The sequence below is a fragment of the Streptomyces sp. AMJ-169 genome (genome assembly GCF_055597585.1).
In genome coordinates this window covers 458,161-515,831 of the sequence record NZ_JBVLTJ010000007.1, presented here as the reverse complement: position 1 = coordinate 515,831, position 57,671 = coordinate 458,161, and the positions used below count along the sequence as shown (strand labels likewise).

Below are 57,671 nucleotides of genomic sequence, written 5' to 3'. Positions count from 1 at the left end.
CCCCCACAAGACCGCCTACCGGAAACTCCCCGCCAGACCCGCCCTGAAAGACCTCTGGGCGGCCGAACCCACCACCTCACTCTCCCTCTACTTCCACATCCCCTTCTGCGAAGTCCGCTGCGGCTTCTGCAACCTCTTCACCCGCATCGGCGCCCCCGACGGCCTCACCACGGCCTACCTCGACGCCCTCGACCGCCAGGCGACAGCCGCGCGGGACGCCCTCGGCCCGGCCGACCCCCGCTTCGTCACGGCCGCGTTCGGCGGCGGCACCCCCACCTTCCTCACCGCCCCCGAACTCGACCGCCTCTGCGACCTGGCGGAACACCGCATGGGCGCCGACCTGCGCAGCATCCCGCTCTCCGTCGAGGCGTCCCCCGCCACGGCCACCGCCGACCGCCTCCAGGTCCTCGCCGACCGCGGCACCACCCGCCTCAGCCTCGGCGTCCAGAGCTTCGACGACACCGAGGCCCGCGCCGCCGTACGCCCCCAGCGGCGCGCCGACGTCGAGGCCGCCCTCGGGCGCATCCGCGACGCCCGTATCCCGGTCCTCAACATCGACCTCATCTACGGCATCGACGGCCAGACGCCGGAGAGCTGGCTCAACTCCCTGGACGCGGCGCTGCGTTGGGAGCCCGAGGAGCTGTACCTGTACCCGCTGTACGTCCGCCCCCTCACCGGACTCGGCCGCGCCGCGCCGGACGCCCCCGACCCGGAGTGGGACGCGCGGCGCCTGCGGCTGTACCGGCTCGGCCGCGACCACCTCCTCGCGCGCGGCTACGTCCAGCACTCCATGCGCATGTTCCGCCGCGCCGGCGCCCCGGACCTGGGCGCCGACGACTACGCCTGCCAGACCGACGGCATGATCGGCCTGGGCTGCGGCGCCCGCTCGTACACGCGGGACGTGCACTACTCCTTCGACTACGCGGTCGGGACGAGCGAGGTGCGGAAGATCATCGACGACTACGTCGCCACCGAGGACTTCACGCGCGCGGAGAACGGCTACGCGATGGACGACGACGAGCGCCGCCGCCGCTATCTCTTGCAGTCCCTGCTCCAGGCGGAGGGCCTGCCCGCCGCAGGGCAACGGGAGTATTTCGCGCGGGAGTTGGACCGCATGGCCGAACGCGGCTGGTTGGCGGACCGCGCCGACCACCTGAAGCTCACCCCGGAAGGCCTCGCCCACTCCGACGCGATCGGCCCGGAGCTGTTCTCCCCGGCGGTCCGCCGCAAGATGGCCGAGTACGAGAGAAAGTGACCGCCCCCATGGAAGCCTCCGGCCCGACGGCCCTGACCCTCCTCTACCGGGGCCCGCTCGCCTCCTGCGACTACGACTGCCCCTACTGCCCGTTCGCCAAGCGCCGCGACACAGCCGCCCAACTCCGCGCCGACCGCGCCGCGCTGGAGAGGTTCACCGACTGGGCGACCCGCCAGACCGGCGACAGCCTGTCGATCCTCTTCACCCCCTGGGGAGAGGCCCTGACCCGCTCCTGGTACCGCCGCGCCCTGACCGCCCTCTCCCACCTCCCGCACATCCGCCGGGTCGCCGTCCAGACCAACCTCAGCTGCCGCACCGACTGGCTGGCCGACGCTGACCCCGCGAAACTGGCCCTGTGGTGCACCTACCACCCCGGCCAGACCCCCTACGACCGCTTCCTCACGAAGACCCACGACCTCGCCGCCCAGGGGATCCGGCACAGCGTCGGCGTCGTAGGCCTCCCCGAACACCTCGGCCACGCACGGAAGTTGCGCGCCGACCTGCCCGAGCACGTCTACCTCTGGGTGAACGCGGCCGAGGGCCACACCTACGACGACGCGGCCGCCGCCGACTGGACCGCCCTCGACCGGCTCTTCCCCTACAGCCGCCACCCGCACCCGAGCGCCGGACTCCCGTGCCGCACCGGCGAGTCGGTGGTCTCCGTCGACGGCGAGGGCACGGTCCGGCGCTGCCACTTCGTGCGCGCGGAGCTCGGCAACCTCTACGACGGCAGCTACCGCGCGGCCCTCAAGCCGCGCCCCTGCCCGCTCGCCGTCTGCGACTGCCACATCGGGTACGTGCACCTGGAGACCCTCCCGCTGTACGACGTGTTCGCGGGAGGGGTCCTGGAACGTATCCCTACCGCCGCCGCGCGAGCCGCAGGGTGAGGATCTGGAAGGGCCGCAAGGACAGCCGGACCTCGTCGCCCTCGGCCTCGATCTCCTCCGTGGGCCGTTCCAGCAGGTCGGTGACGACCGCCCCGGCCAGCGGGAAACCGGCCGTGAGGGTCGCGCGGGCGCGCACGCCCTGGGACTCGTAGAGGCGGACGACCACGTCACCGCTGCGGTCGTCGGCGAGCTTGACGGCCTCGACGACCACGCCGTCCCGGTCGACGGAGACCAGCGGCGCGACCTCGTTCGCCCCGGACACCGTGCGCTCCGCCAGGTTGAACCGGTATCCCTCGCGGACCGCGTCGGCGACCTGCGCGCCGATCAGCAGGGCGTAGGACAGGCGGTGCGTGCCCTGGTCCTGGTCCGGGTCGGGGAAGCGGGCGGCGCGCAGGAGGGAGAGGCGGACCGTGGTCGTCGTGCCGCCGTCCGCGCGGACGTCCCGGGTGACGTCGTGGCCGTAGGAGGAGTCGTTGACCAGGGCCGCGCCCCAGTCGCGCTCGCCGACGTGCAGGAAGCGGTGGGCGCAGACCTCGAACTTGGCGGCGTCCCAGGTGGTGTTGGTGTGGGTGGGGCGCTCGACGTGGCCGAAGGGGATCTCGGCGGTCGAGTGCGCGGCCCGCACGTCCAGCGGGAACGCGGCCTTCAGGAGCTTCTCGCGCTCGTACCAGTCGACGACCGTGTCCACGGTCAGCCGGTGGGAGTCCGCCGCCAGGGACAGCGTCTGCTCGATCCGCGAGTTCCCGAAGGCCCTGACGACCTTCACGCCCTCCTCGGCCGCCGTCACCGACTCCGCCTCGGTGAGGTCGCGGACGGTGTTGCGGTAGAAGGAGTCGATGTCCCAGGCGTCCCACTGGTTGGGGAAGTCCTGGTGCAGCTGGAGCAGGTTGCCGACCGCGCCGGGCGCCAGCGCCTCGCGGTCCGCCGTCAGGTCGTACGCCGAGGTGACCAGGCCGCGCGCGTCGATCACGACCCGGACCAGGCCGTTGTCGAGCACGAATCCGGTGCCGTCGGCCACCGGGGGCACCGGGGCGTGCGGGGAGTCGGCGCGGGGGGCCGCCGCGAACGCGGGGACGTGACCGCGGGGGTGCGGGGCCGCGTTGAAGACGACCGTGCCCTCACCGGGACCGGCCAGCGCGCCCAGCGACGCGCCGATCAGCTCCTCCAGCTCGCCGGCCACGCGGGCGTACGTCTCCTCGGCCTCGCGGTGCACCCAGGCGATGGAGGTGCCGGGGAGGATGTCGTGGAACTGGTGGAGCAGGACCGTCTTCCACAGGCGGTCCAAGTCCTCGTACGGATAAGGGGTGTCGTGCCGGACCGCCGCCGTCGCCGCCCACAACTCCGCCTCGCGCAGGAGGTGTTCGCTGCGGCGGTTGCCCTGCTTGGTGGCCAACTGGCTGGTGAGGGTGCCGCGGTGGAACTCCAGGTACAGCTCGCCGGACCAGACGGGGGCGCCGCCGTTCGCCTCGTACTCGGCGTGCGCCTTGCGGAAGAACTCCAGCGGGCCCGCCAACTCGACGCGGGGCGCGCCCTCCAGGTCCCGCATACGGGCGGCGCGGGACAGCATCTCGCGGGTGGGGCCGCCGCCGCCGTCGCCGTAGCCGAACGGGATCAGGGAGTGCCCGGCGCGCGCCTTGTCCTGGAAGTTCCGTACGCTGTGGGCGACTTGGGCGCCGGAGAGGTCGCCGTTGTAGGAGTCGACGGGCGGGAAGTGGCTGAAGATGCGGGTGCCGTCGATGCCCTCCCACCAGAACGTGTGGTGCGGGAACTTGTTGGTGGTGTTCCAGGAGATCTTCTGGGTGAGGAACCACTTGACCCCGGCGAGCTTCATGATCTGGGGGAGGGCCGCGTTGTAGCCGAAGGTGTCCGGCAGCCACATGTCCTCGGTCTCGACGCCGAACTCCTCGAGATAGAACCGCTTTCCGTGGACGAACTGGCGGACCAGGGCCTCGCCGCCGCTGATGTTGGTGTCCGGCTCGACCCACAGGCTGCCGGTCGGCAGGAACTGCCCCGTCTTCGCCTTCTCCTGGGCGCGCGCGTACACCTCGGGCCGGTGCTCCTTGAGCCAGGCCAGCTGCTGGGCCTGGGACATGACGAACTTGAACTCCGGGTGGTCGTCCATGAGCTGGGTGACGTTGGAGACCGTGCGGGCGACCTTGCGGACCGTCTCGCGCAGCGGCCACAGCCACGCCGTGTCGATGTGCGCGTGGCCGACGGCCGTGATCCGGTGGGCGCCCGCGTGCGCGGGGGAGTCCAGCGCCGGGACGAGGGCGGCGCGGGCCGCGCTCGCCGTACCGCTGATGTCCTGCAAGTCGACGGCGTCCAGGGCGAGTTCGACGGCGCGCAGGATGTGCCAGCGGCGCGGGTCGTCCGGCGACAGCTCGTGCATGAGCTGGCCGAGGACGTCCAAGTCCTGGGTGAGTTCGTGGACTTCGCGGTCGACGACGGCCAGGTCCATGCGGCGCAGCCGGTAGACCGGGGCGCCCGGGTCGGCCGCCGGGTCGCCGAGCCAGGGGGCCGGGCCGCCGACCGAGACGGGCACGAACTGGACCTGGTCCTGTCCGGTGTGCATGACCACCGGGTTGGCGGCGGCCTCGATGAAGACGGTGAACTCCTCGCCGCCGACGGCCTGTTCGGCGACGGGGAGCCAGGTGTTGCGCGGGTTGAGGGCCTTCACGGCCGTCCCGTCGGCCCGGTAGACGAGGCCCTCGGCGGAGAACCCGGCCGAGTGCGTGCCGAACCCGAGGTCCAGCACCGCCTCGACGGGCAGCCCCGCCCACCCGGCGGGCACCGTCCCGCTCACCTTGAACCAACTCGTCGTCCAGGCAGGCCCCCAGGGGTCCCCGACCCGCACCGGCCGGTAGGGCGCGGCGAGCCCCTCGGCGACCGGCACCGGCTCACCCGGTACGTCCCACGCCTCGACCGACAGCGGTACCGCCCGGGCGTGGACGGCCGGCCGGATGCGCTCCTCCAGCACCCGGCGCAGCCGCTGTTCGATGACGTCACGGTCGTTGTGCATACGGATCTCCGTTGGAAAGTGGGGGGAGTCGATCGGGCCGGCGGTTCATCCCTTGAGGGCCCCGCCGAGCGCGAACCCGCCGCCCAGCTTGCGGGCCAGCAGCAGGTAGAGCATGACCACCGGCGCCGAGTAGATCATGGAGAACGCCGACAACTGCCCGTACTGGGTGGCGCTGTGGGCGCTGAGGAAGGTGAACACGCTGACGGACGCGGGGAGTTTGTCCGGCGACAGCAGCAGGATGAAGGGGACGAAGAAGTTCCCCCACATGCCGATGAAGGTGAAGATGGTGACGACGATGACGCCGGGCCGCATCAGCGGCAGCACCACCCGCCACAGCACCTGGAGGGTGTGCGCGCCGTCGATGCGCGCGGCCTCCTCCAGGACGACCGGCACGCCGTCCATGAAGTTCTTCATCAGCCAGATCCCGAACGGCAGCGAGGACGCGGCCAGGAACAGGGTCGTGCCCGGCATCGAGTCGATCAGGTTCAGCTGCACGAACATGCTGTAGACGGGGATCATCACGGCCGTGATGGGCAGCCCGGTCGAGAACAGGATCGTGTAGAGGAACGGGCGGCGCACCCGCGAGCGGTAGCGGGAGAGCGGGTACGCGCACAGGATCGACGCCGCGACCGTGATCGCCGTACCGAAGCCGCACAGCAGCAGGCTGTTGAGCATCGGGCGGAAGGTCGTGTCGACGTTGAGGATCGCGTCGAAGTTGTCGAGGGTGAAGGTGTCGGGGAGTTCGAGCTTGAAGGTGTTGAGGTCGCTGACGGACGCCAGGACCATCCACAGCAGCGGCAGCACGTACAGGACCGACACCGCGAGCAGGACCACGTTGACCGAGAGCTTGCCGAACTTCGGGGCGGCCATCAGTCCTCCTCCAGTTTCAGCAGCCGGATGTACACGATCGAGAACAGCGCGCCGACCACCAGCAGCACCAGCGCGATCGCCGTGCCGTAGCCGATCAGGCTGTTCTGGAAGGCCTGTTGGTACATGAAGATCGGCAGGGTCTGGCTCTGGTTGCCGGGGCCGCCGCGCGTCATGGTGTAGATCAGGCCGAACACCGACAGGGTCTGGAGGGTGATCAGCATCAGGTTCGTCAGGATCGACGGCCTGATCACCGGCAGCGTGACGCGCCACAGCCGCTGCCAGGGGCTCGCGCCGTCCATCTCGGCGGCCTCGTGCAGCTCGGCCGGCACGTCGTTGATCGCGGCGGAGAACACCATCAGCGAGAACGCCGTGCCGCGCCAGACGTTGGCGAGGCACACGGCCAGGATCGGCATCGTGTACAGCCAGTTCTGCGTCGGCAGCCCGATCGCGTCCAGCAGCGAGTTGAGTGAGCCCTGGTCGAAGAAGAACGCGTACATCAGGTAGCCGGCGACGACCTCGGGCAGCACCCAGGCCGCGATGACGACCCCGCTGACCAGCGAGCGCACCGGCTTCGACGCCTTCTGCATGAGGATCGCCAGCGCCAGGCCCAGCGTGTTCTGCCCGATGACGGCCGAGCCGACCACGAACACCAGCGTCAGCTTCACCGCGTTGAGGAAGTCGGCGTCGCCGAACGCGCGGGTGAAGTTGTCGAAGCCGACGAAGTCGGTGCCCGACGCGCCCGTCAACTGCATGTTCGTGAAGGCGTAGTAGACGCAGTACGCGATCGGCCCGGCCAGGAACACCGCGAGCAGGATCACGGCCGGGAGGGTCGGCAGTCCGCGCAGCAGCGAGCGGCCGGCGGGGGAGGCCCCGCGGGAACGGGGCCCGCGGGGCGTGGGGGCGAGCGTGGTCACTGCGCGCCCTCGACCGTCTTGCCGGCGCCGACCGCCGCCTTGACATCGTTATCAAACGTGCTCGCGGCCTTGTCCACGGACGCCTGACCCGTCGTCACCGACTCCATGGCCTTCTGGATCGCCGTCGACACCTGGTTGTACTCGGGCAGTCCGGGCCGGTAGTGGGTGTCGGCGACCAGTTCGGTGAAGAACTTGTTCGTCGGCACCGCCTTCAGGTACGCCGGGTCGGCCGCGACGTCCTTGCGCACGGCGATCGAGGCGTTGACGACGTTCCACTTCGACGCGTTGGTCTTCGTCTGGAGGGTCTCGGAGAGGAACTTCCAGGCCAGGTCGGCGTTGCCCGCCTTGGCAGGGATCGACCAGGCCCAGCCGCCGGACATGCTCGTCGCGCCGGGCGCCTGCCCGTTCTGCGTCGGCATCGCCGCGGTGCCGATCACCGACTGCCACTGCGGCCACGGGCGCGGGCTCGTCGTACCCCAGTTGTTGGTCATCCACGAGCCGTCGATGTCGATGGCCAGCTTGCCGTCGGGGATCAGCTCGGTGCCGACCGTCGTACCGAAGTTGGCGCCCAGCGCCTGGTCCTTCGCCGGGCCGAGGCCGGTGTTGTAGACGGTGTGCACGAAGTCGAGGGCGTCCTTGAAGCCCTGGCTGCCGACGACCCACTTCTTCTGCGCGGTGTCGTACAAGGAGTTGCCGGCCGCCTGTGTGCCGTACAGCAGCATCTCGAAGCCCTGCATCGAGGAGGCCTCGCCGCCGGCCGTGCCCGTGTAGAGGTTCAGCGGGGTCACGCCGGGCAGCTTCGCCTTGATCGTGCGGGCCGCCGTCAGGACGTCCGCCCAGGTCTTCGGCTGCCACGGGACGCTGATCCCGGCCTTCTGGAAGAGCTGCTTGTTGTACCAGATGCCGCGCGTGTCGGTGTTGTCCGGGACGGCGTACCCCTTGCCGTCGGCGGCGCCGGTCACGGCCGTCTTGGAGGCCGCCGCGTACTGCGACCAGTCCGCCCATTTCGCCGTGTACGCGTCGAGGGGCTTGAGGTAGCCGCCCGCGATGTCGGAGTTGATCAGCGCGGTGTCCTCGTAGACCAGGTCGGGGGCGGTCGAGGGGGACCGCATCATGAGCTGGATCTTCGTGTAGTAGTCGTTCTCGGAGGCGGTCACCGGGATCAGCTGGACCTTGGTGCCGGGATTGGCGGCGGTGAACTCCTTCACCATCGACGCCAGGAAGTCCGCCTGGAGCTTGACGGTGCTGTTCAGGTTCTGCCAGTAGACGACCTTGATCGTCTTCGACGAGCTGCCTGACGATCCCGACCCGCAGGCCGTGACGGCCAGCGCGGTGGCGGCGGTGAAGGCCGCGGCGGTGACGATTCTTGAGCGCACAGTGGTACCTCCGGGACGGACCTGGCGGAGAGCGGCGACGGTTTCCGGCCAGGAGGGCGAGCCCGGTGAGCGTCCTGAACTGCACTCTCACGCTGACGCCCGGCCCTCGTCGGCCGGATTTGGTGGCCAGACGCTAAATCCAATTGATGGATTAAGTCAATGCTTCCGGTGTGTAAACTTCCGCCTCACGACGGCCGAGGGACAGCTGGTCCCAGGTGAGACGGGGTGGCGAAGTGACTCAGGTGAGTGAGACGACGCGGCGGCCTGGCATCCCGATACCGACCCGCAGCGGTACGAACCTGCCGCGCGTCGGCGGCTACAACCAGGCCGTCGTCCTGGACGCCGTACGCACCCGGGGCGAGGTCAGCCGGGTGGAACTGGCCGAGCTGACCGGGCTGACCAGCCAGACCGTCTCCAACGTGGTGCGCAAGCTGCTCGACGCGGGGCTCGTCGCGGAGTCCGGGCAGGCGCCGTCCAACGGGGGCAAGCGGCGCACGCTGCTGTCGCTGCGGGCCGACGGGGCGTACGCGCTCGGCGTGCACCTCGACCCGGACGCCGCCGTCATCGTCGTCGCCGACCTCGCCGGGCAGATCGTCGGCTCCCGGCGGCTGCGGCTGACCGAGCAGGGCGACGCGGCGGACGTCGTCGACCGGGTCGCGCGCGCCGCCCAGCGCCTCGTCGACCGCGTCGGCGTCGACCGCGCCCGCCTCCTCGGCCTCGGCGTCGCCGCCCCGGGGCCGCTCGACGGCACCACCGGGGCCGTGGTCTCGCCGCCGAACTTCCCCGGCTGGGGGCGGGTCCCGCTCACCGAGATGTTCGCCGCCGCGACCGGACTGCCCGTCGCCCTCGACAACGACGCCACCGCCGCCGCGATCGGCGAGCGCTGGATCGGCGGCGCCGACCGGGCCGGCAGCTTCCTCTTCGTCTACCTCGGCACCGGCGTCGGCGTCGGCATCGTCCTCGACGGCGCCGTCCTGCACGGCGACTCCGGCAACGCGGGCGAGTTCGGCCACATGGCCGTCGAACCCGGCGACCGGATCTGCCAGTGCGGCTCCGACGACTGCCTCGGCCCCTATTGCAGCCCCGCCGCGATCATCGACGACCTCCTCGCCCGGCACGGCAAGGCCGCCGCCGGCCGTATCGGCCTCCTCGGCACCCCCGACTCCGTCCGCCAGGACTGGAGGTCCCTGCGCCGCGCCGCCCGCGCCGCCGACCCCGCCGCCCTGGACGTCGTACGCCGCGCCGCCCGCCGGATCGGGCAGGCCGCCCGGGGTGCGGTGAGCCTGCTCGACGTCTCCCGGATCGTGCTCGGCGGTGAGGCGCTGCGGGGGATCGAGCCGCTGATGCGGGCGGAGGTCGAGGCGGCCGTGAACCGCACGTCCGTGGCGCGGACCATCCGGGCCATTTCCGTGGAGCAGAGCGTGATCGGCGAGACGGTGGGCGCGGTGGGGGCGGCTTCCCTTGTGCTGCACGGGAATTACGCGCCGGGGTGGCGGCTGCTGACGGAGGCGTGAGGGGGCGCGGGGGTGTGTGGGGGCGCTTTGGGGGGCGCTCCGGGGGCGCTCTGGGGGGAAGCGCTTTCGCGTTCACGTCCGCCCCGCGGAGCGCCCGCTCCTGTGAACGCCGTATGAGCGTGCGTGGACCGGTGGGGTGCGGGAGTTGATCCACCCCGTAGGCTCAGCATGTATGCGTCAGCGCCCGAGCCGCGTGCTTCGGGCCGATCAGGCAGGAAAACGGACTCGCGTGTTCAGTCAGACCCCGATCTTCGACCGTCTCGTCGCCGAACGCGGCGACATACCGTCCCAGGTCCGCAGCGAGGCGGAGGGGATACAGCGCGAACTCGCCCGCATCATCCAGGCCCCGCCGATCGGCGGCCCGCTCGCCCGGCGTCCGTACGGCGCGGACGGCAACCCCGGCTCGGCCTTCTTCTGAGGCCCGCCCGGCGCCCGGCCCCGCCGCGTGTCGGCGCGCCGAGCGACGTCTCGGGGTAAAGGGGTGGTAAGCGCTTGCCGGGACCCGGCACACAGACTCTTGACAACGTTGTAGTACGGGAATGAGACTCGCGCCGACCGATCATGAGTGGTCTGACTTCGGGCCGTGAGCCGCGCGGTGCCCGAAGCCGAGCCGAGCCCCCGTGTAAGAAGGTACCCCCGTGCCCCTGCGTCACCTCAACTCCCGGCGTACCCGCCTGCGTTCACTCGTCACCGCGGTGGCCCTGGCCGGCGTCGCGACGCTGGGCGCCGGTGCCCACGCGAACGCCGCGCCGACGGCGGACACCAGCCGGTTCCACGGCGTCAACTGGGCCGACCCGCGCGACAACTACGCCAACGACGAGGTCGTCCTGTCCGGTCTGTCCCTCGCGGACGACTACGCGACGACGTACCACAAGGCGACCCGGATCATCGGGGGGTTCAAGGCGAACCTCGGTGCCAACACCGTCCGCATCCCGATCAACCCGTACACGGTGAACGGCAGTTACTGGAAGTCGTACCGCGCCGTCATCGACGCCGCGACCCGCCAGGGCTTCAAGGTGATCGTCTCCTACTGGGAGGGGACGGGCGCGCAGAAGGACGGGTTCATCGACGACACCGCCACGTACTGGCCGATGTGGAAGACGGTCGTGCAGGCCTACTCGGGCAACGGCCAGGTCTACTTCGAGCCGATGAACGAGCCGCACGGCTACACGCCCGCACAGTGGGCCGACATCGCCGCACAGTGGATCTCGACCTTCCCGAAGGTGCCGAAGAACCGCATCTTCGTCAGCGGCAGCGGCTACAACGACAGCGTCGTCTCGGTCTGCGCCGACCCGCGCCTCAAGGGCACCTACCTCTCGCTGCACCACTACGGCTTCTGGGGCACCCACAGCTACGCGGACTGGGTCACCGACCTCAAGAACCGCCTGGGCAACTGCGCTTCGCGCACGGTGGCCGACGAGTTCGGGGCGACGATGACGAGCGGACTCGACTACACCGGCACCAACCCCGGCAACGACAACGAGATCGCGTACATCCAGGCCGACACGGACGTCTTCCGCCAGCTGCACATGGGCTCGGTGTACTGGCCGGGCCTGCGCACCGGGGACACCTACAGCCTGACGGAGCTGACCGGCCCGACGGCGAACCCCTCGCTGAAGGTGACGAACAACTCGGGCGCGGCACGGCTGGCCTGGGCCTGGGGCCGGGGCAAGTAGAAGACCGGATGCGGCAGTTGCTTTAGCGACGCCGCATCTGCGGCAATTGCTTTGGCGACGGCTGTTTCGGCTGTTTGATTTCGTGTACGACGCCGAGGGCGGGACGGGTCCATGACCTGTTCCGCCCTCTGTCATATGCCCCGAGTAAATGCCCCAGGAGGCGAATGCCTTTTGGGGACGCTATGTCTTTCGGGGGACGACTGCCTTTCGGGGAACGCCTGTCGGGGCGGGCGCCGTCAGACGTCCAGCTCGCCCTCGATGCGCTTGAGGGAGTGCCGGGCGAGGGCCAGGTTGCCGCGGGAGCGGTCCAGCGCGAGGTACAGGAAGAGGCTGCCGCGGCTGCTGCCGAGCGGGCGGATGAGGTGGTACTGCGCGCCCAGGGTGATGAGGATGTCCTCCACGGAGTCCTCCATGCCCAGCAGTTCGAGCGTACGGGCCTTGGCGCGGACGACCTCGGTGTTGCCGGCCGCGGCCACTTCGAGGTCCAGGCCCTGGCCGCCGCCGAGGACGCCGAGCGACATACCGCTCTCGTAGTCGACCAGGGCGACGCCCAGAGCGCCGTCGATCGTCATGGCTTCCTTGAGCGCGGTCTCGATGTTCATGGGGATGCCCTTCGCTCTGTACGGTGGTGCTAAGTGACGGGGGGTCAGAAAATGAGCGGCCGATGGCCTGTCCTGATCCTTTGCGATTAAACTACTGTGCTTTCCGTCATCATGTGAAGCATTGGTGAAAGGAAGTCCCGTTGTCCTCAGTCGAAACATCCTTGAGTCGCCTGCTCGAACTGCCGGGCGTCACGGGTGTCTCGCTCGTCGACGCCGTCACGGGACTCTCCTACGGCGAGGCCGGTACGAACGGCCCCGATCCCGTCGAGTGCGGCAGGCTGGCCGCACTGGTCGGCAGCGGGCTCCAAGCGGCCGGTGCACAGGGGGAGTTGGAAAGCATCGTCATCACAGGCACCGAGCAGCAGTTCGTCCTGACCGCCGTGGACCGGCCCGGCGACCCGCTGCTGCTGACCGCCGCGCTGGACCGCGGCAACGCCAACCTGGCTCTGGTTCTGCACCAGTTGGGGCGGTACGCGGCCGAGGTGAGCGCGTGAGCCGTCCGCGCAACCTGCCCGCCTTCCTCGCAGCCCTGCACACGGAAGGCCGCGACGCGACCGTCGCGGTCGGCGGCAGCCCGGGCGGCACGATCCATCTGCGCCGGGGCCTGATGACCGCCGTCGACACCCCCGGCGCCCCCGGCGCGGAGTCATTGCTCGTCAAGTCCGGCCGCGTGGACGACAGTTCATGGGCCGCGGCCAGGGCGGCCGGCGGAACCTTGAGCCAAGTCCTCGCCGAACGCGGCCTGTTGACCCCACAGGACTTCGAAATCACCTGTACGGCAGCCCTGTTCGACGGCGCCTTCGCGCTCGCCCTCGGCAACGCCACCGACTGGGAGGTGCACCCGCCGGCCCCCGACGTCGTCGCCGCCCGCGCCTTCGCCCCGCACCTCGTCACCGCCGAGGCCACCCGCCGCCTCACCACGCTCGCCCAACTCTGGGGCTCACCAACAGAGTTCGCCCGTACCCGGGTCCGCCGCGCGGACCGCCCCCGCCCCCGCCTGACCCCCCGTTTCGCAGCCGTCCTCGACGCCGTCAACGGCCGCCGCACCCCCCGGGACATCGCCTTCGCGCTCGGCCGCGGCAGCTACGCCGTCATGCTCGACCTTGCGCAATTGCGCACCCAGGGACTGCTGTTGAACGAAACCCCGACGGCCGGCCGGCCCAGCACCGCTCCCCGGGTGCAAGGCGGCCACGACGGGGTGACGCTTCACCCACCGGCCACGCCGATGCCACTTCCGCAACGTACTCCGGGGACACACCACCCTCATCGATCGGATACCGTGTGAACCCACGTCGGCGCAGGAAGTCGAAGCGGCGGAACCTGGCGCTGGCGCGCCGCTTACAGGTGAGACCGCGGCGCTCCCCAGCACTCCCGGACGAGCGGCCCCGCACTCAGGAGCCCTGCGTCCAGGCGCCACCCACCCCGGCGCCGCCCGCCCCGGTTCTCCCCGTCCGCCGCCCCGGCGCGGTGGCCGGTCCGCCGCCCGTCCCGGATCTGGAGGAGCATCAGCCCGAGACCTCTCTGCTCCACCGCGTCCGCGCGGCTCTCGCGGCACTGCCCTGAACCCGCCCGACTCCTCGCTCGTACGCCACCGTTCAAGGGAATGCCGATGTCCGAACTCCACCAGTCCGAGCCACTCGTCGAGGTCCTCACGGCCCTGCGCGAGGGGGTGCTGGGCGTCAGCGAGACGGTGATCTCCACCGTCGACGGACTCCTCGTCGCCGCCGACTCCGACTCCGTCCACCCGGAGTCCGTCGCCGCCCTCTCCGCCGCCACCCTCAGCCTCGCCCGCCGCATGGCCCACGAGGCGGGCGGCACCGGCCTGCGCGACGTCATCACCCGCAGCGCCGACCGGCACGTCGTCGTCCAGGCGATCAACGACCGGGCGATGCTGACCGTCGTCGGCGACGAGGGGCTCGATCTGATCCGGCTCCAGCGGGACATCCACCCGACGCTGGAACTGCTCGCGAAGATCCTCGCGGCGGACACGGCGGCCTGAGGGGGCGGCGGCCTGCTTCGGGGTGCCGGAAGGTTTCTTCGGGGGGTCGCCGCAAGGGCCCGCCGGCCTGTGCGGGCCGGCGGGCCCTGAGGTCAGTCCTTCTTCTCGCCCAGCTTGCCGACGTACTCCTGCACCTTGTCGACGGCCGTGTCGATCTTGTCGCTGTGCTTGCCGTCGGTCTTGTCGTCGATGAAGTCACCGACCTTCTCCAGACCGTCGGAGATCTTGTCCCCGTGGGCCTCGGCGATGTCCTCGACCTTGTCCTTGAGGTTCTTGAGGCTCTCGAACACGTACGGTGCTCCTCTACAGAGATGTAGTACTGACGCCCCATGATCTCACCGAAACCGCCGTTGGCGTGCGCGGATGCGGACCCCTGATAGCGTTCCGGCAGTTCATCTGGCGCCGGAGAGAGACACGATGACGCAGCCGTACGACGACATCGACGCCCTGCTGGACCAGGCCGCCCGCCCCGAGGCCGAGCTGCCTCCCGCGGAGCGGCGGCGTGAGCTGCGGGAGGCGTTGAATCTCTCCCGGGCGCAGGTCGCGCGCACGCTTCAGGTGAGTCCGTCGACCGTCGGGGGGTGGGAGGCGGGGCGGGATCCCAGCGGGGAGGTGCGGGATCGGTACGCGTATTTTCTGCGGGCTGTCGAGGGGCGGTTGGGGGAGCGGGAGTTGGGGGCTTCCGGTGCGGGGGAGGTCGGGGTTTCTGCTGAGGCTGAGGTTTCCGTCGAGGCGGCTGATGCCGATGCCGATGTCGGTGTCGATGCCGGTGACGACGATGTGGAGCTGTTGGCGGCTCCGGAGCCGTGTGTGCTGTGCGGGGGGCCGGCGTCGCATCAGGTCGCCGGGTTCGCGCAGCATCTCGACCCGGGGGCGTGCGGTGCGGCGGAGTCCGGGGGCGCGGGGTCTGTCGTAGCGGCCCCCGAGGCTGTTTCTGAGGCGGCGCCCGCGCGGGAGCCCGCCTCCGCCGCAACTCCCCCCGCCCGTCCGGCGGCCCGTACCGGAAAGCCCGCGAACCCCCCGCGCCGCGCCACCCTCCACCCCGCCGCCGAACCCGACCTCATCGCCCAGGCGGTGACCGCGGTGCTCGCCGAGCACGAAGGGGACGTGGAGGCGGCGACGGAGGCGCTCGTGCGGCGGGCGATCCCGGACGCGATGGCGCTGCTGGACCACACCCGCAAGGGCGGACGGTACGACATCGTCGCGCACCCCTGGATCCCGGACGTGCTGCGCAAGCAGACCGCGCGGGGCGCCGACCAGATCTGGGAGGCGCGGCCGAAGTGGACGCGGCCCGAACTGCCGCCCGGCGAACACGAGGTGACGGCGCTGGACGTCAACGGCGCCTACCTGTCCGCTCTGAAGACCCACCTCCCCATCGGTCAGCTGGAACACTCCAAGGGCTTCGGGCACGACCGCCGCCGCGCGGGCGTCCACCTGATCACCCCGCCGGAGTGGGAGCACTCGGCGGTCCTCCCCAACCCCCTGGGCAACCGCGACGAACCGGGCCCCCTGTGGGTCACCGAACCCACCCTCCGGCTCCTGCTGCGCCTCTCGGACCCGCGGCACGCGCTGTGCGAACCCCCGGTCGTGCACGAATCGTTCACATCAGGTGCAACGGAGAACCTGCTGGAGAAGTTCCGCGTCGCGCTCCAGGACGCGCGCGGCAAGGCCGTCGACAACGACGACGACGTCACCCTGGAGTACGTCAAGGCGATGTACTCGAAGTTCGTCTCCACGATGGGGGAATCGAACTACAACCGGCAGCTCTACCGCCCCGACTGGATGCACCTCATCCGCTCCCAGGCCTTCGCCAACCTCTGGATGAAGGCGTACAAGGCGCACGAGCAGGGCTTGAGCGTCGTCCGCGCGATGGGCACCGACGAACTCCATGTGACCGGCGACTGGCGGCGGGTCTTCCCGGAGGGGCGGGGGGTCTCCGAGGTGAAGGTGAAGGACGTCTACACGGTCGGGGACCCCGTGGAATGAACGTAAGGCCTGCTCAGGAGGCGTTGTCAGTGGTGGCCCCTACGGTGTGAGCAGTGGTGATCCGCGAGGGATCGGCGGATCTGTTCATGGGGAGGGGTCTGTCGTGTCGACGACGTATCTGGAGCTGTCGCAGGAAGACGGCGGGGCGCACAAGTTCTACGAAGTCAGCGTCGACGGTGTGGTGGTGACGGTCCGTTACGGCCGGATCGGGGCCGGCGGCCAGGTGCAGACGACGTCGTTCGCGACCGGGCAGAAGGCACAGACGGCCGCCGCGAAGAAGGTGGGGGAGAAGATCCGCAAGGGGTACGCCCCGGCGGTGCCCGGCGGACGCGCCCCGCGCGCGGTGACCCGCCGTCAGGTGACCTCGGCGCCGTCCACCGCGCGGGCCGTCGCCCCGGTGCTGTGGCGCTTCCGTACGGGTTCCTCGGCGTTCGGCATCCATGTCGACGACGACCGCTGCTGGGTCGGCAACCAGGCGGGCGACGTCTACACGCTGGACCACGAGGGCGCCGTCCTCGCCCGCTTCGGCCTGCCGGACGGCGTGAAGTGCCTGGTCGCCGACGACTTCTGGATCTACGCGGGCTGCGACGACGGCAAGGTGTACGACCTCTCGTCGAAGCTGCCGTTCGCCGCCTACGACATCGCCGCCGACGTCGACATCTTCTGGCTGGACATCCATGAGGGCGTCCTCGACGTCTCCGACCGGGAGGGCCGGCTCACCGTCATCGACCATGAGGATGAGCACCAGTGGTCGCGCCGCAGCCGGGGCGAACAGGCGTGGATGATCCGCGCCGACGACCGCGCGGTCTACCACGGCCACACCGCGGGCGTCACCGCCTACGCGCCCGACGGCGGCGGCGAGCTGTGGCACACGCGCACGCAAGGAGCCGTCCTCTTCGGCTGGCAGGAGACCGACGCCGTCTACGCGGGCACCGCCCACCGCGCGGTGCAGCGCCTGTCCAAGGCGACCGGCGCCGTCGAGGCCACGTACGCGTGCGACAGCGCCGTCTACTCCTGCGCCACCTCGCCCGGCGGCCGATACGTCTTCGCGGGCGACTCCGCGTCCTCCGTCTACTGCTTCGACCGGGACGGCACACGCCTGTGGAAGCTCGGCACGGGCGACGGCTCGGCCCTGTCGATGCAGTACCGCGACGAACGGCTGTACCTCGTCACCACCTCGGGCGCCCTGGTCTGCGTCGACGCGAGCGAGGCCGCCGTGGCGTCGGCCCAGCAGGGCACGGTCCCGGTCGCCCGTGACATCAAACTCGCCGCGGCCCTGCCGGTGCGCGCCCCGGCCACGGCGGTCGCCACCGTCGCCGGTCCCGCCGCCGGCGAGGTGGTCGTGGAGTGCGTCCAGCAGGGCGGCCGGCTCCGCGTCCACGTGCTCTCCGAGGGCTACGAGCCGTCCTGGAACGTCCAGTTCCCGCACGCGATCCGGGAACCGGGGGCGCGCTATGTGGTGGACGCGCTGCACTCGGCGGCGGGCGGCTTCTACCGGGTGCGGGGGGAGATACGGCGGCTGGTGTGAGACGCAGGGGGCAAAAGAGGAAACCGGGACCGGACTTGACCGCGTCTTGACTGTCGTACAGGGGGGACACAGCGATGGCAAGAAGGACGTACGCAATGGAACAGACGCTTCTCGGCCGCCGGGCGATGCTCACGCTGGGCGCGGGCGCCGCCCTCGCGACGGCCCTGCCGGGCCCGGCCCACGCCGCCCCCGGACTCACCGAGTCTTTCGGTGAGTTGGAGCGGAAGTATGCCGCCCGGCTCGGTGTCTTCGCGTACGACACCGCGACCGGCCGGACGATCGCCCACCGCGCGGACGAACGGTTCCCGATGTGCTCGGTGTTCAAGGGGATCGCCGCGGCGGCGGTACTGCGCGACGGCGTCCCGCTCGACCGGCGCGTCCGCTACACCAAGGAGTACGTCGAGGCCGCCGGGTACGCGCCGGTCACAGGCACCGACGAGAACGTCGCGCACGGCATGACCGTGCGGGAGCTGTGCGCCGCCGCCGTCTCCCACAGCGACAACGGCGCCGCGAACCTCCTGCTCCGCGAGGTCGGCGGCCCGGCCGCGGTCACCCGCCTCGCCCGCTCGACCGGCGACGGCGTCACCCGGCTCGACCGCTGGGAGCCGGAGCTGAACTCGGCGGAGCCGTGGCGGGAGACCGACCTCACCAGCCCGCGCGCGATCGGCCGGACCTACCACCACCTGCTCACCGGCGACGCACTGGCCCCCGCCGACCGCGCCCTCCTCACCGCCTGGCTGACCGCCAACACCACCAACACCGAACGCTTCCGCGCCGGCCTCCCGGCCGACTGGACCCTCGCCGACAAGACCGGCGGCGGCTCGTCGTACGGAGTGGCCAACGACGCGGGCGTGGTCTGGCCCCCGAACCGCCCGCCGATCGTCCTGGCGGTCCTGTCGACGACGTACGCGGCACAGGGGCCGTCGAACAGCGCACTGGTGGCGGAGGCGGCGCGGGTGGTGGCGGGGGAGGTGGGGTGAGGGGTGGGCTCCCGTGCCGGAAGCCGGCGGGGGAACCCACCCGGCGGTTCAGATCCCCGCAGCCGCCCCCCGCAGATTCTCCGCGGCCAGCGCCAACCCCTCGAGCTGGGAGTAATCCGCGTCCTCGTGCTCGATGTTGACGGCGATGTCCGGGTCGATCTCCGCCAGTGCGCGCAGGAACTCCGTCCAGAAGGGGACCTCGTTGCCGAGGCCGACGGCGACGAATTTCCAGGCGGGGTTCTCGGGCCAGGCGTTGCACCAATGGCCGTAGCCGGTGGGGACCTTGGCGGGGGAGTCGGCGGGGACCCGGGTGAAGGAGGTGTCGAGGACGCCGCGGATGTCGGCGCCGGGGCAGAGCCTCGCGTCCTTCGCCGCCGCGTGGAAGACCAGGGGGCCGAGCCACTTGACCGAGGCGATGACGTCCATGCCCTGCCACATCAGGTGGGAGGGGTCCATCTCCGCGCCGACATTGGTCAGTTGACCCTCGTCGACCAGTCGCTTCAGGGTCACCGGCGAGAAGACCAGGTTGTGCGGGTGCATCTCGATGGCGACGCGGACGCCGTTCGCGCGGGCCAGCGCGTCGATCTCCTTCCAGAATCCGACCGCCACCCCCCACTGGTAGTCCAGGACGTCCATGTACACGCCGTCCCACGGATTCACCACCCAGGACGGGTACTTGGCGTCCGGGTCCGAACCCGGCGTGCCCGACATCGTCACCACGTGCCGCACCCCCAGCAGCCCCGCCAGCTCGATGGTGCGGCGCAGGTCGTCCGCGTGCTTCGGGCCCACCCCGGGCAGCGGGTTGAGCGGATTGCCGTTGCAGTTGAGGCCGGTCAGTTCCATGCCCCGGTCGGCGAAGACCGCCAGATACTCCTCGCGGGCCCGGGCGGAGGACAGCAGGAGGTCCACGGGGCAGTGCGGGGACGGGATGAAACCACCGGTGTTGACCTCGACCGACGTCAGGCCGTTCGCCTTGAGGATGTCGAGGGCCTCGGTGAGGGTGCGGTCGTGCAGACAGGCGGTGTACGCGCCGAGCTTGAGAGCCATGTCGTAACTCCGGGAGAAGTAGGGGAAGTTCAGGAGGAGGGAGGAAGCCTTCCGGCGACCGCTCAGAGGGAGGGATCGCTACGGCCGTGCGGCGCGGTCAGAGGGAGGGGACCGTCACGGCCGCGCCGTCCCGCCCCGCCGACTCCACCACCGCCCGGATGATCCGCATCGTCCGCAACGCCTCCGCGAAACTCGCGCACGGCGGCAGCACCGCCGCCCCCTCCGCCAACTCCCCCCGCACCAGCGCCACTTGATCGAGAAACGCGCGCGCCTGATACGTGAAGTTGTCCGCGTTGCTCGCCCCCACCCCCGGCGCCTCCATCGGGACCCCGCCCGCGAAGTACGGCAGCGCCGGCCCGGCGATGACCTGCCGGGCACCCCGGGTACGCGCCTCGGGCTGGGCGTCGTCGAAGAGGTACTCGGCGGGGCGGTGCTGGTCGAACGCCGCGCGCCCGCCGACGCCGAGGACGTCGAAGAACAGGCCGTTCGGCAGGCCGAAGCCGGTGCGGGTGACCGAGAAGGTGCCGACGAGCCCCGACTCGAAACGGGCGGTGAAGGACGCGGTGTCCTCGTTCTCCACCGCCCCGAACTCGTCCGACACCGGCGCCGAGTTGTGCCCCACGACCGCGCCCAGCGGCAGCGGACGCTTCGTGATCTGCGTCGACAGCGCCGCCCCGGAGACGGAGACGACCGGCCCGGCGACGTACTCGGCCGCGTCGATGATGTGCGAACCGACGTCCCCGAGCGCCCCCGACCCCGCACCCCCCTTGAACCGCCAGCTCAGCGGACCGCGCGGATCGGTCGCGTAATCACACCAGTACCGCCCGCTGAACAGCGTCAGCTCCCCCAGCTCCCCGCCCCGCACATGCTCCCGGATCGCGGCGATCCCCGGCGCCCGCCGGAACGTGTACCCGACGGACGTCACCACCCCGGCCCCCCGCTCCAGCGCGGCCATCGCCTCGGCGTCCTCGATGGACCCGGCCAGCGGCTTCTCGCACAGCACATGCTTGCCCGCCGCGACCAGCGCCTCGGCGATCGGCCGGTGCAGATCATTGCCCACGACGATGCTGACCGCGTCGATCGACGGGTCCTCGGCGACGGCCTCCCAGCTCGGCAACGCCTTCTCGAACCCGTACCGGCGGGCGGCGTCCTCGCCCAGCGCCACGTTGGCATCGGCGATCGCGGCGAGCCGCACCGGCGGCAGCCCGGCCCCGAAGACCGTGTTGGCGTTGCGGTACCCGGCCGCGTGACTGCGCCCGGCCATCCCGGCACCGATCACGGCGACGGAGAGTGGCTTAACCGACATGGTGAACTCCCTTGAGAACAGGTCAGTGGGGAGCGCCCCAAGCTTCCAGAGCCTGGAGCGCTCTATTAAAGCGCTTTAAACCGCGCCGAAAAAAAATCAGCCCGCGAGATACTCGGCGATCTTCCCCCGCATGAACACCGACGACTCCCGGGCCCGCTCCTCCCACGCGAACACACACGCCGTGAGCGTCCCGTCGAACCCGTTCGCCTTCAGCTCCCGGAACAGCTCGGCGAAGTCGACCTCGCCCTCACCCATGTCGAGGTGCTGATGGATCCGGGCCGCCGTGCCGGGCGGGTTGAGGATGTACCGGTTCCCGGAGGACGCCGTGTGGTCGAAGGCGTCGGCGAGGTGGACGTGGGTGAGCAGGTCGCCCGCGTACGCGATGATCCCGGGCGCGTCGTCGCCGATGTGGAAGGTGTGCGGCGCGCAGTAGAGGAAGCTGACGTTCGGGTGGTTGACGCCCCGGATTAGGTTGACGGCGTCGTACCCGTTCTCGATGAAGTCGTCCGGGTGCGGCTCCAGGGCCAGTTTGATGCCCTCGCGCTCGAACAGGGGCAGCAACTCCTCCATCGACCGCCAGAACTGGGCCTCGCTGCGGTCGGATTCCTCGGGGCGGCCGTTGAACTCGGAGATCATGCTGTCCACCCCGAGGTCGGCCGCGATCTGGATCGACCGCTTCCAGTAGCGCACGGCGGCCTGGCGGGCGTCCTCGTCCGGGCCCGACCAGCGGAACAGCGGGAGCAGCGAGGAGACGCCGACGCCCGCCGCGTCCAGCGCCTTGCGGAACCTGCGGACGGTCGCGTCGTCCACGCGCGGGTGCCGGAAGAAGGGGATGAAGTCCTCACGCGGCGACAGCTCGATCCACTCGTAGCCCAACTCGGCCACCACACCGGGCAGTTCGAGCAGCGGAACGTTCCGGATCATGTACGGGTCGAGGGCGATCTTCATGAAAGGGTGCCTTCCTGGGGGAGGGACGTGCTCAGCGGGTGCCCTGCGCGGCGAACGCGGCGACCTGCGCGACGTTGGACTTGTCGACGAACGCCGGACCGGTCAGCACGGGCGCCTCACCGCCGCCGCTGTAGTTGCCGTTGTTCTTGTACAGCCACAGCGCGTCGACGGACAAGTAGCCCTGGAGATAGGGCTGTTGGTCGACGGCGAACTCGATGCTGCCCTTCTCGACCGCCGCCACCAGATCCTTGTTGAGGTCGAAGGTGGCGATCTTCGCCTTGGCGCCCGCCTCGGCGACGGACTGCACGGCGGTCAGCGCGATCGGGGCGCCGAGCGTGACGACCTGGTCGATCGAGGGGTCCTGCTTCAGCTTGGCGATGATGGTCGACTTCACGGACGGCATGTCGGTGCCGTTGACGTTGAGGATCTCGGTCGTACCGCCGAACGTCTTCTTCACCCCGGCGCAGCGCTCCTCCAGGTTGACGTCGCCCTGGGACTGGATGACGCACAGCGCGTGCTTGGCGCCGGTGCCGTTGAGCCGCGTACCGAGGGCCTGGCCGGAGACCGACTCGTCCTGGCCGAAGAAGGAGATCAGCTTCTGCTGCCTCCAGACGCCGAGGCCCGCGTTCAGGCCGACGACCGGGATACCGGCCTGCTCCGCCTTGGCGACGACGTCCTTGAGGGCGTCGGCCTTGGCGAGGGTGACGGCGATGCCGTCGACCTTCTGGTCGATCGCGTTCTGCACCAGGTTCGCCTGGTCACCGGCCGTCTCGTCGTTGGAGTAGATCAGCTTGACGTTGTCCTTGGCGGCGGCGGCCTCGGCGCCTTTGCGGATGGTGTCCCAGAAGGTGTCGCCGGCCGGGGCGTGGGTGACCATCGCGATCGTCATCCTGGGGGTGTCGGCCTTGCCCGCCGAGACGCCGGCCGCGCTCTCGGTCGCCTTCTTGCCGCCGGTGCTGCTGGAACACCCCGCGAGCGCCAGGGCGGCTGTCGCGGCCACGACGGGGACGAGTCTGCGGGAACGGGAGGGGGTCATGGGTGATGCACCTCGCTGTGCAAAAGGGCTGCGCGAAAGAAGCGGGAGAAGCGGCTGCGCCGCAGAGTTCGTCGCGACAACAGGACAATTTAAAGCGCTTTAAGTGCTGGTACTATCGACCTCGTTTCAGCAGGGTGTCAAGGGTGTTGCACGGCTGACTTGGGCACGGGGAGACGCACATGGACGACGCAGACGGCACCACCGCTCACCGGGCCGGCCCGCCCCGACGCGCCCGCCTGGAGGACGTCGCCACCCGGGCCGGCGTCTCCACCGCCTCCGTCTCCCTGGTCCTGCGCGGCGCCCCCGGCCCGAGCGAGCGCACCCGGCAGCGCGTACTGAAGACCGCGGCCGACCTCGGCTACCAGGTGGACCGCACCGCCAGCTCCCTCGCCAGCCGCCGCAGCCGCCTCCTCGGCGTGATGATCGACGTCCACAGCCCGTTCCACGCCGAACTCGTCGAGCATCTGCACACCGCCGCCGAAGAGGTCGGCTACGACCTCGTCCTGTCCACCCAGACCCGCAACCGCGACCAGCAGGCCGCCGCCCGCACCCTGCTCGCCTTCCGCAGCGAGGCCCTGATCCTCCTCGGCCCCACCGGCTCCGGCGAACACCTCGCCGACCTCGGCAGCCGGCTCCCCGTCATCGCCGTCGGCCGCCGGATCACCGACGCCGCCCTGGACGTCGTACGCAGCGCCGACGACGACGGGGTCGGCCAGATCGTCGACCATCTGGTCGAGCTGGGGCACCGGGACATCGTCTACGTCGACGGCGGCAAAGGCGTCATCGCCACCGACCGGCGGCGGGGGTACCGCAGCGCCATGCGGCGGCACGGGCTCGGGGAGCGCGTCAAGATCCTCGGCGGGGACCACACCGAGGCGGGCGGGGAGCGAGCGGCGCGGCAGCTGCTCGACGCCGGCGGGCTGCCCACGGCCGTCGTCGCCTTCAACGACCAGTCCGCCATCGGCGTGTTCGCCGCCCTCACGCGCGCGGGCGTCGCCGTCCCCGACGAGATCTCCGTCGCCGGCTACGACGACGACACCCACTCCCGCCTCAGCTGCTTCAACCTCACCACCGTCAGCCAGAACGCCCAGGAACAGGCCCGCCAGGCGGTCACGGCGGCGGTCGAACGCCTCGACGGCTCCCGCACCGAACCCCGCGAGGTCGTCCTGCCGCCCCGCCTGATCGTCCGCGGCACGACTGCCCGCCCCAAGAGGCCTCCGCTGTACGGGCGTTCACGCGGCTGAGCGGTCTGTCTATACGGGCTACTTCTCCACGACGCTACTTCTCCACGACGCTGAAGAACGCGCCCTCGACGCGCGTGCCGTCGGCGTCGGTCCAGTGCGCGCCGATGTGCCCGAGCACCGCGTCGGGCGTACCGGCCCGCAGCACCCGGTGGATCCGGATCACGGCGCCGGGTGCGGACAGCAGCGTGCCCTCCTCGTCGTCCGTCACGGTGAAGGACGCGGGGAGGGCGTGGTCGCCGGTGTAGGAGAAGGTGACCTCGTGGTCGGGGGTGTCGCTGAGGCTCTGGGCCTGCGGCTGCGCGGCGCCCTGGAGGAGGGCGGTCAACTGGGCGACGAACACCGGGTCGTGGCCGGCGTCGTAGACCCAGCGGCGGCCGAGGACGCCGTGTTCGGTCGTGCCGATCAGCGCGTGTTCGGCGCCCTCCAGCGGGGCCGCGCGGTAGGTCATCGGTACGAGGTAGGCCGTCGGGCCGTCGCCCGCGACCAGGAACTCGATGCCGACCTCGCCCTCGGGGTCGTCCAGCCGGAAGCCGCCCGACCTGGCCAACTCCGGTGCGCCGGAGGGGCCTTGGTGCCAGGGGCGGGTGGGCAGCCAGGGGGCGAGCAGCTCCAGCTTGGTCGGGGTGAGCGTCGTGCGGTGGATGACGGACATGAGGGGGCCTCCTGGGGTGTGGGGGTGTGAACCTCCGCTGTGGATACGGACGTTCGTACCCTTTCACCTGCGGGTTCCCGACGGCCAGCGGGAATTGAGGCGGCCCCTCGGAACACCGGGCACCTTCAGCGGAGGCGGCCCCGAATGAGCCGCCCCCCAACTCCCCTCAGCTCACCCGCCGTTCCACCCCCGCATGCAGCTCCTTCCGCAACTGCTCAATCGCCCACCCCTCCGACACCGCCCGCCACAGCACATCCGCCTGCGACGGCGGGGCGAGGCCCGCGACCGGCGGGTCGAGGTCGAGGTTGGTCGGGAAGGGGTAGCCCTCGGCGGTCGCGGCGACCACCCGGCGCAGCCAATCCTCCGCCGCCCCCTCGGACTTGCGGCTCAGCAGCATCGGATAGACGGCGTTCGCCATGGCCTCCCGGTCGACCGTCTCCATGGCCCGCCCGAACGCGGAGGAGATCTGGAGGAGGTTCGCCATCCGGCGGATATCGGCGGACCGGTTGTGCCCGGCGGCGTGGAACAGCGCCGGGTTGAAGAACACGGAATCCCCCTTGTCCAGCGGGAGTTGGACGTGGTGCCCGCCGAAGTACCCGACGAACTCCGGGAGCCGCCAGGCGAGATACCCCGGCTCGAACTTCTGCGAGTGCGGCAGATACAGCGTCGGCCCCGACTCCACCGGCATGTCGCAGTGCGCGACGGCCCCTTGGAGCGTCAGCACCGGAGACAGCCGGTGCACATGCGCCGGATACCCCGCCGCCTGCTCCTGCGAGAGGAACCCGAGGTGGTAGTCCCGGTGCACACTCTGCGCCGCGCCCCCCGGATTCACGACGTTGATCTGCGACGTCACCTGGTACGCGGGTCCCAGCCACGCCTCGGAGACCAGCGCCAGCACCTCGTTCGCGTAATAGTCGGCGAACACCTCCGGCGCCCGCACGGCCGTCTTCTCCAGCGCGTTCCACACCCGGTCGTTGGCCCCCGGCTTCGCGAAGTGATCCCCGCGAGCACCCCCGCCGACCCGCTCCTCCTCGATGATCCCCCGGAACGCCTCCGAGGCCCGGTCGACGACCCCCGGATCGGGAAAGGCGCCCTTCAGTACGACGATCCCGGGCCCGTCGAGCAGCGCCCGGGCCAACTCGGCCTGGACGTCCCGGCGTTCGGCGCCCTCGAGGCCGCGCAGGCGCGCGCTGTCGTAGACGAGGACGTTCTGTTCGACACCCTCGGCCGTGAGGTAGCCGGCGGGGTCGGTCTGCTGTTCGACGAGTGCGCGCAGGGCGCCGAGGTCGCAGTCGGCCTCGGTCAGCCAGGCGCCGGTGGTGCGGGACATGCGGGTCCTTTCGCCGTGCGGGGCTTTCTGCCAGTCTTGAGGTGCCGAACACCTCAAGCAAGCCTCGGCAGTGAATCAAAAGTCCATCATCGACTTCGGGAACACCTCATGCGCCACCCCCATTCGATCAGGGAGATCGCCCGCCAGGCCGGGCTGAGCACCGCCACGGTCGACCGCGTCCTGCACGGCAGGGGAGGCGTCCGCGAGAGCACCGTCCGCGAGGTCCACGCGGCCGTCGCCGACCTCGACCGCCAGCGCGACCAGGTCCGCATCGGCAGCCGCACCTTCATGCTCGACATCGTCATGCAGGCACCCGAACGGTTCTCGACCGCCGTCCGCGCGGCCCTGGAAGCCGAACTGCCGTCCCTGCACCCGGCGGTGGTCCGCTCCCGCTTCCACTTCCGCGAGACCGGCGACGCCGGCCGGCTCGCCGCCGTCCTCGACGGCATCGCCCGGCGCGGCAGCCAGGGTGTGATCCTCAAGGCCCCCGACGTCCCCGAGACCACCGACGCCGTCGCCCGCCTCACCGCGGCCGGCGTCCCCGTCGTCACCCTCGTCACCGACCTCCCGCGCAGCGCCCGCCTCGCCTACGTCGGCATCGACAACCGCGCGGCCGGCGCGACCGCCGCCTACCTCCTCCAGCAGTGGCTCGGCGACCGCCCCGGCAACGTCCTCACCACCATCAGCCGCGGCTCCTTCCGGGGCGAGGAGGAGCGCGAGATGGGCTTCCGCAGCGAGATGCGGCTCGCCGCGCCCCGCCGCGCGCTCGTCGAGGTCACCGACAGCGACGGCCTGGACGCCACCCAGCGCGACCTGGTCACCGAGGCCCTGCGCCGCGACGAGGACATCGTCGCCGTCTACTCCATGGGCGGCGGCAACCTCGCCACCCTCGACGCCTTCGCCGCCCTCGGCCGGCGCTGCGTGGTCTTCGTCGCCCACGACCTCGACGAGGACAACACCCGCCTCCTGCGCGAACGCCGCCTGTCCGCCGTGCTCCACCACGACCTCCGCCAGGACATGCGCCGCGCCTGCCAGACGGTCCTGCGCGCCCACCGGGCCCTGCCCGAGGCCGCACCCCCACCGCCGTCCCCCATCCAGGTCGTCACGCCCTTCAACCTGCCGCCCGGGTGAGCAACTGGAGTGGACCTTGCGGGGCGTGCCTGCCGCTGGGCTCGCGCGGGCAAGGGAGTTGCTGGAGGGGATCGCGGGGACGGCGTTCCCGGCCGCCCTGTCCGACGCCGACGCGCTGCCGATCGGCACCGGCCGCAGGGCGCCGTCGGGCGAGGAGCGCGCCCAACTGGCCGGGATCGGGCTGCCGTTGAGCCTGGGCCGACCGGAGCGCCCGGTGCGAAGGGTGTGGCAGTTAAAGCGAGGTTAAAGTGGAGCGCATGACTGCGACGCCGCGCTGGCTGGACCCCGAGGAGCGACGGGCGTGGCTCGCCTACGTCAAGTTCTCCACCCACCTCGCCGACCACCTCAACCGCCAGCTCCGGCGGGACGCGGGCCTGGCGCACGCCGACTACACCCTGCTCGCGTTCCTCTCCGCCGCCCCTGGCCACACCCTCACCATGTCTGAGCTGGCAGAAGGTCTGCGCATCACCCGCAGCCGCCTCACCCACGCGGTCAGCCGCCTCCAGGACTCCGGCTACGTCGAACGCCGCGAGTGCCCCGACAACCGCCGCAACCAGCTCGCCGTCCTCACCCCCCAGGGCATGACCCTCCTGGAAGAATCCGCCCCCGGCCACGTCGAAGCGGTCCGCCAGGCCATCTTCGACGCGCTCACCCCCGAACAGGTCACCCAGTTCGCGGAGATCGGCGAGGCGATCAACGGGGCGCTGCGGAGGATGGACGCGGACGACGAGGGGACGTTGCCGTGGCGGCGGCGGTAAATCCATTATTTCTCAAGGGAGTTGAGAGTGACACCGGACGTCTCCGCACTGCCGGCGGAGCTCACGGCGATGGCCGCGGCCGATCGCGAGACCTCGCCGCTCGGCAACAGTGAGGACCCGGCGGACCAGTTGGCCTGGCGGCGGCTCACCGCGCTGCACGGGGACCGGCTCGACGCGATCATGGACGAGTTCGGCTGGCCGCACCCCGGCCTCGTCGGCCCCGAGGCCGCCACCGCCGCCTGACTCGTCGCCCAGCACGCCGACCGCCAACTGCACGTCCAGCGCCGGGCGTCGCAGCTCATGGAGGCCGCCGGCTGCCCGCCCCGCGAGGTGGCCTTCCTACGGGACCGGGTGCTCGTCAACGAGGGGCGGGAGCAGGTGTACGGGACTCAGATCGCCGGGGTGAAGGACGGCTCGCCGGTGCCCTGGCCCTGTGTCGAACCGGAGCGGATGGACGAGCGGCGGGTGGCGGCCGGGATCCCGCCGTTCGCCGAGTACGTCGCGCAGTTCATGTGAGACGGGCCCTCCCGAGCCAGCAGCGGGGGGTACGGCACGCTCCGGTCCTTTCCGGTCGCGTCGGCGAGGTCAGACACCCGGTTTCTCCTTGGCCAGCAGCGCGGCCGTCTTGCCGGGCAGGGTGAGTTCGGCGAGGACGCCGAAGCCCGCCTTGCGGAACGCGTGGACCGCCTGGAGGTCGGTGGCGTCGGGTTCGGCGACGACCCGGCGCTCCGGGTGCGCGCGCAGGATCGCGTCCGACACCGTCCGCAGCAGGTCGGCCCCGAGCCCGTGCCCCCGGCTCAGCGGATTGACCAGCGCGACATGCACCCCGACGTCGCCCGCGCGCACGTCGTAGTACCCGCCGAGGGGGTCCGCCGCCACGTCGTAGATCTCGGCATAGCCGAACGTCCGCCCCTCGTACGACACCAGGCACGGCCACGAGGTCCCGCTGACCACCTGGCGGTCCAACTCCGCCTGCCACACCTGCGGCGGCCAGGCGCGGCCCCAGGCGGGCGCGATGTGCGGGGAGTTCATCCAGCGGGCCAGGTCCCCGACGTCCCCGGGCGCGGTGCCGGCGACGTGCAGGGACCAGGGAGGTGCCAGTCGGGGCAACGGGACGAACGATTCGGCCGCCTCCTTCTCCGGGGCCCCGCCGACGCCGACGATCCGGTTCCCGGCGTCGACGTGCACGATGTACGGGGTGTGCGTGCCGAGTTGATCGGGGCCGACGCTGCCGTAACTGGTCAGCACGACCAGATCGCCGGCCGCCGCGCAGTGCGAGGCGGCGCCGCTGACCGCGAGGGTGCCGCTGCCGGGCGCGGCGGGCAGGACGTACGTCTCGGCCTGGACGCCCCGGCTGACGTTCGACAGCACGACCCGCTCTCCCGCGCGCAGATCGGCCGCCGCCATCAGGTCCTGGTCCAGGCTCACGGCCTCGACCCGGGCGGGCGCGCTGTGCGTGACCTTGGCGCGCAGGACCATGCCGTGGATGAGGGTGCGGTGCATGGGGTGCTCCCTTCGTGGAGTCGGTTCTGTGACTCGTAGCACCGAAGGTACGAAAGGGGATAGATAAATTCACCGGCGTGGATAGCTGGTTAAAGGGTGATATGCGCGCCCCGGTGGAGGGGTGGGGGGAGAGGGGGTGTGCGGGTGCGACCAGCACGCGAGTGGCATTTGATCGGACCGGCTGATTATCGAATATTGGGTCATGGGGCATAGATCAGGTCGGTGGCAGGGTTTACGCCCCCAAGGACGTCAACAACGACAGGAACAGGTACAGCGATATGAGCGCATCCGCATCGATCGGCGTCACCGGCCTGGGAGTCATGGGCCGCAACCTGGCGCGCAACTTCGCGCGGCATGGTTATACGGTCGCCGTTCACAACCGCAGCGCGGGCAGGACGCGTGCGCTGATGGAGGAGTTCGGGGACGAGGGTGCTTTCGTCCCGGCGGAGTCGGCGGAGGAGTTCGTGGCGGCGCTGGAGCGGCCCCGTCGGCTGATGCTGATGGTGCAGGCGGGCGGTCCGACGGACGCGGTGATCGAGGAGTTCGCGCCGCTGCTGGAGCCGGGCGACATGATCATCGACGGGGGCAACGCGCATTTCGCGGACACGCGGCGGCGGGAGGCCGCGTTGCGTGAGCAGGGCATTCATTTCGTGGGTGTCGGGGTGTCGGGTGGTGAGGAGGGTGCGCTGCACGGGCCGTCGATCATGCCGGGTGGTTCGCCGGAGTCGTACGCGGTGCTGGGGCCGATGTTCGAGGCGATCAGTGCGAAGGTGGACGGTGAGCCGTGTGCGACGCACATCGGTGCGGATGGTGCGGGGCACTTCGTGAAGATGGTGCACAACGGCATCGAGTACGCGGACATGCAGTTGATCGCGGAGGCGTACGACCTGTTGCGGCAGGTGGCGGGGTACTCGCCGCAGGAGATCGCGGGGATCTTCGGGGAGTGGAATCAGGGCCGTCTGGGATCGTATTTGATCGAGATCACGGCCCAGGTTCTCGGTCATGTGGATGCCCTTACGGGTGGCCCGTTCGTGGATGTGGTGGTGGACCGGGCGGGTCAGAAGGGGACGGGCCGTTGGACGGTTCAGACGGCGTTGGATCTGGCGTCTCCGGTGACGGCGATCGCGCAGGCGACGTTCGCGCGGGCGGCGTCGGGGCAGGTGGCGTTGCGGGCGGCGTACCGGGGGCTGCCGGGCGGGACGACGCCGCCGTTGTCGCGGACGGAGGCCGCGCGGTTCGCGTCGCAGGTGGAGCACGCGTTGTATGCGTCGAAGGTGATCGCGTACGACCAGGGGTGGTCGATGATCCAGGATGCGGCCCAGGAGTACGGGTGGGCGATCGACTTGGCGGCGGTGGCGCGGATCTGGCGGGGTGGGTGCATCATCCGGGCGTCGTTCCTGGACCGGATCCGCGCGGCGTACGTGCAGGATCCGGCGTTGGTGAGTCTGCTGACGGAGAAGGAGTTCGCGGCGGAGATCGCGGACGCGCAGGTGCCGTGGCGGGAGATCGTGGCGACGGCGGCGCGGCGGGGGATCCCGGTGCCGGCGTTCTCGGCGGCGCTGTCGCATTACGACACGCTGCGGGCGGAGCGGTTGCCTGCGGCGTTGTTGCAGGGGCAGCGGGACTTCTTCGGGGCGCACACTTATGCGCGGGTGGATCGTGAGGGGATGTTCCACACGCAGTGGGCGCAGGAGGGGCGGCCGGAGACGGACGCGTAGCCTTCGGACGCTCTTGGGTTCCACGACGTGTAACCCACACGAATGACAACGGCCCCGCCGGGAACTTCCGCCCCGGCGGGGCCCGTTGTCGAGTCAGCCGCTGTCAGTCCACCTCAGCCCCTGCAACTTCAACTCAGCCACCCAACGGCCGCACCGTCAGAATCTGCTCCGCCCGCCCCACCGGCCCCTCGACGTCATGCAGGACCGTGCTGGTCAGTCCCTGCCCCGTCGGTCCGAAAGCGACCGTCGTGTCGAGCCCGGTCCAGTCGCCCACGGGCTGGCGGTACAGATGGACCGTGAGGTCGACGTTCGGGAACATCCACTCGGTCGGCGGCTTCCGCACGGCGATGCCGTTCGCGGTGTCGACGAGCGCGACGAAGGACGCCAGCGGGCTGCTCGCCTCGCCGGCGACCAGAGCGAGCGGCGTCGTCACCCAGGCGGCCGTACGCCCCGGCGCGGGCGGGGCGACCGGGCGGATCTCGACCGAGCTGATGTAGCCGCCGGGCCACAGCTCGCTCATCGCCCAGGGCGCGAGCGACCCCGGCGCCGGCAGCCGCTCCGGGCTGCCGCCCGCCACCGCCGAGGTGTCGAGCGCCGCCAGCAGCCAGGCGCGCGCCCGGACCACCGGCCGGTCCGAGATCCGTACGACGGCCTCGACCAGCTCGATGGTGCGGCCCGGGCGGACGGTCTCCACCGTGACCTCGCACTCGTCCAGCGCGATCCGGCCGAGGATGTCGAAGCTGATCCGGGAGAGCAACAGGCCCTGGCGGCCGGCGAGATGGCGGTCCATGGCGTGCACGATCAGCCCGCCGACCGGGCTGAAGTGCTGCTCGTCCAGCGCCCAGGCGCCCTGCGCGTGCGGGGTGGGCTTGAAGCGGTGGTCGTCGATGCGCTCGTAGTAGCTGCCGGGGTGCAAGGGGAAGGCCTTTCCGTGGGGCGGACCCGGCCATGATCTCGCAGAAGCAGCGACAAATGATTGCGAATACTGACCGGAACTGGTCAGTTACAGCAACTTTCTTCCAAGGTGGGCTCGTACGGAGTCAGACGCTGCTGCCCAGCGGGTGGGTGAAGCCCTGGGCGCTGATCAGGCGGGCGCCTTCGGTGAGTTCGACGGCGAAGCGCTCGATGGCCTCGTAGGGGAAGCGGTGGCTCGGACCGCTCACCGACAGCGAGGCGACGACGCGCCCGCCGCGACCGGTGACGGGTACGGCGACGGCGCTGAGCCCCTCGTCGAACTCGCTGCTGCTGACGGCGTATCCGCGCATGGCGGCCTCCGCCGCCCAGGCGCGCAGCCGGACGGTGAGCTCCTCGCCCTGCGGGGAAGAGGCGGCGACCCGGCGCAGGAAGGACTCCGGGGCGTCGCGCAGCAGGACCTTCGAGGAGGCGCCGGCCCACAGGGGCTGCTCGTCGCCGACGTCCAGGACGTGCCGCAGCGGGTGCGGGCTGTCCTCGTGGGCGACGCAGATACGGCTGACGCCCCGGGCGACGAAGAGGTTGGCGGTCTCACCGAGCCGGTCGGCCAGCTCCCGCATCACCTTGCGGGTGTCCTGCGGCACCTCCCACTGGCTGCGCGCGAGATACGCCCACCGCCACAGCGCGGGACCGGCCGTGTAGCCGGACGGATGCGGACCGAGAAGTCCACTTTCCTCCAGGGTCTGCACCAGCCGCAGCGCGGTCGTCTTGGCGAGCCCGGTCGCCTCGGTGATCTCCCGCAGACTGACCACCGGCCGCTCCTCGCTCAGCAGATTGAGGATGTCGACGGCCCTGCGCACACTGCGCACGCCGGGGGAGTGCCCTTCCGGTGCCGTCTCTTCCGCCTCGCTCATCCGCCCGCCTCTCGTGCCGTGCCGTCCCGGTGCCGTGCTGTCCCGCCGACCGTAGACCGCACTGTGGACCAGGTATACGGCAATGCCGCGGAAATCTCGACGCAACTCTTGTAGCTCCCGTAACCCCCGCCTTAGGGTGCCGCTTGCCGGTCCAGAAGTTCCGAGGAGTGGACCACTCTTGGGACGACATCGCATCCGACGGAGTGTGTGAGAGATGAGCAGCAACAGCGCCCTCGCGAAACGCGCCGCCCTGGCGAGCTTCATGGGAGCCGTGGTCGACTGGTACGACTTCTTCCTCTACGGCATCGTCGCGGGCCTCCTCTTCGGCGACCTCTTCTTCCCCGGCGCCTCCCCGGCCGTCGGCACCCTCGCCGCCTGGGCCACCTTCGGCGTCGGCTTCCTCTTCCGCCCGCTCGGCGGGATCGTCTTCGGCCACTTCGGCGACCGCCTCGGCCGCAAGAGGATGCTGGTCCTGACCATGCTGATCATGGGCGTGGCCAGCACCTTGATCGGCGTCCTGCCGACGTACGCGCAGGCCGGGATCTGGGCGCCGGTGCTGCTCGTTATCCTGCGCGCCACGCAAGGGTTCGCTGTCGGCGGCGAGTGGGGCGGGGCCGCGCTGATGGCCGTCGAGAACGCGCCGCGCAAATGGCGCTCGCTGTACAGCAGCGGCGTCCAAGTCGGCGCGTCCTTCGGCCTGTTGCTCGCCACACTGATCACCAAGGTGATGTCCGGTACGACGTCCGACGCCGCCTTCCGCGCCTGGGGCTGGCGGGTGCCGTTCCTGCTCAGCGCGCTGCTCGTGGTCGTCGGCCTCGTCATCCGGGCCAAGGTCGAGGAGTCGGCCGAGTTCACCGAGAAGGTCGCCGGCCTGGCCGACACCGAACGCCCGCGCGTCCCGCTGATCGCCGCCGTCCGCTCCAACCCGGCCGGCTTCTTCGCCATCATCGGCCTGCGCTTCGTCGAACTGTTCACCTTCTACGGCGTGACGACCTTCGGCCTGTCCTACGGCACCGATGAACTCGGCCTGGACCGCGACGACCTGCTCAACGTCAACCTCGCGGTCGGCGGGCTCGCGGTGCTCACCATCCCGGCGTTCGCCTATCTCGCCGACCGCTACGGGCGGCGCCGGATCTACTGCGCGGGCGGGCTGATCGGGGCGGCGGGGGCGGTGCCGTACTTCTGGGCGATGGAGTCCGGGTCGCTGGTCCTCATCGTGGTTTTCGCGGTCCTCCTGGTGAACGTCGCGCACGACATGGCCGTCTCGGTGCAGCAGTCCCTGTTCACCGACATGTTCGGTCCCGAGTACCGCTACAGCGGGGCCGGGGTCGGCTATCAGCTGGCCAGCGCGGTGGGCGGCGGTTTCACCCCGCTCATCGCGAGTTCGCTGGTGATCTGGGCGGACGGGGGCTGGTCGCTGGTGGCGGGGTATGTGGCGGCCGGGTGCTTCGTGTCGTTCCTGGTCGCGCTGCGGCTGCGGGGCACCGGGGAGGGCGGGGCGGAGGCCGTCCGGAAGGAGACCGTGACGGACGAGGCGGCGACCGTCTAAGCTGACCGCACAGCGGAACAGTAGAACCGTCTAGTGGTCGACTGGGAGTCCCGGTGAAAGCAGCAGTCCTCACGGCGCCGGAACGCGTCGAGATCGTCACCGACTGGCCCGAGCCCGAGTGCGGACCCGGCGATGTCGTCGTGGCCGTGGAGGGGGTGGGGCTGTGCGGGACCGACCTCGCCGTCTTCCACGGCCGCCGGACGGTGCCCGCGCTGCCGTGGGTGATGGGGCACGAGGGGTTCGGACGCGTGGTGGCCGTCGGCGCGGACGTCACGGACCGGCAGGTGGGCCAACGGGTGGTGATCGAACCGAACTACGCATGCCTGAAGTGCGTGGACTGCCTGACCGGACTCACATCGGCGTGCGCGCACCGGGTGATCGTGGGGTTGAACTCGGTGGGGGTCCTGGCGGAGCGGGTGGGGGTGCCGGCGGGGTTCGCGCATCCGGTGGGGGCGGCGGGGGCCGCCGGGATCGGAGCCGAGGGCGCCGACAGCGAGCCGCGGCGGATCGGGCACCCCGAGCCGCAGCGCGACGGCCGGATCGGCGGGGCCGGAGATTCTCGTACGGCCGGCGCGGGAGCTGTGGGGCGCGGCGGACTGAGCGCGGCTGACGCGCAAGCCGCGCACCCCGGTGAGCTGACCGCCGCCGACCTCGCCTGCGCCGAGCCGTACGCCGTCGCCCGGGCGGCCGTCCGGCGCAGTGGGGTGCGGCCCGGGGACCCCTGCCTCGTGGTCGGGGCGGGCGCGCAAGGTCTGCTGCTGTGTCTGATCCTGGTCCGCGCGGGCATCACACCCGTCGTCACAGAGCCGCATCTCCCGCGCCTGGAAAGGGCGTTGGGGCTCGGGGCGGCCGAGGACGACGGCCGGAGCGGATTCACGCACGTCTTCGAGACGTCGGGACACCCGGCGGCGCTGGCCCCGGCGCTGCGCCGGGCGGCGGCCGGCGCGACGGTGACCCTGATCGGCCTCAACTCCGCGCCGCTGCCGCTCACCACGGACGACGTGGTGCGCCGCCAGCTGACCCTGCGCGGCTCGATGATCTACGACCACCCCGGCGACTTCGCGACGGCGGTGGCCGAACTCCCCGCCGCCCGCCCCGGCCGGGTCATCGAGGCGTGTTTCCAACTGACCGAGGCCCAGGAGGCGTTCGCGGGCGCCGCCGCACGGGCCGGCAAGACCTGGATAGGTATCGGGAGCGGCCATGCGTAAGTCCATCGCCACCGTCTGCCTCAGCGGCACCCTCACCGAGAAACTCGCCGCGGCGGCCCGCGCCGGCTACGACGGCGTCGAGATCTTCGAGAACGACCTCCTGGCCAGCCCCCTCACCCCCGAGGAAATCGCCGCCCGCACAAGGGACTTGGGCCTCACCATCGACCTCTACCAGCCGATGCGGGACATCGAGGCGGTCCCCGGGGAGACCTTCACCCGCAACCTCCGCCGCGCCCGCCACAAGTTCGACCTGATGCGCCGCCTGGGCGCCGACACGGTCCTGGTCTGCTCCAACGTCTCCCCGGAAGCAGTGGACGACGACGCGCTGGCAGCGGCCCAGCTGGCTCAACTCGCCGCCGCCGCACAGGAGTCCGGCATCAAGGTGGCGTACGAGGCGCTGGCCTGGGGCCGCCACGTGAACACCTACGACCACGCCTGGCAGATCGTGAAGGACGCCGGCCACCCCGCCCTCGGCACCTGCCTCGACAGCTTCCACATCCTCTCCCGGGGCTCCGACCCCAAGGGCATCGAGGACATCCCCGGCGAGAAGATCTTCTTCCTCCAGCTCGCCGACGCCCCCCTGATGGCGATGGACGTCCTCCAATGGAGCCGCCACTACCGCTGCTTCCCCGGCCAGGGCGGTTTCGACGTGACCGGCCTGCTCCGCCACGTCCTCGCCACCGGCTACACCGGCCCCCTCTCCCTGGAAGTCTTCAACGACGTCTTCCGCCAGGCCGATGCCGGCCGCACCGCCCTCGACGGCCTGCGCTCCCTGCTGGCCCTCGAAGAGGCCGCCGGCGCCTCGGAGTTGCCGCCCCCGGTCATCCCCTCCGGCGTGGCGTTCGCGGAACTCGCGACGAGCGACCCCCAGCCCGCCGAGAACCTCCTCACCGCGATCGGCTTCACCAGAACCGCCCGCCACCGCACCAAGCCGGTCGACCTCTGGGAACGCGGCGAGGCCCGCGTCGTCCTCAACACCGCGACCCGGCGCACCAGTACGACCCTCGCGGCCCTCGGCCTGGAGTCCGCGTCCCCCGCCGCCTCCGCCCGCCGCGCGGAAGCCCTGCTCGCACCGACCCTCCCGAAACGGCACACACCCGACGACGTCCCCCTGGAGTCGATCGCGGCCCCCGACGGAACAGAGGTCCTGTTCTGCGCCACCCGCCGTGCGGGGCTGGCGAGTTGGACGGACGACTTCGTCTTCACCGGGGTGAGCGGGACGGACGACGAAGTCTCCACCGGGGCGAGCGGCACGGACGACGTCATTGCTGCCGGGACGAGCGGGACCGACGGCCACCTGGACCACCTCGCCCTCACCCAACCCTGGCACCACTTCGACGAAGCGGTCCTGTTCCACCGCGCGATCCTGGGCCTCAGCCCCCACGACACCGTCGAACTCGCCGACCCCTACGGCCTGTTCCGCAGCCGCGCCCTCTCCGCCTCCCCCTCAGGCCCCCACCTCGTCCTGAACCTCGCCCCCACCCCCGAGGTGGACAGCCGCGCCCGCCACATCGCCGTCGCCGTAGCCGACTTGGTGACAACAGTCCGCCAATTCCGCGCCTCCGGAGCCCCGTTGCTCCAAGTCCCCGGCAACTACTACGACGACCTCGCCGCCCGATTCGAGTTCGAGGAAGGGGAGTTGGAGTCCTACCGGGAACTCGGAATCCTCTACGACCGGGACGAGCGGGGCGGGGAGTTCCGGCACTGCTACACCCGGACCGTCGGCCAGGTCTTCTTCGAGTTCGTCCAGCGAAGTGGTGGTTACGGGGGATATGGTGCGGCCAATGCTCCGGTGCGGCTTGCCGCTCAGCGGAGGTGAGGGGTAAGGGGGCGGGCGGTGCGGGTCGGTGGGGTGCATGGGATCCGGCAGGGCGGGACCTCCCAGCAGCGGCTGACGAGGGAGTGGTCCGGCGCGCTCAACCAGGGCCTGACCGATCTGCGCCGGCCTTGTCTGCCTGAAGGAACCCTGGAACTTCCGCACTGGACCTCGCTGTTGGCGCGAGGAGCGGAGCATCTCGGCCCGCCGGCCGACCCGTCCGGCCCCGAGACCCCTTTGAGCGATGAGGAGGCGGACTTCGTCACCGTCGCCCTGGAGGACGTCGTACGGCGGGAAGACCTGGCACTCGTCGATGAGTTGGGTACGGGAACGCTGGGCCTGCCGCAGCTCTGGCCGGCTTCCGTGAACAGGCTGGTGCAGGCATACGACGTGCGCTTCCCCCGGGGCGGGGGCAAGCTTTTCGTAGGCTTCATGCGGGAGGTGCGCCTCTATCTGCACCGTCCTGAACTCGCCAGTCGCGTGCGGGAGTTCGTCGCCCGAAGCTTCAGGGCGGCGGGGGTCGAGATCGTGCTCGGACATTCCCTCGGCAGTGTGATCGCGTACGACCTGCTGCGGCGCGGGGAGGTGAGCGGGGTGCGGACACTGGTGACGTGCGGGTCGCCGTTGAGCATCGCCGCGGTACGGCGGGGGCTGGGAGTCCGGGACCAGGAGGCGTTGGCGCTGCCCGGGGTGAGGTGGGTGAACGCCTTTGACCCCGGGGATCTCGTCACCGGGGGGACGGGGCTGGAGAAGGTGGCTGCGGGGGTTGTCGACGAGGAGGTCGACAACGGGTGGGTGGATCCGCATGCCGTGGTGCGGTACTTGGAGGCCGGGGCAGTGGCAGGGGAGTGCGGGTGAGAGGTGATGCCCGAGCATGGGACTGCCAGCTGATCATCCTGGCCGTCTCCGACTACGAGGATGCCGCCTTCGCGGCGAGCATCAAGGCACAAGTGGCCGTAGTCCGACGCCTGTGGGCCGGAAACCGGCTGGGGGAGCGACGCTTCCAGGTCGTGGAACCCGGCAAGCTCTGCAACGTCCACGACTTCGAGGACTTCCTGCGTGCCCAGGAGCTGGAGAAGGCCAGCCATAGACAGGTAGTGGTTGTCTATATCACCGGCCACGGAATCAACCCCGGGACGGACGAGCACTTCCTGCTGCTGCCGGACACCGACGACAAGAAGCTGCTGACCACCGCCTTCCAGACCTCCAGAGCGATCATCCCCGTGCTGGACTCCGGTGCCGAGCATGTCCTGATCATGGTGGACTCCTGCCATTCGGGCATCCTGCGCCAGGAGTTGCTCAGGCGCCTGAAGGCTCTCGACGAGACCCGGCGCACGATGTCGTCCCTCGTCGTCATCACCTCCGGAGACGAAGACGGCACACCACGGCCGAGAGGCTTCTCACGCCTCCTGGAGAAGACGGTCGCCCATTTCAGGAAGGAGCAGTGGGAGCGGTCGGGTCCTTGGCTGAGTGTCCAGGGCTTCTATGCGGTGATGGCATCCGTGTGCGTCAAGGGAGTCGACCCTGACGCGCACGTCGTCTGGCCGAAGGAAGGGACCTTCTCGAAACAGGACCTACAGCAGCCCAGTCCCTGCATCCCCAACCCCGCCTGCCGTCCCCTTCTCGTGGGCGGCACCCGCAGCGCAGTCGCCTGGTCCGCCGAGGACATGGCCGCACACTGGCTGAACCAGGCCTCGGGCCGCCCTTTCGTGGACGTACCCGGCTGGCACTTCACCGGTCGCACCGCCCACGTCCGCCGCATCACCGAGTTCCTCCTGAACGGCGTCGGTGTCCTTGTCATCACCGGAGCGGCAGGTTCAGGAAAGTCCGCGCTGCTGGCCCGGACGGTCACCCTCAGCGATCCGAAGTTCCGGCGCGAGTACTCGGACATCGTCGAGAGCATGCCGCCGGAGACGAGCGTCCCCGCAGGCGCTGTGGACGTCGCGGTACTGGCCCGCAACGCCGAGGCCGAGGAACTGGCCGCCATGCTCTACCAGTTGCTCACGAAAAGAGTCCCCGTCACCAGGGGCGGCATCACGGCGTCCGATCAACTCCTCGCCCACGTAAGGACATTGCGCGGCAACCGCCCTACGACGATCGTCATCGACGGCATCGACGAGTCGAAGGACCCGACCAGGACGGTCGTCTTTGTCCGGGCGCTGGCCGAGCAGCGGACCGCCGACGGTCGGCTCGCCGTACGGCTGTTGCTGGGAGCGCGCAGCACCCGCCCCGGCCGGGGCGGGGGAGACACATCGGCCTGGCCGAGGGAGCCGGCCCCGGATCTGCTGGACCAGCTGACACAGATGCCGCAGACCAGCGAACTGCTGCGCACGGACAGCACCGGCACCCTGGAGGACGTCGAGGCCTACGCGGCGCGACTCCTGCGCACCCTCTTCGACGATTTCACCGACTTCAGGGAACTCGCGGCGGCGATCGCGGAGGAAGTGGCCCCGTCCTTCCTGAACGCCCGCCTCGCCGTGACGGAACTCCTGGCCGAGGGCAGGCTGCCGGACCCGCGGGACGAGACGTGGCGCCGTACCCTCGCCGAGGGCACTGCCGGGCTGCTGCGCCGCGACATCGCACGAGTGGCACGCAACGCGGGGCACCCGGCGGACGACCTGCTGCTGGTCCTGCGGGCCGTCGCCTTCGCCCGGGGCGCAGGACTCCCCTGGGAGAACATCTGGCCGTGTGCGATACGCGCCCTGGGCGGGCAGCCGGAGTTCGCGGAGGCGATGATCCCGCAGGTGCGCGGAAGCAGCCTCGGAGGCCATCTGGCCAAGAACGTGGAGGACGACAGGTACCTCTACCGCGTCAACCATGAACGTCTGGCCGAGTTCCTGCGCGACGCCCCGGAGACGCTTCTCCCCGGTGACCTGCCCGCCGCTGCTCCCAGGACACCGCGTGAAGCCGAACGAAGCCTGGCGGCGGCCTTCAGCGCCCTCGTGGCGGACCAAGCCGGCCCACCGCACGCCTACTTCCGCCGCCACTTGGTCCAACACGCGGCAGCGGGCGGTGTGTTGGACGACAAGACGATCACCGGCGAGTTCCTTCGCCACGAGACGAGCGGCAACGTACGCGGCGCACTCGGCCTCCTGGCGGAACGCACCGACGACACCGTGCGCCTGTCCGCCTGGGCCGGCATCGAGCCTTTCCTCGCCGACGCCTCGCCGACCGCCCGGGCCGAAAGCCTGGACTTCGCCCTCGGAAAGCCGGGCCGCCACTTCACCCCGCTCTGGAAATCCCTCCACGCCCCGGACAACGTCCTGGCCCAGACGGACACCGACCTCCTCTCTCTGACCGCCTTCACCTCTCTGATCGCCGCGGGCGGCGCCGACGGCACCCTCCGCGTCTGGGATCCGGCCACCGTCACCCCGGTAGGGCAGCCCATCGAGGGCTACGGCCCTTCGGCGCGTGCCTTGGCCGTCGTACCCGGCCCCCGCCCGCTGCTCGCGGTCGGCTGTGACGAAGGCGCGTGGCTGTGCGACCCCTTGACCGGGCAGAAGAAGCGGCTGCGGATCGACGGGAGGGTCAACGGCATTGTTTCGCGGGGCAGTTCGACGGAGCTGGTGATCGGCACGGACACCGCCCTCTTCTCGTACGACGTCCGGAGCGACGTCCGACGTGAGGTCCTGCGGGGTCCGGTGACCGGCCTGGTGGCTCTGGACGGAGTCCTGGCCGCGCACGACGGGACCTCGGTCCGTGTCGGTGACGGGACTTCGTTCACGAAGGCGGTCGGCGGCCGTATCTCGGCTCTCGCTCTCTTCGAGGGCCGGGACGGCACCCCTGTTCTTGCCGTGGCCACCCGGTCTCCGGACACGATCCGTCTCTGGTCGGCTCGGACCGGCGAGGAACACCGGGACAGCATGATCCGGCGGTCCGCGGAGACGATGACCGGCTACCGGCACCCGGACCTCGGCGTACTGCTGGCGACGGCCGAGGACGGCGTCGTACGGCTGTGGGACCCGGAGACCGGCGAGGAACGGGCGTGGTTCCCGGCGGATCACACCGACGAGGTGACCGGGCTCGTGGCGGTCGGGCCGGTCCTGGTCTCGGGCTCCAGGGACCGGACCGTGCGGGTGTGGAACTCCGGTCTGTGGCAACGCCGTTCGCAGCGCTCCACCCCGCTCGACGGGACGTTCCTCGCAGCGCTGCCGGGGCGGCTGGTCACGGTCGGCCCCGACCGGAACCTGCTCGTGCACTCGGCCGGCACGGGTGGATTCCTGCGGTCGGTCGGTCTTCCCCGCAGGGGGCTGGGAGGCCCGGTGACGGCCCTTGCCACGTACGGTCCGGACACGGTCGTCGCAGGGCTTCCCGGCGGTCCGGTCGGCTGCTGGGACGGCGATGGATGGCGGCTCGTGGATTCGCTGACGTCGTCCGACGACTGCGCGACGGCTTTGACCGTTTTCGAGACCGGCGCTCACACCGTGCTGGCCGTGGGAACCGGCCGAGGCAGGCTGGCGTACTGCGATCTGCTGGAGGGCGGCATGACCGCCCAGTACAGGCACCACGACGCCGGGCCGGTCCACGCCCTGTGTTTTCTCCCGGCGCTCGCTCTTGTCGCCGTCGCCACCGACCAAGGCGTGACACTCCACGACTCCCTGCGCGGATCGGCCGAGGAACGGCTCACGTTGCCCGGCCCCGTGATGTCCCTGACCGCCGTCCGAGGAAATGGCCCATGGGCTTTGGCCGCCGGAGGAGCCGAGGGCAGCATCTGGCTGTGGGGACCGGATGCCGGAGCGAGGCTCTTGTCCGCCCGGCACGACGGTCCCGTTTCAGCGCTGGCGTCGCTCGGCCCGCTGATCGCGAGCGCGGGGGGTCTGGACACGACCGTACGGCTGTGGAACCCAGGGACGGGGGAGGAGCTTCGGCGGCTGGTCACGGGGGTGTCGCTCACGTCTTTGGCGGTTCTGGACGGGACCGGTCTCCGGATGGCGTTCGGGGGACAGGCGGGCATCGCGGCGGTGACAGCGGAGCAGGGTGATGCGTGACGGCCGGGGGCAGACCAGGAGCCGGACTCCTATGATGCGCTGAGCGGCTCCGCAGCGCGGGGATGGACCACATGGAGGACGCTAAGACGGAGCGGTGACGGCGTCGGCCCCGCAGCGCGGGGATGTTCGATCAGCTGGTACGGCGCATGCGCGCGACCACCTCATGCGCGTGCAGGCGTGCGCGATTCGACAGCGCCTCGTCCGTGTCATAGGGCGACGCGAGGTCGTACGACGGGTTCCTCGCGGAATGGCGTCGGCTCAGCGACACCAAGCTGCTGAAGACCGCCAAGCGCGCGGCGGCTGTCGGTCGGATCAGCCGCGGCAGGCCGCCTACGTCGATGCCGACGTGACCGGCGACCGAGGCCACCAAGCGCGCACGGACGGCGTCCCAGGCCGGACCGCCGGTCGCCCGGTAGGCCCTGGCGACCGTGTCGGCGTGCAGCGCGTCCGCGCTGTGGACGTTGAGCGCGTACGCCGCGAGGTAGAGGCCTTGATGGCCCGGCGCCCGGCACCGCTCGCCGTCGACGTAGCCCGCACAGTCGCAGCCCATGAGCCGGGGCAGGACAGCCGCTGTGACGTGTTCCGGACGCGCGTGACGCGGCCGGGCTCCGGGTCCCTGCAACGGCAGTCCCGCGCGCGACGCCTGCTCCCGCCACACCGCGCGGACCCGGATCAGCTCGGGAGAAGAAGGAGAGTCCGAGCCGAAGGCGGCCATACGGGCCGGGCAGGCCTCGCCGATACGCCTCACCCCGGCCAGGAACGCCGCAATGGCGCATGCGCTTCGTTCGTCCTGCACACCAAGGCTGTTCGCGATCTCTTCGCGCTGCAATGGATCAAGTATTTGCTGCTCCCACATCTCGATGACCATGGAACTGGCGGTGACCATGTGGGCGACGAGCGGGACCCATCCAAGTGGGTGGCTGGGACTGACTGATCCCCAACACCATTTGTGCGCGGCCGTGTTGCCGTCTTCAAAGATGCTCACGTAGACCTCCTCTCGCGTGCTACGGTCCGAATCCATCTGAGCAGGAACCATGCCGGGCGGTAAGAGGTAGGCACACATTGTCCGAACCCTATGCCGATTTACGCCACCACTGGGACCCACGGCGACAAAAGTGCGTCCCGGTACTGAAGGTAAACGGGGAGAGAGGCAAAACCTCCCTGATCGAGACACTGGATCAAGCCCACGAGCTGTCCGGCATCGCGGCGGAGACCCCGGGCGAGGGTATCGCCTTGCTGGAGTACTTCCTGGCGATCTGCTACTCCTTCCCGGGATTCCCCGCCGAGGCCGATGCTCTGCGTGAGCAGGTGTACAGCGGCGATCTTTTGAAAAAAGTAGCTGACTGGCTTAACAAACGTCCCGATGGCCACTGGGACCTCTTCCACCCCACGGAACCCCTCGGTCAGAATTCCCTCCTCGCGCCCTTCCTGGATCAATACGGCGCGGGGCCCGCCCAATTGGTGATCGAACGAGCCGGTGACTACAACCAGTTCTTCGACCACCACCACTTGGAACACCCAGATCCTCTCCCTGTCGACGAGGCTTTTCGAGCGACGCTCGTCCAGCACGCCTACGGGCCCGGCGGACGCGCCCGGATCTCCGGAAAGGAGACCCTCGGCCCGGCCCTGACCAACCTCGCCCTCGGACGTCTGACCAGCCGTGTCCGCGTCGTCGCTCTGGGACGGACGCTCAGGGAAACCCTCCTCATCAACCTGGCCCCGGTCGAGGGACATCCCGGCACCTTCAACCGCACGTGGACGGAGGTCCCCCGCCGGGGCTTTCGAGTCAAGCCGCAAGGGCGTCGAGTCGAGGGTCCGGCTGATCTGCACACCGTCCTCGGCCGTTCGATCCTCCTGCGGCCCGTGCTCACCCAAGACGGCCAACTCGCCGTGGACCGAGTCCTGATGGCGGCAGGGGAACTCCTCGAACCCCTCCCGGACCATCACATGCAGGACGCCGTCTACGAGTCGGCCAGAGGAGGTGAGCGCCCCCTGCGCCCGTCGGCCTCCCGAGCCCTATGGCGTGAAGCGCATGCTTTATACGCGGCGGTGGTGAAAAAGAACCATCCTTCAGATCTCTACCATCGCCTCGCGGAACTCAGCGACCTCAGCGTCACCCTCTGGGCCGTGGGCGTGATCACCAAACAGACCACGGTCCTCACCTGGGTCTCGGACACTTTCCCCTTTGTCCCCGGCCGCCATGCCGAACTGCGCCACGCGGCCGAGCGAGGCTCGGCCATCGCGGAGTACGTGGCCACGTGCCTGTCCAAAGCTGCCTATGTCGCCTGGAGCATCACCTATCCCAACCCCAAACCGAGCGATAAAGCAGCACAACTGGCCCGCTTCGACGCGAGCCCCGAACACTGGGCGCATGCCGCCGGGCCTTTTCATGCCCTTCTGGAAGAAACGGCGGCTACCGAGGACCAGGAACGGACGTACGACGCCCTCGTCGAGTACGCCGCGGAACTCGCCCAGTCCGCGCGGAGATTCTTGGGCTACCGGCTGTCCTCTCTCCCCGCCAACTCCAGAGGCCACCGCGCCCGCGCCAGGGCGGCCCGCCTCCTCGACCACCACCTCACCGCCCCCGATGCCCCTGACGAGCTCAAGGAGGACCGGCAGTGAACCAAGCCCCTCCCGACACGGCCCAGCAACTCACCCGTTGGCTCACCGGCTTGGTCCGCGGCCGCGACTACGGATCGCTGGCCCGACTGCGCAGGCCGAGTCTGAAGGAGAAACCCCACATCCTGGCGGGCCATTTCGACGAGGGCCGGCATGAGGTATTCGAGCAAGTGGCATTCCTCTTCGCCGTCTATCACCAGGGTGCCGCTGAAGCGCATTGGGGCCGGGGAAGCCTGGGCACCGCGGCCCGTCGTATCGGCAACAGTCTCGGGCGCGGCCCCGATGACCCGGGGGCCGGCCGGCTGATGGACCGCATCGTCGCCAGCCGACGCCTGCCTCTGCGTCATCTGCAGCACGCCATCGTGCGCCTGCGTTCCTGCGAGGTGTCACCGCCCTACTGGCCGGGTCTCGCCAATGACTTGACCGCCTGGGGAGACAAGAAAGCCGACATTTCATACAGCTGGGCCCGCGACTTCTACGCCCCGGCACCGAAGCCCACTCCGAGGAAGGAAACCGACTGACGTGACCGACCGGCCCCAGTTCCTCTCCCTCCACCTCCTCGAAACCCTAGTAGCAGCCCTCCCCGTAAGAGACGAGAACGGCGCCCCCAAAACCATCGTCTACGGCGGAGTGGAACGCCACCTGATCACCAGCCAGGCCCGCCGCAGAGCGGAACGCATGTACGCCCGGGACCGGGCCAATTCGGGAAAGGGGCGGCTTTCCGGGTACACCATGGGTGTCCGCACCCGGGAATGGGCCCTCATGACGGCGCGCGCGTTGGAGACCCGGCACGGCTGGCCCAGGGAACGCGCGCTGACCACTGCCCGCGCCGTCCTCCAGGCGACCGGACTCAAATTCGGCGACCCCGCGAAACCCACCGTTGCCAACCTCACGAAAGTCCTCCTCTTCGCCCCGGCCGACGCGGGTGACCGCATCGCCGATCACCTTGCGGCGGAGGAACGGGCGATCGGCGCTTGGGTCGACGATTACCTCGCGAAAGCGAGCGTCGTGAAATCGAAAGACACCGACAGCGAAAACAGCAAACTCCCCGCCCTCCCCAAACCCACCCGAGACGCCATCCTCACCGCCCTGGCCCCCCGAGACGCCATCGACATCGCCCTCTACGGCCGCTTCCTCGCGGAAATCGCCGATTCCCCGAACGTCGACGGAGCAATTCAAAGCGGCCACGCCTTCACCGTCCATGAAGCGGAAACCACCGACGACTTCTACGCGGCAGCGGACGACGCGAAAATCGACCGGAAAAGCGACGCCCTGGCATTCCTGGACGCGGCCGACGACGCCGGCGCCGGAATGACCGGCTACCAATCGCTCATCTCGGGCACGTTCTACCGGCACGCGGTCCTCGACCGCCGTACCCTCCGCCAGAACCTCCGCGCGGCAGGCATGACGGAGGAAGAGGCGGAGACGGCGGCCCGAGCCGCGGAGGCGGAGTTCGTCGACGCCTTCGTCAACGCGTTCCCGCAGGCGAAGAAGAACTCCACCGCTTCCACAGGGGTGTTGCCCGCACTGGTCCTCGCCTTCGAGGGCGAGCGCCCCTTCAACTACGCGGGCGCGTTCCAGAAACCCATCGAGGAGAACAGCAGGCCCGCCGGAGAGATCGCGGTCGAACGACTCCTGAAACACCACCAGTTCGTGTGCCGCAAACGGGACGACATCACCCGGGGCCGCGTCCTGACCTACGACCCCGCCATCCACGCGGTACTTGAGAACCTGGGCGTCCAAGACGTCGACTCCGTCGCGGACTTGACCCCGTGAACACCCTCCTCGTCCGCCTCGCGGGCCCCCTCCAGTCCTGGGGCATGGTCTCCCGCTTCGGCCGCCGCGACACCCACAGCCGCCCCACCAAGTCCGGCGTCCTCGGCCTGTGCGCGGCGGCCCTCGGCCACGAACGCGACGAAGGGCTCCGCGAGTTGGCGGACGTACGGTTCGGGGTGCGCGCCGATCAGCCCGGTACGCCGGCCCGGGACTACCACCTCGTCGGCGCGGGCCGCTTCCCCGTCCGGCCGCGCGACGTCATCACCGATCACCGCAGGGCGGCGGCGCTGGCGGACAGCATGGCGCGGGCACAGGGCCCGGCGTTCGGGCGGCACGCGCTCGACGACTGGTACGGGGCGCCCAAGTACATCGTGTCCGACCCGGATTCGGGCGCGCTCGTCTCAAAGCAGCTGGTGCGCAGCGGACTTGTGACCGAGCGCTGGTACCTCGCCGACGCCGCGTTCGTCGCCGGACTCCAGCACCCCGACGCCGCGTTCCTGCGCACCCTCGCCCACGCCCTCGAACACCCGCGCCGCCTCCTGTGGTTGGGCCGCAAGTCCTGCCCGCCCTCCGGCACCCTCACCGGCCCGCTCCGGAAGGGGACCGCCATCGAGGAAGCCTTCCGTACGACCGCCCCGCTGCCCTCCGACGGACCGCCCTCCGTGCCCCGGCCCTGGGCGTGGATCGAGGCGCCCCCGAGCGCCCCCGCCGCCACCCCCGTCCAGGACCAGCCGGTCAGCTTCGCCGCGGACCGGCCCGAGCACACCACCCGCTGGGAGACCCGCACCCGCGTCACCATCGACGAACACGCGGAGGAATGGCCGGAGTTGATCCCATGACCGCCCGTTTCGTCGTCACCCACAGCGTCCTCGCCCTCGACACCCGCCACCCCTACACCACCAAGTCCCTCATCGACGCCCAGGACATGCACCGCACGGTGATGAGCGGCTTCCGCGGCTGGGCGACCGACGGGGACCGGGACGCCCGCGCGCAGATGGGGGTGCTGTCGACGTGGTCCGTGGACCTCAAGGCGGGCGCGCTGGTGCTGGTCGTGCAGTCGAAGGTGCCCGGCGACTGGGCGGGCATGCCGCGCGGGGCGCTGACCAGGAAACCGCACGTCATCACCGTCGACCGGACCTTCCGCGCCGGTGACGTGCTCACCTTCCGCACGGTTGTCAACCCCACGTACAGCAAGCCGGCAGGACCGCCCGGCGACCGCCCGCGCGGCCGGCGTACGGCGCACACGCGGCCCGATCACGTGCGCAACTGGTTCCTGGCCCGGCTCCAGCCGCCCGGCGAGCCCGCCCGGGGCCCGGACGGCGTCCCCCGCATCGGCGCCACCGCCGAACCGGACTCCCTCGCCGTCCGCATGCTCCCCGCACTCTCCAGCGCGGGCCCGCACGAGGGGCTGCGGCTGACCCGCGCGGAGATCAGGGGGACGCTGACGGTGACCGATCCGGCGGCGCTGGTCGCGGCGCTGGAGCAGGGGGTGGGGCGCGGACGGGCTTACAGCTGTGGGTTGTTGCTGACGCGCTAGCCAAGCAAGCCCCGGCGGCCCGACGCGTCCCGGTGACCCGGCGAACGCCGACAGCCCGGCCCCCGGCGAGCCCCAAACACCGCCCACCCACCCCCTGTTCGTCAAGTGAACTATGGTTCACTGAACACCCTCAAGTCCCCTCAGAGTCGAGGAGTCGTCGATGAGCAGCAGCGAGTTCCCGGAGGCGAGGACGGCCGCCGGTGCCGTACGCGGGTGCTACGAGGGGGAGTTGGCCGTCTTCCGCGGCATCCCGTACGCCGCGCCCCCGGTCGGCGCGGGCCGGTTCGCCGCCCCCCGGCCGCCCGAGCCCTGGGACGGTGTCCGCGAGGCGTCCGCGTTCGGCCCGCCGCCCCCGCAGGAGCCCTTCACCTCCGGCACCGAGGGCCCGGCCTCCGAAGCCGTCGGCGACGACTGGCTCACCGTCAACGTCTGGACGCCCGAGGCCAGTTCACAGACCGGCCGGCCCGTCATGGTCTGGATCTACGGCGGCGCCTACAAGATGGGCACGGCGAGCGACCCCGGCTACGACGGCTCCCGCCTCGCGGCCGACGGCGACCTGGTCGTCGTCACCTTCAACTACCGTGTCGGAGTAGAGGGTTTCCTGCACATCGAGGGCGCCCCCGGCAACCGCGGCCTCCTCGACCAGATCGCCGCGCTGGAGTGGGTCCAGGCCAACATCCGTTCCTTCGGCGGCGATCCGTCCCGCGTCACCGTCTTCGGCGAGTCCGCGGGCGCCGGCTCGATCGCCGCCCTGATGTCAACTCCCCGCACCCAAGGCCTCTTTCACCGAGCCATCACCCAGAGCGTGCCCGCCACCTACTTCGCCGCGGACCTCGCGTACGACATCGGCGCCGCCTTCGCCGAGACGCTGGACCTGCCCCCGACGGCCGCCGCCCTCGCCGCGCTCCCGCCCGCGAAACTCGCGGAGGCCGGCGCCGCGCTGAGCGCCCGCATCGGCGCGTACGAGGACAGGTGGGGGGCGATCGCCCTCACCACCACCCCGTACTCGCCGGTCGTCGACGGCGACCTCCTGACCACCACCCCCTGGGCGGCCCTCGCCGCCGGCGCCGGGCGGGACGTCGAGCTGGTCACCGGCCACAACCGGGACGAATTCCGCCTGTTCACGCTGCTCGCCGGGGTCCTCGGCAAGGTCGACGACGCGCTGGCGGCGAAGGCGCTGCGGGCGTTCGGCCCCGGCGCCGACCCCGAGACCGCCTACCGCACGGCCTTCCCCGACGCCACCGCCGAGCAGCTCCTGGAACACGTCCGCGCCGACCACCTCTTCCGCATCCCCTCCCAGCAACTCGCCGAAGCCCAGGTCCAGGGCGGCGGACGGGCCCACCTGTACGAGCTGACCTGGGCCGCCCCGGTGAGCGGCGGAGCCCTCGGCGCCTGCCACGGCGTCGACGTCCCCCTCACCTTCGGCGTGTACGCCGGCGGCCTCGGCGGACTCCTCGTCGGCCCCGAACACGCTGCCGCCGCCGAACCGCTGTCCGCCCAATTCCGCACCGCCTGGACGCAGTTCGCGACGACCGGGGACCCCGGCTGGGCCGCCTACGACCGCGAGCGGCGGCTGACCCGGCTCTTCGACGCCGACTCCACGACCGCGCCCTACCCGGAAGAGGCGTCCCGGCGGATCTGGGCGGAGCACGAGTTCACTCCTGCTTCTCTCCGCTCGCGAACCGGGAAATGATCAGCGCGACGATGATGATGACGCCGTTGAGGAACTGGTTCCACAGCGGCGGCACCCCCGCCAACGTCATGACGTTCACGACGAGTTGAAGGGTCAGCACCCCGGTCAGGGCGCCGAAGACGGTGCCCTTTCCGCCGTTCAGGCTGACCCCGCCGATGACGGTCGCCGCGAACACCTGGAAGATCCAGCCGCTGCCCTGCGTCGCCGAGATCGAACCGTAGTGCCCGCTGTAGAGGATGCCCGCGAACGCGGCGAGCAGACTGCCCAGGATCAGCACCGTCCATACGATGCGGTCGACCCGGATGCCCGCCGTGCGCGCCGCCTCCTGATTGCCGCCGATCGCGTACAGCGCCCGCCCGTGCCGCAGCCACGCCAGCGCGCAGCCGCCGGCCGCGAACAGCGCCCCGCACACCCAGATCGCGGCCGGCACCCCGAGCCACGACGTCCGGCCCAGATAGCTGAACGACGGCGGCAGATCGACGATCGACTGCCCCTCGGACAGGGCGACTTGGAGCCCACGCAGCATGGTCAGCGCGCCCAGCGTGACGATGAACCCGTTGAGCCGCAGCTTCAGGATCAGGAAACCGTTCACCGCGCCGATCAGCGCCCCGACGAGCAGACAGAGCGGGACGGCCGTCCACTCCGGCAGCAGCCCCAGCCCGTTGAACCGGCCGCCGCTGGTGGGCAGTACGAGCCAGACCGCGATCACCGGCGCGACGCCGATCGTCGACTCCAGGGACAGATCCATCCGGCCGCTGACGAGGATGAACGTCGTCGCCAGCACCAACAGGCTGAGTTCGGTGGACTGTTGGAGGACGCCGATCAGGTTGTCGTAGGTCAGGAACGCGGGCGAGACGATGAACCCGATCACCATCAGGACCAGGATCGCCGGGACGAGGGACAGGTCACGGAAGCGGCCCAGGTCCAGGCGGGGGCGGCTGCGGGGGGTGTCCGGGGGATGGGGGCCGGCGGCCGTGGGGGAGAGGTCTGTGGGGGCGGACATCGTCAGCTTCCTTCCGGGAAAGCGGAGTTGGGGGTATCGCTCGGGGTTTCGGCGGCAGCCCCTCGCCGGGCGCCCGCCACACCTTCCATCGCCGCCACACCTTCCATCGCGGCCACGACCTCCTCGTCCCGCCACCCGGCCGCGAACTCGGCAACCATCCGCCCGTGGAACATGACGACGACCCGGTCGCACACCCGCAGATCGTCCAGCTCGTCCGAGACGATCAGCGCGGCCTTGCCGCCGTCCGCGATCCGCCGGACCGTCCCGAGCAGAAACTCCTTGGACCGTACGTCGACCCCGTTGGTCGGCCGGATCGCCACCAGCACCGCCGGATCGGTCGCCAGCGCCCGCGCGACCACCACCTTCTGCTGATTCCCGCCCGACAGCTCACCCACCGCGGTCCCCGGACCCGGCGTCTTGATGTCCAGCTCCCGGATCACCCGCCCCGCGAACTCCCTTGTCCTGGACGGCAGTACGGTCCCGAACGGACCCAACTGGCCGGTCACCGTCAGCGTCGCGTTCTCGGCGACACTCCGCCCCACGACCAGCCCCTGAACATGCCGGTCCTCCGGCACGAGCCCCACCCCGGCGGCCAGCGCGGAGGGCACACTGCCGGTGCGTACGACCCTCCCGGCGACGGAGATCCGCCCGCCGCGCGCCCGGTGCAGCCCCGCGACCGCCTCCCCGACCTGTACGTTCCCGCTGGCCGTGGCCCCGGCCAGGCCCAGCACCTCACCGGCGCGCACCGAGAGGGACAGGTCCTTGCAAACGCCGGGCAGAGTAAGGGAGTTCACGGTCAGTAGCGCCGCCGCCGACGGAGCCGTACGCGGTGCGTCGAGCACCGGCGGCGCCGACTCACCGGTCATCGCCTCCACCAGCTCCCGGTGTCCGAGGCCGGCCACCGGCGCGGTCAGGACGTGCGCCGCGTCCCGGTAGACGGTGACCGTGGTGCACAGGTCGTACACCTCCTGGAGGTGATGCGAGATGAACAGGAAGGCCACGCCCTGCTGTTGGAGGTCGCGGAGCTTGTCGAAGAGGCGGGTGATGCCGCGCGCGTCGAGCTTGGCCGTCGGCTCGTCGAGGACGATGAACCGCGCCCCGAAGGACAGCGCCCGCGCGATCTCCACGAACTGCCGCTGTTCCACGGTGAGTTCCTTCGCCCGTGCGGCCGGGTCGACGGCGACCCCGTACTCGCCCAGCAACTCCTCCGCCCTGCGGCGCAGTTGCCGCCAGCGGATCGGGCGCAGCGCGCTGCCGCTCTGCCGGTTGAGGAAGAGATTCTCGGCGACCGTCAACTCGCCGAGGATCGTGGAGCGTTGGTAGACACAGGCGACCCGGGACCGCCAAGCGTCGATGTCGCCGTACGCGGGCGCGGGGGCGCCGGAGAAAGTGATTGTGCCGGTGTCGGGGCGCTGCAAGCCGGTCAGCAGGGAGACCAGCGTCGACTTGCCGGCGCCGTTGCGGCCTACCAAGGCGTGCGACTCGCCTGCGGCCACGCGGATTTGGGCGTCGCGCAGGGCGACGGTCGCGCCGAATCGCTTGGTGACGCCGGTGGCCTCGGCGACCGCTTCGGCGACCGGGAGACCGGCGGGCGGGGTGGCGGCGGCCGAGGCGGCGGCCGTCGGGGAGTCCGTCGGGAAGTCCGTCATGGGAAACCGTCCCTTCAGCTTCAGCTGATGCTGTTGCCCCACAGGGACTTGTCGTCCACGTTCGCCTTGGTCACCAGCGGCGCGGGCAGCTGGTCCTCAAGTCCGCCCGGAATCTTGATGATTGTTGAACCGTGGTCGGTCGCGCCCAGTGTGAAGGTCTTCCCCTCGGTCGCCGCCTTCGCGTAGTACAGCGCGTACTTGGCGTACAGATCGGCCGGCTGCGACACCGTCGCGTCGATCTGCCCCTTGCGGATCGCGTCGAACTCCTGCGGGATGCCGTCGTTGGAGACGATGCTGATGTGCCCCGCCTGCCCGGCCGCCTTCAGCAGCCCTTTCTGCTCCAGGAGCGCCAGCGTCGGCTGGAGGAACACCCCGCCCGCCTGCATGTAGATCCCGTTCAGGTCGGGATGCTGGGCCAGCAGCGACTGGAGCTTCGCCGACGCCACGTCGCCCTTCCAGTCGGTGGGCAGCTCGAACACGCTGATCTTCGGGAACTCGGTCTTCATGCACTGCGCGAACGCCTCCGAGCGGTCCCGCCCGTTGATCGAGTCGAGCGCGCCCTGCAACTCGGCCACTTTTCCTCGTCCGTTGAGCTGCTTGCCGAGGAACTGGCACGCCTTGGTGCCGTACGCCCGGTTGTCCGCGCGCACCACCATGTACACGTCCCCCTTGTCGGGGCGCGTGTCCACGCTCACCACCGGGATCTTCGCGGCGGCCAGGCTCTCCAGCGTGGACGCGATCGCCCCGGTGTCCTGCGGTGCCATGACGACGGCCTTCGCGCCGGTGCTGCGGAACACCTGGACGTTCGCGACCAGCTTCGTCACGTCGTTCTGCGAATTGCTCAGCGGCAGCGCGGAGATGCCGTCGGCCGCGATGTCCTTCTTCACGTACTGCGCGTAGGAATTCCAGAAGTCGGAGTCGGAGCGCGGCAGATCGATCCCGATCTTCGCCGAACTCCCGCCCGAGGACGAGGAGTTGGAACTCTCGCGATTGCAGGCGGTGGCGAGGGCGAGCACCGCCAGTACGACGCCGGCGGCTGCGGTGGACCGGATGCGAGCGGGCTTCATTGCCGTGAACTCCCCAGGGCCGTCATTCCTCCGATGTATCTCGGAATATCGAGGACGTTACGGCGTCATCGCCGACAGTGACAAGGGTCAGGGATGATTCACATCCGATGAATATCGGATGACCCCTCTGATGAACGTGGCCCGCACGGCCTCGGCGCAGGGCCGCGCGAGCACATGCGCCAAAGGTGCGCGAAGCAGCACCAGGTCGGCGGGGACACCGGGCCGGACCGCCGGGGGAGGCCCGCCGGGGTCGAGCGCGGGGGCCTGATACGCCCTCAACGCCTGTGCCGCGCTGAGCCGTTCACGTCCGGCGACGGTACGGCCGTCCGGCGCCCGGCGCGCCACCGCCGCCCGGATCACCGCCCACGGGTCCAGCGGCCCGTACGGCGCGTCGCTGGACAGGGCGAGGGGAATGCCGGCGGCGAGGAACGAGGCGCAGCGGTAGAGGGAGTCGTGTTCGTGCGCTTCCGTGCCGTCGAGAAACCGGTCACCTCGGTCGGCGAGGAAACCGGGCTGCGTGACGATCCGCAGCCCCAACTCCTTGATGACCGGCAGCGCTTGTCCTGGGACCACCCCGGCGTGTTCCAGCCGGTCACCGGGGAGCGGCCCGGTCTGCCGGAGGGCGGCGAGGAGGAGGGCGAGAGAGACGGCGGTGACGGTGTGCACGGCAACCGGCCGTCCGGTGGCGTGAGTTGCCGCGATCTCCGCGGCGAGCCGGGGGAGGGGCGGGAGGTCGGAGTCCGCGAGGACGATCTTCCAGGGAGCTCGGTGGGCCGAGGCTCCCAACGGGAGTACGTGCTGGGGGAGTTCGGTGAAGTCGGCGGTGGGGGACAGGTGGGGGGTGGCGTCGGTGACGCCGGTGATGCCGTAGCGGGCGAGTCTCCGGCCGACCTCGGCAAGGGAAGGCGGCGGCACGGGCGGGAGACGGGCGCGCAGCCAGTCGTCGGCCCGCCAAAGTCTCCCGGTCGGGTGTCCTGCGGAGTCCCGCTCGACTCCGGGGTGCGAGGCGTCGTCGAGCCCAACGGCCTTTGCGGCAAGGGAGTTGAGCACCCACAGGGCCCCGCTCCGGTGCTGGACACGGACGGGGACGTCGGCGCGCAAGGCGTCAAGGCCGGCCGCGTCCAGGTCCCCGGCCGCCTGCTCGTCGTAACCGGTCCCCCTGATCCAGCCGTGCCGGTCCGGGGTGGCGGCCCGCAGCGCGGCCCGCAGGTCTCCGCCGCAGGGGACGGAGGTGAACGAGGCAGCCAGGGCGTGGAGATGGAGGTGATGATCCGTCAACCCGGCGATGAGAGCGCCGCCTTGAGCGTCGATCTCCTCCTCGCCCGGGACCCGGGAGAGGGCAGGGGCCAGCTCCGCGACCACCCCGCCCCGGATGCGTACGGCGCACCGGCGGCCGGCGACCTCGGCGTGCTGGATGAGGAGTCCGCTCACGGCCTGTCGATCCCCAACTCCCGCAGGACATAAGCGGTATCGGCGCCACTCGCCTTCGCCTCGCCGGCCGGGCGCCGGGGCTGAGGGGGCCGCAACGGCAGGGTTTCGAACCCCGTTTCGAGCAGCCAGCCGGCACCCCGGCGCACGATCTCACCCTCGGTGTCCGGCAGGGCGAGGCACGCCGACACGACGTCCGCCATCGCCACGTCCCACACCACACCCCCGCCCGGCTCCGACAGTGCGAGCGCGGCGGCGAGGAGTCCGGTGAGGGGGTCGGCCACGGCGTCCCCCGCGAACACCGGCAGCCCGGCCGCGTCGCGGGCGACCAGTCCCCGGCCGGCGGCGACGTCGTCCCCGAAACCGATCCGCCCCGAGTCCCGCCCGTACGCCGTGACCGACACCCAGACACAGCCCCGCGCCGCCTCCGCCTCCGCGTCCAGGCCGAACTCCCGCAGCGCGCGCGGCCGGGAGGACTCGATCACCACGTCGGCCCGCGCGACCAGGGCGTGCAGGGCGGCCCGGCCGCGCGGGTCGGCGGGGTCCAGGACGACCGAGGCGTGTCCGGCGTGCAGCAGGTCGTAGAAGACGGGGTCGCCGAAGCGCGCGCCGTCCGGGCGGGACGGTGTCTCGACCTTGACGACCCGGGCTCCGGCCGTGCCCAGCAGGTGCGCGCAGAGCGGGCCCGCCCAGAGGGCGCTGAAGTCGACGACCAGGAGGCCGGTGGCGGAGCGGGGGCGGCCGGGGAGCGGGCAGGTGCGGTCGGGGCGGGGGCGGAGGAACGCGCCTGCGAGGCCCAGGAGTTCGGTGCGTTCGTCGAGGGCGGCGCCGTCGTGTGTGGCCAGCCAGTCGGCCAACTGGCTCTGTATTGCCGCTGTGTTGAGGTCCTTGCCGGTTAACGCGGCCCACAGCAGCGGGTCGTCGGGCCGTGCGTCGGACACCGCCGCCCATCCGTCGCGCGTCGGCAGCAGGCGGCAGCTCCCGCCCACCGAGCGCCGGCCCTTCCGTCCGCGTCCGCTCAACGCGGCCCGCTCGGCGAGCAGTTGAGCCCCGTCCAGCCGTGCTCCGCCCGCCGCCGCGATGTGTTCGGTGAGCTTCGCGGCGAAGGCAGCCGCTCCGCCGGGCGGCAGCAGCGGCGGGCCGTCGGCGTGGCCGGTCAGCAGAGGTACGCCGCTGCACGCCCAGTCCTCGGCGGCCCGGCGGGGATCCGGCGGGTCGATCATGCCCGGATGCTAGACCCGGCTCGCCTTGGCGACCACAGTGAACGCATGATCTCCGTGGCCGAACTCGCCGCAGGCGCCGCCGACATGGACCTTCTGGGGGAGGGGGGTGTTCTGGAACAGCCCTTGCTGATCGTCGACTTGGACCGGACGGGGACGGCGGCGGATGTGCGGGAGGCTGAGCGGCGGGCGCGGGAGAGCCAGCGGTTGCTGGTCGGGTGGAGCACTTTGTCGGGCGGCGCGTTGTCGGATGCGCTGGATGTGACGGTCGTGCGTGATGCCGGGGACCGGACGACGGTCGTGGTCGAAGACCCTTTGGGGGAAGCGGAGTTTATGCGTGAGTGCGCGGAGCGGCAGCCGCAGGCGGCTCTGGTGCTGCGCCAACTGCTGGGGATTCAGCGGGGGTTGCCGGTGCGGCAAGCTCTCGAAGCGGAGTCGCTCGCTTACTCCACCCTCCTCGGCGGTGCCGGGTTCGCCGACTGGCTCAAGGCGCGGGGGAGGTCAGCCGCGCCGGTTGTCGTGCCCCAACAGCCCCTTCTCGTAAGGCGGAACGGCGACATCCTCCGGCTCACCCTCAATCACCCCGAGCGGCGCAATGCCCACAGCGCCCGGCTCCGGGACGCGCTGACCGAAGCGCTTCAGATCGCCGCCCATGATCCGACCGTCCGCGAAGTCGTCCTCGACGGTGCCGGGCCCGGCTTCAGCTCAGGCGGCGACCTCGCCGAGTTCGGCACCGCGAGCGATCTCGCGGCGGCCCATCTCATCCGCGTCCACGCGGGCGCGGGGCTCCAACTCCATGCTCTGCGCGATCGGTTGACGGCCAGGGTGCACGGGCACTGTGTGGGCGCCGGCATTGAACTGCCCGCCTTCGCCGCTCGCTTGTACGCCGCTGCCGATACGCGTGTCCGGCTGCCGGAGCTGGGCATGGGGCTGATTCCGGGGGCCGGGGGGACGGTGAGCGTTACGCGGCGCGTCGGCCGGCACCGGGCGCTGTATCTGATGCTGAGCGGGCG

48 protein-coding genes and 1 pseudogene (2 of these 49 only partly in view) are annotated in these 57,671 nt (G+C 70.8%); 28 read left to right on the top strand and 21 right to left on the bottom strand.

Annotation, left to right across the window (positions count from 1 at the left end):
- Both ACYUD3_RS20680 and ACYUD3_RS20675 read left to right on the top strand, forming a co-directional pair.
- Positions 1–1,255: the 3' portion of an STM4012 family radical SAM protein gene (locus ACYUD3_RS20680; protein ID WP_470971982.1), read on the top strand. Its footprint begins 128 nt before the window's first position; 1,255 of the gene's 1,383 nt are visible here — the last part of the coding sequence; the start codon falls outside the window, past its left edge; the stop codon is at positions 1,253–1,255.
- Between the two features lie 8 nt (positions 1,256–1,263).
- A complete protein-coding gene (locus ACYUD3_RS20675) occupies positions 1,264–2,142 on the top strand; it encodes an STM4011 family radical SAM protein (protein WP_470971941.1) in 879 nt (292 codons plus the stop codon).
- Here the strand turns inward: ACYUD3_RS20675 and ACYUD3_RS20670 are convergent.
- Genes ACYUD3_RS20670 through ACYUD3_RS20655 form a run of 4 tightly spaced genes read right to left on the bottom strand, consistent with a single transcriptional unit; the run spans position 2,114 to position 8,321 of the window.
- A complete protein-coding gene (locus tag ACYUD3_RS20670) occupies positions 2,114–5,161 on the bottom strand; it encodes an alpha-mannosidase (protein ID WP_470971939.1) in 3,048 nt (1,015 codons plus the stop codon). The genes ACYUD3_RS20675 and ACYUD3_RS20670 overlap by 29 nt on opposite strands.
- A 45-nt stretch (positions 5,162–5,206) precedes the next feature.
- A complete protein-coding gene (locus ACYUD3_RS20665) occupies positions 5,207–6,031 on the bottom strand; it encodes a carbohydrate ABC transporter permease (RefSeq protein ID WP_470971938.1) in 825 nt (274 codons plus the stop codon).
- A complete protein-coding gene (locus tag ACYUD3_RS20660; protein WP_470971936.1) occupies positions 6,031–6,945 on the bottom strand; it encodes a carbohydrate ABC transporter permease in 915 nt (304 codons plus the stop codon). The genes ACYUD3_RS20665 and ACYUD3_RS20660 overlap by 1 nt, the downstream gene beginning before the upstream one ends.
- Entirely contained in the window at positions 6,942–8,321 is a 1,380-nt protein-coding gene (locus tag ACYUD3_RS20655) for an extracellular solute-binding protein (protein ID WP_470971934.1), read from the bottom strand. The genes ACYUD3_RS20660 and ACYUD3_RS20655 overlap by 4 nt, the downstream gene beginning before the upstream one ends.
- A 242-nt stretch (positions 8,322–8,563) precedes the next feature.
- Here ACYUD3_RS20655 and ACYUD3_RS20650 point away from each other — a divergent pair, with 242 nt between their 5' ends.
- The 3 genes from ACYUD3_RS20650 (at position 8,564) to ACYUD3_RS20640 (ending at position 11,511) form a co-directional block, all read left to right on the top strand.
- On the top strand, positions 8,564–9,835 hold the full coding sequence (locus tag ACYUD3_RS20650) for an ROK family transcriptional regulator (RefSeq protein ID WP_470971932.1): 1,272 nt from the start codon (positions 8,564–8,566) through the stop codon (positions 9,833–9,835).
- Positions 9,836–10,064: 229 nt separating this feature from the next.
- Positions 10,065–10,253 carry a hypothetical protein gene (locus tag ACYUD3_RS20645; protein WP_470971930.1) on the top strand — a complete coding sequence of 63 codons (189 nt, stop codon included), beginning with the start codon at positions 10,065–10,067 and terminating at the stop codon, positions 10,251–10,253.
- 220 nt (positions 10,254–10,473) lie between these two features.
- Entirely contained in the window at positions 10,474–11,511 is a 1,038-nt protein-coding gene (locus ACYUD3_RS20640) for a glycoside hydrolase family 5 protein (RefSeq protein ID WP_470971929.1), read from the top strand.
- Between the two features lie 236 nt (positions 11,512–11,747).
- Here ACYUD3_RS20640 and ACYUD3_RS20635 read toward each other — a convergent pair whose 3' ends face one another.
- The gene (locus tag ACYUD3_RS20635; RefSeq protein WP_470971927.1) at positions 11,748–12,113 is read right to left on the bottom strand and encodes a hypothetical protein; all 366 of its coding nucleotides are present in this window, start codon (positions 12,111–12,113) and stop codon (positions 11,748–11,750) included.
- Between the two features lie 140 nt (positions 12,114–12,253).
- Between ACYUD3_RS20635 and ACYUD3_RS20630 the strand changes: the two genes are divergently transcribed.
- The 3 genes from ACYUD3_RS20630 (at position 12,254) to ACYUD3_RS20620 (ending at position 14,112) form a co-directional block, all read left to right on the top strand.
- Positions 12,254–12,607, top strand: a complete 354-nt coding sequence (locus ACYUD3_RS20630) for a roadblock/LC7 domain-containing protein (RefSeq protein ID WP_470971926.1) — start codon at positions 12,254–12,256, stop codon at positions 12,605–12,607.
- Positions 12,604–13,398, top strand: a complete 795-nt coding sequence (locus tag ACYUD3_RS20625) for a hypothetical protein (RefSeq protein ID WP_470971924.1) — start codon at positions 12,604–12,606, stop codon at positions 13,396–13,398. Before ACYUD3_RS20630 ends, ACYUD3_RS20625 begins: the two co-directional genes overlap by 4 nt.
- Positions 13,399–13,722: 324 nt before the next feature.
- Positions 13,723–14,112 carry a roadblock/LC7 domain-containing protein gene (locus ACYUD3_RS20620; RefSeq protein ID WP_470971922.1) on the top strand — a complete coding sequence of 130 codons (390 nt, stop codon included), beginning with the start codon at positions 13,723–13,725 and terminating at the stop codon, positions 14,110–14,112.
- A 92-nt stretch (positions 14,113–14,204) separates the two neighbouring features.
- Here the strand turns inward: ACYUD3_RS20620 and ACYUD3_RS20615 are convergent, their stop codons facing one another.
- Positions 14,205–14,402, bottom strand: coding sequence for an antitoxin (locus ACYUD3_RS20615; protein ID WP_470971920.1), 198 nt, complete (start codon positions 14,400–14,402; stop codon positions 14,205–14,207).
- 127 nt (positions 14,403–14,529) lie between these two features.
- On the opposite strand from ACYUD3_RS20615, the gene ACYUD3_RS20610 reads away from it, so the two are divergent.
- The 3 genes from ACYUD3_RS20610 (at position 14,530) to bla (ending at position 18,606) form a co-directional block, all read left to right on the top strand.
- Positions 14,530–16,098: a helix-turn-helix domain-containing protein gene (locus ACYUD3_RS20610; RefSeq protein WP_470971918.1), complete on the top strand. Its 1,569-nt coding sequence runs from the start codon at positions 14,530–14,532 to the stop codon at positions 16,096–16,098.
- A 103-nt stretch (positions 16,099–16,201) separates the two neighbouring features.
- Positions 16,202–17,626 carry a WGR domain-containing protein gene (locus tag ACYUD3_RS20605; RefSeq protein WP_470971916.1) on the top strand — a complete coding sequence of 475 codons (1,425 nt, stop codon included), beginning with the start codon at positions 16,202–16,204 and terminating at the stop codon, positions 17,624–17,626.
- Between the two features lie 95 nt (positions 17,627–17,721).
- Positions 17,722–18,606, top strand: a complete 885-nt coding sequence (gene bla, locus ACYUD3_RS20600; RefSeq protein ID WP_470971914.1) for a class A beta-lactamase — start codon at positions 17,722–17,724, stop codon at positions 18,604–18,606.
- A gap of 48 nt (positions 18,607–18,654) precedes the next feature.
- Here bla and ACYUD3_RS20595 read toward each other — a convergent pair whose 3' ends face one another.
- The 4 genes from ACYUD3_RS20595 to ACYUD3_RS20580 all read right to left on the bottom strand — a co-directional run bounded on the left by ACYUD3_RS20595 (position 18,655) and on the right by ACYUD3_RS20580 (position 22,943).
- Complete coding sequence (locus ACYUD3_RS20595) at positions 18,655–19,653, bottom strand: sugar phosphate isomerase/epimerase family protein (RefSeq protein ID WP_470971912.1); 999 nt, start codon at positions 19,651–19,653, stop codon at positions 18,655–18,657.
- Between the two features lie 97 nt (positions 19,654–19,750).
- The gene (locus ACYUD3_RS20590) at positions 19,751–20,959 is read right to left on the bottom strand and encodes a Gfo/Idh/MocA family protein (protein WP_470971910.1); all 1,209 of its coding nucleotides are present in this window, start codon (positions 20,957–20,959) and stop codon (positions 19,751–19,753) included.
- 96 nt (positions 20,960–21,055) lie between these two features.
- On the bottom strand, positions 21,056–21,907 hold the full coding sequence (locus ACYUD3_RS20585; protein WP_470971907.1) for a sugar phosphate isomerase/epimerase family protein: 852 nt from the start codon (positions 21,905–21,907) through the stop codon (positions 21,056–21,058).
- Between the two features lie 31 nt (positions 21,908–21,938).
- Entirely contained in the window at positions 21,939–22,943 is a 1,005-nt protein-coding gene (locus tag ACYUD3_RS20580) for a substrate-binding domain-containing protein (protein ID WP_470971905.1), read from the bottom strand.
- 179 nt (positions 22,944–23,122) lie between these two features.
- Between ACYUD3_RS20580 and ACYUD3_RS20575 the strand changes: the two genes are divergently transcribed.
- On the top strand, positions 23,123–24,187 hold the full coding sequence (locus ACYUD3_RS20575; protein ID WP_470971903.1) for a LacI family DNA-binding transcriptional regulator: 1,065 nt from the start codon (positions 23,123–23,125) through the stop codon (positions 24,185–24,187).
- Positions 24,188–24,221: 34 nt separating this feature from the next.
- Here ACYUD3_RS20575 and ACYUD3_RS20570 read toward each other — a convergent pair whose 3' ends face one another.
- Both ACYUD3_RS20570 and ACYUD3_RS20565 read right to left on the bottom strand, forming a co-directional pair.
- Complete coding sequence (locus ACYUD3_RS20570; protein ID WP_470971901.1) at positions 24,222–24,839, bottom strand: maltokinase N-terminal cap-like domain-containing protein; 618 nt, start codon at positions 24,837–24,839, stop codon at positions 24,222–24,224.
- A gap of 166 nt (positions 24,840–25,005) precedes the next feature.
- Positions 25,006–26,169, bottom strand: coding sequence for a phytanoyl-CoA dioxygenase family protein (locus ACYUD3_RS20565; protein ID WP_470971899.1), 1,164 nt, complete (start codon positions 26,167–26,169; stop codon positions 25,006–25,008).
- A 108-nt stretch (positions 26,170–26,277) separates the two neighbouring features.
- Between ACYUD3_RS20565 and ACYUD3_RS20560 the strand changes: the two genes are divergently transcribed.
- The 3 genes and pseudogenes from ACYUD3_RS20560 to ACYUD3_RS20550 all read left to right on the top strand — a co-directional run bounded on the left by ACYUD3_RS20560 (position 26,278) and on the right by ACYUD3_RS20550 (position 28,574).
- The gene (locus ACYUD3_RS20560; protein WP_470971897.1) at positions 26,278–27,300 is read left to right on the top strand and encodes a LacI family DNA-binding transcriptional regulator; all 1,023 of its coding nucleotides are present in this window, start codon (positions 26,278–26,280) and stop codon (positions 27,298–27,300) included.
- A 257-nt stretch (positions 27,301–27,557) separates the two neighbouring features.
- The gene (locus ACYUD3_RS20555) at positions 27,558–28,058 is read left to right on the top strand and encodes a MarR family winged helix-turn-helix transcriptional regulator (RefSeq protein ID WP_470971895.1); all 501 of its coding nucleotides are present in this window, start codon (positions 27,558–27,560) and stop codon (positions 28,056–28,058) included.
- A gap of 69 nt (positions 28,059–28,127) precedes the next feature.
- Positions 28,128–28,574 (top strand): annotated as a pseudogene (locus ACYUD3_RS20550) (DUF6624 domain-containing protein).
- A gap of 69 nt (positions 28,575–28,643) precedes the next feature.
- Here the strand turns inward: ACYUD3_RS20550 and ACYUD3_RS20545 are convergent.
- Positions 28,644–29,561 carry an aspartate 1-decarboxylase gene (locus ACYUD3_RS20545; protein ID WP_470971893.1) on the bottom strand — a complete coding sequence of 306 codons (918 nt, stop codon included), beginning with the start codon at positions 29,559–29,561 and terminating at the stop codon, positions 28,644–28,646.
- A gap of 278 nt (positions 29,562–29,839) precedes the next feature.
- Between ACYUD3_RS20545 and gndA the strand changes: the two genes are divergently transcribed.
- Positions 29,840–31,279 (top strand): NADP-dependent phosphogluconate dehydrogenase, encoded by a 1,440-nt coding sequence (gndA, locus tag ACYUD3_RS20540; protein ID WP_470971892.1) that lies wholly within the window; start codon positions 29,840–29,842, stop codon positions 31,277–31,279.
- 133 nt (positions 31,280–31,412) lie between these two features.
- On the opposite strand, the gene ACYUD3_RS20535 is transcribed toward gndA, so the two are convergent.
- Both ACYUD3_RS20535 and ACYUD3_RS20530 read right to left on the bottom strand, forming a co-directional pair.
- Positions 31,413–32,195: a thioesterase family protein gene (locus ACYUD3_RS20535; RefSeq protein ID WP_470971890.1), complete on the bottom strand. Its 783-nt coding sequence runs from the start codon at positions 32,193–32,195 to the stop codon at positions 31,413–31,415.
- A 124-nt stretch (positions 32,196–32,319) separates the two neighbouring features.
- On the bottom strand, positions 32,320–33,105 hold the full coding sequence (locus ACYUD3_RS20530; RefSeq protein WP_470971889.1) for an IclR family transcriptional regulator: 786 nt from the start codon (positions 33,103–33,105) through the stop codon (positions 32,320–32,322).
- A 214-nt stretch (positions 33,106–33,319) separates the two neighbouring features.
- Here ACYUD3_RS20530 and shiA point away from each other — a divergent pair, with 214 nt between their 5' ends.
- Genes shiA through ACYUD3_RS20505 form a run of 5 tightly spaced genes read left to right on the top strand, consistent with a single transcriptional unit; the run spans position 33,320 to position 42,666 of the window.
- Entirely contained in the window at positions 33,320–34,654 is a 1,335-nt protein-coding gene (gene shiA / locus ACYUD3_RS20525) for a shikimate transporter (protein ID WP_470971887.1), read from the top strand.
- Between the two features lie 53 nt (positions 34,655–34,707).
- On the top strand, positions 34,708–35,862 hold the full coding sequence (locus ACYUD3_RS20520) for a zinc-dependent alcohol dehydrogenase (RefSeq protein ID WP_470971886.1): 1,155 nt from the start codon (positions 34,708–34,710) through the stop codon (positions 35,860–35,862).
- The gene (locus ACYUD3_RS20515; protein WP_470971885.1) at positions 35,855–37,681 is read left to right on the top strand and encodes a TIM barrel protein; all 1,827 of its coding nucleotides are present in this window, start codon (positions 35,855–35,857) and stop codon (positions 37,679–37,681) included. The genes ACYUD3_RS20520 and ACYUD3_RS20515 overlap by 8 nt, the downstream gene beginning before the upstream one ends.
- Before the next feature lie 18 nt (positions 37,682–37,699).
- The gene (locus ACYUD3_RS20510; RefSeq protein WP_470971883.1) at positions 37,700–38,536 is read left to right on the top strand and encodes an alpha/beta hydrolase family protein; all 837 of its coding nucleotides are present in this window, start codon (positions 37,700–37,702) and stop codon (positions 38,534–38,536) included.
- On the top strand, positions 38,533–42,666 hold the full coding sequence (locus tag ACYUD3_RS20505) for a hypothetical protein (RefSeq protein ID WP_470971881.1): 4,134 nt from the start codon (positions 38,533–38,535) through the stop codon (positions 42,664–42,666). The genes ACYUD3_RS20510 and ACYUD3_RS20505 overlap by 4 nt, the downstream gene beginning before the upstream one ends.
- A 130-nt stretch (positions 42,667–42,796) precedes the next feature.
- Here the strand turns inward: ACYUD3_RS20505 and ACYUD3_RS20500 are convergent, their stop codons facing one another.
- Positions 42,797–43,651, bottom strand: coding sequence for an HD domain-containing protein (locus tag ACYUD3_RS20500; protein WP_470971880.1), 855 nt, complete (start codon positions 43,649–43,651; stop codon positions 42,797–42,799).
- A 77-nt stretch (positions 43,652–43,728) separates the two neighbouring features.
- Between ACYUD3_RS20500 and ACYUD3_RS20495 the strand changes: the two genes are divergently transcribed.
- From ACYUD3_RS20495 to ACYUD3_RS20470, 6 genes are all read left to right on the top strand, one after another.
- Complete coding sequence (locus ACYUD3_RS20495; protein ID WP_470971878.1) at positions 43,729–45,288, top strand: type I-E CRISPR-associated protein Cse1/CasA; 1,560 nt, start codon at positions 43,729–43,731, stop codon at positions 45,286–45,288.
- Positions 45,285–45,806, top strand: a complete 522-nt coding sequence (gene casB / locus ACYUD3_RS20490) for a type I-E CRISPR-associated protein Cse2/CasB (protein WP_470971876.1) — start codon at positions 45,285–45,287, stop codon at positions 45,804–45,806. Before ACYUD3_RS20495 ends, casB begins: the two co-directional genes overlap by 4 nt.
- Position 45,807: 1 nt before the next feature.
- Positions 45,808–47,061 (top strand): type I-E CRISPR-associated protein Cas7/Cse4/CasC, encoded by a 1,254-nt coding sequence (locus tag ACYUD3_RS20485; RefSeq protein ID WP_470971874.1) that lies wholly within the window; start codon positions 45,808–45,810, stop codon positions 47,059–47,061.
- A 44-nt stretch (positions 47,062–47,105) separates the two neighbouring features.
- Positions 47,106–47,900, top strand: a complete 795-nt coding sequence (gene cas5, locus ACYUD3_RS20480; RefSeq protein WP_470971980.1) for a CRISPR-associated protein Cas5 — start codon at positions 47,106–47,108, stop codon at positions 47,898–47,900.
- Positions 47,897–48,598, top strand: a complete 702-nt coding sequence (locus ACYUD3_RS20475; protein ID WP_470971872.1) for a type I-E CRISPR-associated protein Cas6/Cse3/CasE — start codon at positions 47,897–47,899, stop codon at positions 48,596–48,598. The genes cas5 and ACYUD3_RS20475 overlap by 4 nt, the downstream gene beginning before the upstream one ends.
- A 160-nt stretch (positions 48,599–48,758) precedes the next feature.
- Positions 48,759–50,291, top strand: coding sequence for a carboxylesterase/lipase family protein (locus ACYUD3_RS20470; RefSeq protein WP_470971870.1), 1,533 nt, complete (start codon positions 48,759–48,761; stop codon positions 50,289–50,291).
- Here ACYUD3_RS20470 and ACYUD3_RS20465 read toward each other — a convergent pair.
- The 5 genes from ACYUD3_RS20465 to ACYUD3_RS20445 all read right to left on the bottom strand — a co-directional run bounded on the left by ACYUD3_RS20465 (position 50,254) and on the right by ACYUD3_RS20445 (position 56,661).
- Positions 50,254–51,294, bottom strand: a complete 1,041-nt coding sequence (locus tag ACYUD3_RS20465) for an ABC transporter permease (RefSeq protein ID WP_470971868.1) — start codon at positions 51,292–51,294, stop codon at positions 50,254–50,256. The genes ACYUD3_RS20470 and ACYUD3_RS20465 overlap by 38 nt on opposite strands.
- Positions 51,295–51,296: 2 nt before the next feature.
- The gene (locus ACYUD3_RS20460; protein WP_470971866.1) at positions 51,297–52,943 is read right to left on the bottom strand and encodes a sugar ABC transporter ATP-binding protein; all 1,647 of its coding nucleotides are present in this window, start codon (positions 52,941–52,943) and stop codon (positions 51,297–51,299) included.
- A gap of 20 nt (positions 52,944–52,963) precedes the next feature.
- On the bottom strand, positions 52,964–54,010 hold the full coding sequence (locus tag ACYUD3_RS20455; RefSeq protein ID WP_470971864.1) for a sugar ABC transporter substrate-binding protein: 1,047 nt from the start codon (positions 54,008–54,010) through the stop codon (positions 52,964–52,966).
- A gap of 87 nt (positions 54,011–54,097) precedes the next feature.
- Positions 54,098–55,441: an amidohydrolase family protein gene (locus ACYUD3_RS20450; protein ID WP_470971862.1), complete on the bottom strand. Its 1,344-nt coding sequence runs from the start codon at positions 55,439–55,441 to the stop codon at positions 54,098–54,100.
- Positions 55,438–56,661, bottom strand: a complete 1,224-nt coding sequence (locus tag ACYUD3_RS20445) for a CoA transferase (protein WP_470971860.1) — start codon at positions 56,659–56,661, stop codon at positions 55,438–55,440. Before ACYUD3_RS20445 ends, ACYUD3_RS20450 begins: the two co-directional genes overlap by 4 nt.
- 45 nt (positions 56,662–56,706) lie before the next feature.
- Between ACYUD3_RS20445 and ACYUD3_RS20440 the strand changes: the two genes are divergently transcribed.
- Positions 56,707–57,671: the 5' portion of an enoyl-CoA hydratase/isomerase family protein gene (locus ACYUD3_RS20440; protein WP_470971858.1), read on the top strand. The gene runs 55 nt beyond the window's last position; the window shows 965 of its 1,020 coding nt (coding positions 1–965); its start codon is at positions 56,707–56,709; its stop codon lies beyond the right edge, outside the window.

Coding starts and splice junctions, on each gene's coding strand:
- ACYUD3_RS20675 (WP_470971941.1), top strand. CDS start 1,264: ATGGAAGCCTCCGGCCCGACGGCCCTGACCCTCCTCTACCGGGGCCCG.
- ACYUD3_RS20670 (WP_470971939.1), bottom strand. CDS start 5,161: ATGCACAACGACCGTGACGTCATCGAACAGCGGCTGCGCCGGGTGCTG.
- ACYUD3_RS20665 (WP_470971938.1), bottom strand. CDS start 6,031: ATGGCCGCCCCGAAGTTCGGCAAGCTCTCGGTCAACGTGGTCCTGCTC.
- ACYUD3_RS20635 (WP_470971927.1), bottom strand. CDS start 12,113: ATGAACATCGAGACCGCGCTCAAGGAAGCCATGACGATCGACGGCGCT.
- ACYUD3_RS20620 (WP_470971922.1), top strand. CDS start 13,723: ATGTCCGAACTCCACCAGTCCGAGCCACTCGTCGAGGTCCTCACGGCC.
- ACYUD3_RS20610 (WP_470971918.1), top strand. CDS start 14,530: ATGACGCAGCCGTACGACGACATCGACGCCCTGCTGGACCAGGCCGCC.
- bla (WP_470971914.1), top strand. CDS start 17,722: ATGGAACAGACGCTTCTCGGCCGCCGGGCGATGCTCACGCTGGGCGCG.
- ACYUD3_RS20595 (WP_470971912.1), bottom strand. CDS start 19,653: ATGGCTCTCAAGCTCGGCGCGTACACCGCCTGTCTGCACGACCGCACC.
- ACYUD3_RS20590 (WP_470971910.1), bottom strand. CDS start 20,959: ATGTCGGTTAAGCCACTCTCCGTCGCCGTGATCGGTGCCGGGATGGCC.
- ACYUD3_RS20585 (WP_470971907.1), bottom strand. CDS start 21,907: ATGAAGATCGCCCTCGACCCGTACATGATCCGGAACGTTCCGCTGCTC.
- ACYUD3_RS20580 (WP_470971905.1), bottom strand. CDS start 22,943: ATGACCCCCTCCCGTTCCCGCAGACTCGTCCCCGTCGTGGCCGCGACA.
- ACYUD3_RS20575 (WP_470971903.1), top strand. CDS start 23,123: ATGGACGACGCAGACGGCACCACCGCTCACCGGGCCGGCCCGCCCCGA.
- ACYUD3_RS20570 (WP_470971901.1), bottom strand. CDS start 24,839: ATGTCCGTCATCCACCGCACGACGCTCACCCCGACCAAGCTGGAGCTG.
- ACYUD3_RS20565 (WP_470971899.1), bottom strand. CDS start 26,169: ATGTCCCGCACCACCGGCGCCTGGCTGACCGAGGCCGACTGCGACCTC.
- ACYUD3_RS20560 (WP_470971897.1), top strand. CDS start 26,278: ATGCGCCACCCCCATTCGATCAGGGAGATCGCCCGCCAGGCCGGGCTG.
- ACYUD3_RS20555 (WP_470971895.1), top strand. CDS start 27,558: ATGACTGCGACGCCGCGCTGGCTGGACCCCGAGGAGCGACGGGCGTGG.
- ACYUD3_RS20545 (WP_470971893.1), bottom strand. CDS start 29,561: ATGCACCGCACCCTCATCCACGGCATGGTCCTGCGCGCCAAGGTCACG.
- gndA (WP_470971892.1), top strand. CDS start 29,840: ATGAGCGCATCCGCATCGATCGGCGTCACCGGCCTGGGAGTCATGGGC.
- ACYUD3_RS20530 (WP_470971889.1), bottom strand. CDS start 33,105: ATGAGCGAGGCGGAAGAGACGGCACCGGAAGGGCACTCCCCCGGCGTG.
- shiA (WP_470971887.1), top strand. CDS start 33,320: ATGAGCAGCAACAGCGCCCTCGCGAAACGCGCCGCCCTGGCGAGCTTC.
- ACYUD3_RS20515 (WP_470971885.1), top strand. CDS start 35,855: ATGCGTAAGTCCATCGCCACCGTCTGCCTCAGCGGCACCCTCACCGAG.
- cas5 (WP_470971980.1), top strand. CDS start 47,106: ATGGTCTCCCGCTTCGGCCGCCGCGACACCCACAGCCGCCCCACCAAG.
- ACYUD3_RS20475 (WP_470971872.1), top strand. CDS start 47,897: ATGACCGCCCGTTTCGTCGTCACCCACAGCGTCCTCGCCCTCGACACC.
- ACYUD3_RS20470 (WP_470971870.1), top strand. CDS start 48,759: ATGAGCAGCAGCGAGTTCCCGGAGGCGAGGACGGCCGCCGGTGCCGTA.
- ACYUD3_RS20465 (WP_470971868.1), bottom strand. CDS start 51,294: ATGTCCGCCCCCACAGACCTCTCCCCCACGGCCGCCGGCCCCCATCCC.
- ACYUD3_RS20460 (WP_470971866.1), bottom strand. CDS start 52,943: ATGACGGACTTCCCGACGGACTCCCCGACGGCCGCCGCCTCGGCCGCC.
- ACYUD3_RS20455 (WP_470971864.1), bottom strand. CDS start 54,010: ATGAAGCCCGCTCGCATCCGGTCCACCGCAGCCGCCGGCGTCGTACTG.
- ACYUD3_RS20445 (WP_470971860.1), bottom strand. CDS start 56,661: ATGATCGACCCGCCGGATCCCCGCCGGGCCGCCGAGGACTGGGCGTGC.